Annotated in this window: 51 protein-coding genes (2 of these 51 cut by a window edge); 23 read left to right on the plus strand and 28 right to left on the minus strand. The window is 73.0% G+C overall.

From position 1 onward, the window contains the following. Both BLW76_RS29975 and BLW76_RS29980 read left to right on the plus strand, forming a co-directional pair. Positions 1–465: the 3' portion of a PaaX family transcriptional regulator gene (locus BLW76_RS29975; protein ID WP_091313627.1), read on the plus strand. Its footprint begins 372 nt before the window's first position; 465 of the gene's 837 nt are visible here — the last part of the coding sequence; its start codon lies beyond the left edge, outside the window; the stop codon is at positions 463–465. Between the two features lie 102 nt (positions 466–567). Next, a complete protein-coding gene (locus BLW76_RS29980) occupies positions 568–2,010 on the plus strand; it encodes a hypothetical protein (RefSeq protein ID WP_091313630.1) in 1,443 nt (480 codons plus the stop codon). Here the strand turns inward: BLW76_RS29980 and BLW76_RS29985 are convergent. The 5 genes from BLW76_RS29985 to BLW76_RS30005 all read right to left on the minus strand — a co-directional run bounded on the left by BLW76_RS29985 (position 2,007) and on the right by BLW76_RS30005 (position 7,752). Next, the gene (locus BLW76_RS29985; RefSeq protein ID WP_208613414.1) at positions 2,007–2,927 is read right to left on the minus strand and encodes a TIGR03619 family F420-dependent LLM class oxidoreductase; all 921 of its coding nucleotides are present in this window, start codon (positions 2,925–2,927) and stop codon (positions 2,007–2,009) included. The genes BLW76_RS29980 and BLW76_RS29985 overlap by 4 nt on opposite strands. Then, a complete protein-coding gene (locus BLW76_RS29990; protein ID WP_091313633.1) occupies positions 2,924–4,354 on the minus strand; it encodes an APC family permease in 1,431 nt (476 codons plus the stop codon). Before BLW76_RS29990 ends, BLW76_RS29985 begins: the two co-directional genes overlap by 4 nt. Positions 4,355–4,420: 66 nt before the next feature. Further along, positions 4,421–5,128 carry a type 1 glutamine amidotransferase gene (locus BLW76_RS29995; RefSeq protein ID WP_091313636.1) on the minus strand — a complete coding sequence of 236 codons (708 nt, stop codon included), beginning with the start codon at positions 5,126–5,128 and terminating at the stop codon, positions 4,421–4,423. Continuing rightward, a complete protein-coding gene (locus BLW76_RS30000; RefSeq protein WP_091313638.1) occupies positions 5,128–6,393 on the minus strand; it encodes a cytochrome P450 in 1,266 nt (421 codons plus the stop codon). Before BLW76_RS30000 ends, BLW76_RS29995 begins: the two co-directional genes overlap by 1 nt. 9 nt (positions 6,394–6,402) lie before the next feature. Further along, positions 6,403–7,752 carry a glutamine synthetase family protein gene (locus BLW76_RS30005; protein ID WP_091313641.1) on the minus strand — a complete coding sequence of 450 codons (1,350 nt, stop codon included), beginning with the start codon at positions 7,750–7,752 and terminating at the stop codon, positions 6,403–6,405. A 118-nt stretch (positions 7,753–7,870) separates the two neighbouring features. On the opposite strand from BLW76_RS30005, the gene BLW76_RS30010 reads away from it, so the two are divergent. Together BLW76_RS30010 and BLW76_RS30015 are read left to right on the plus strand one after the other, a co-directional pair. Beyond that, positions 7,871–8,662 (plus strand): acetoacetate decarboxylase family protein, encoded by a 792-nt coding sequence (locus BLW76_RS30010; protein WP_091313643.1) that lies wholly within the window; start codon positions 7,871–7,873, stop codon positions 8,660–8,662. Between the two features lie 17 nt (positions 8,663–8,679). Beyond that, a complete protein-coding gene (locus BLW76_RS30015) occupies positions 8,680–9,201 on the plus strand; it encodes a MarR family winged helix-turn-helix transcriptional regulator (RefSeq protein ID WP_091313646.1) in 522 nt (173 codons plus the stop codon). 88 nt (positions 9,202–9,289) lie between these two features. On the opposite strand, the gene BLW76_RS30020 is transcribed toward BLW76_RS30015, so the two are convergent. Further along, entirely contained in the window at positions 9,290–10,006 is a 717-nt protein-coding gene (locus BLW76_RS30020) for a gamma-glutamyl-gamma-aminobutyrate hydrolase family protein (protein ID WP_091313648.1), read from the minus strand. Beyond that, positions 9,999–11,477, minus strand: a complete 1,479-nt coding sequence (locus BLW76_RS30025) for an aldehyde dehydrogenase family protein (protein WP_244170375.1) — start codon at positions 11,475–11,477, stop codon at positions 9,999–10,001. Before BLW76_RS30025 ends, BLW76_RS30020 begins: the two co-directional genes overlap by 8 nt. 88 nt (positions 11,478–11,565) lie before the next feature. On the opposite strand from BLW76_RS30025, the gene BLW76_RS30030 reads away from it, so the two are divergent. The 5 genes from BLW76_RS30030 to BLW76_RS30050 are packed head-to-tail and all read left to right on the plus strand — an operon-like array spanning position 11,566 to position 16,193. Next, positions 11,566–13,029, plus strand: coding sequence for an aldehyde dehydrogenase (locus BLW76_RS30030; protein WP_091313653.1), 1,464 nt, complete (start codon positions 11,566–11,568; stop codon positions 13,027–13,029). Further along, positions 13,029–13,946 carry a DODA-type extradiol aromatic ring-opening family dioxygenase gene (locus tag BLW76_RS30035; RefSeq protein ID WP_091313655.1) on the plus strand — a complete coding sequence of 306 codons (918 nt, stop codon included), beginning with the start codon at positions 13,029–13,031 and terminating at the stop codon, positions 13,944–13,946. Before BLW76_RS30030 ends, BLW76_RS30035 begins: the two co-directional genes overlap by 1 nt. Next, the gene (locus BLW76_RS30040; RefSeq protein WP_091313657.1) at positions 13,943–14,791 is read left to right on the plus strand and encodes a fumarylacetoacetate hydrolase family protein; all 849 of its coding nucleotides are present in this window, start codon (positions 13,943–13,945) and stop codon (positions 14,789–14,791) included. Before BLW76_RS30035 ends, BLW76_RS30040 begins: the two co-directional genes overlap by 4 nt. A 15-nt stretch (positions 14,792–14,806) precedes the next feature. Then, entirely contained in the window at positions 14,807–15,022 is a 216-nt protein-coding gene (locus BLW76_RS30045; RefSeq protein WP_091313660.1) for a ferredoxin, read from the plus strand. A 1-nt stretch (position 15,023) separates the two neighbouring features. After that, complete coding sequence (locus tag BLW76_RS30050; RefSeq protein WP_091313662.1) at positions 15,024–16,193, plus strand: NAD(P)/FAD-dependent oxidoreductase; 1,170 nt, start codon at positions 15,024–15,026, stop codon at positions 16,191–16,193. A gap of 58 nt (positions 16,194–16,251) precedes the next feature. On the opposite strand, the gene BLW76_RS30055 is transcribed toward BLW76_RS30050, so the two are convergent. The 3 genes from BLW76_RS30055 to BLW76_RS30065 form a co-directional block, all read right to left on the minus strand. After that, positions 16,252–16,497, minus strand: a complete 246-nt coding sequence (locus BLW76_RS30055) for an ATP synthase subunit c family protein (RefSeq protein ID WP_091313664.1) — start codon at positions 16,495–16,497, stop codon at positions 16,252–16,254. Positions 16,498–16,782: 285 nt separating this feature from the next. Continuing rightward, positions 16,783–17,577, minus strand: coding sequence for an SDR family NAD(P)-dependent oxidoreductase (locus BLW76_RS30060; RefSeq protein ID WP_091313668.1), 795 nt, complete (start codon positions 17,575–17,577; stop codon positions 16,783–16,785). Further along, the gene (locus tag BLW76_RS30065; protein ID WP_244170376.1) at positions 17,577–18,371 is read right to left on the minus strand and encodes an alpha/beta hydrolase; all 795 of its coding nucleotides are present in this window, start codon (positions 18,369–18,371) and stop codon (positions 17,577–17,579) included. The genes BLW76_RS30060 and BLW76_RS30065 overlap by 1 nt, the downstream gene beginning before the upstream one ends. 107 nt (positions 18,372–18,478) lie before the next feature. Here BLW76_RS30065 and BLW76_RS30070 point away from each other — a divergent pair, with 107 nt between their 5' ends. Then, a complete protein-coding gene (locus BLW76_RS30070; RefSeq protein ID WP_091313672.1) occupies positions 18,479–19,438 on the plus strand; it encodes a LysR family transcriptional regulator in 960 nt (319 codons plus the stop codon). Positions 19,439–19,442: 4 nt separating this feature from the next. Here BLW76_RS30070 and BLW76_RS30075 read toward each other — a convergent pair whose 3' ends face one another. Continuing rightward, positions 19,443–19,976: an ArsR/SmtB family transcription factor gene (locus BLW76_RS30075; RefSeq protein ID WP_091313674.1), complete on the minus strand. Its 534-nt coding sequence runs from the start codon at positions 19,974–19,976 to the stop codon at positions 19,443–19,445. Between the two features lie 60 nt (positions 19,977–20,036). Here BLW76_RS30075 and BLW76_RS30080 point away from each other — a divergent pair, with 60 nt between their 5' ends. Further along, complete coding sequence (locus tag BLW76_RS30080) at positions 20,037–21,278, plus strand: MFS transporter (protein WP_091313676.1); 1,242 nt, start codon at positions 20,037–20,039, stop codon at positions 21,276–21,278. Here the strand turns inward: BLW76_RS30080 and BLW76_RS30085 are convergent. Continuing rightward, the gene (locus tag BLW76_RS30085) at positions 21,262–23,976 is read right to left on the minus strand and encodes a BTAD domain-containing putative transcriptional regulator (protein WP_091313679.1); all 2,715 of its coding nucleotides are present in this window, start codon (positions 23,974–23,976) and stop codon (positions 21,262–21,264) included. The genes BLW76_RS30080 and BLW76_RS30085 overlap by 17 nt on opposite strands. A gap of 320 nt (positions 23,977–24,296) precedes the next feature. On the opposite strand from BLW76_RS30085, the gene BLW76_RS30090 reads away from it, so the two are divergent. The 4 genes from BLW76_RS30090 to BLW76_RS30105 are packed head-to-tail and all read left to right on the plus strand — an operon-like array spanning position 24,297 to position 29,167. Continuing rightward, positions 24,297–24,986, plus strand: coding sequence for a response regulator transcription factor (locus BLW76_RS30090; RefSeq protein ID WP_091313682.1), 690 nt, complete (start codon positions 24,297–24,299; stop codon positions 24,984–24,986). Further along, positions 24,983–26,449 (plus strand): HAMP domain-containing sensor histidine kinase, encoded by a 1,467-nt coding sequence (locus BLW76_RS30095; RefSeq protein WP_091313689.1) that lies wholly within the window; start codon positions 24,983–24,985, stop codon positions 26,447–26,449. The genes BLW76_RS30090 and BLW76_RS30095 overlap by 4 nt, the downstream gene beginning before the upstream one ends. A gap of 55 nt (positions 26,450–26,504) precedes the next feature. Then, on the plus strand, positions 26,505–27,194 hold the full coding sequence (locus BLW76_RS30100) for a DUF998 domain-containing protein (RefSeq protein ID WP_167384778.1): 690 nt from the start codon (positions 26,505–26,507) through the stop codon (positions 27,192–27,194). Continuing rightward, positions 27,188–29,167 carry a glycosyltransferase gene (locus BLW76_RS30105; protein WP_091313695.1) on the plus strand — a complete coding sequence of 660 codons (1,980 nt, stop codon included), beginning with the start codon at positions 27,188–27,190 and terminating at the stop codon, positions 29,165–29,167. The genes BLW76_RS30100 and BLW76_RS30105 overlap by 7 nt, the downstream gene beginning before the upstream one ends. A gap of 79 nt (positions 29,168–29,246) precedes the next feature. Here the strand turns inward: BLW76_RS30105 and BLW76_RS30110 are convergent, their stop codons facing one another. Then, positions 29,247–30,629, minus strand: a complete 1,383-nt coding sequence (locus tag BLW76_RS30110; RefSeq protein ID WP_091313697.1) for a glycoside hydrolase family 10 protein — start codon at positions 30,627–30,629, stop codon at positions 29,247–29,249. 187 nt (positions 30,630–30,816) lie between these two features. Here BLW76_RS30110 and BLW76_RS30115 point away from each other — a divergent pair, with 187 nt between their 5' ends. Beyond that, positions 30,817–33,963 carry a S8 family serine peptidase gene (locus tag BLW76_RS30115; RefSeq protein WP_091313700.1) on the plus strand — a complete coding sequence of 1,049 codons (3,147 nt, stop codon included), beginning with the start codon at positions 30,817–30,819 and terminating at the stop codon, positions 33,961–33,963. A 41-nt stretch (positions 33,964–34,004) separates the two neighbouring features. Further along, positions 34,005–35,666: an ArnT family glycosyltransferase gene (locus tag BLW76_RS30120; RefSeq protein WP_244170377.1), complete on the plus strand. Its 1,662-nt coding sequence runs from the start codon at positions 34,005–34,007 to the stop codon at positions 35,664–35,666. Between the two features lie 3 nt (positions 35,667–35,669). Here the strand turns inward: BLW76_RS30120 and BLW76_RS30125 are convergent, their stop codons facing one another. The 4 genes from BLW76_RS30125 to BLW76_RS30140 form a co-directional block, all read right to left on the minus strand. Continuing rightward, positions 35,670–36,191, minus strand: a complete 522-nt coding sequence (locus BLW76_RS30125; RefSeq protein ID WP_091313705.1) for a VOC family protein — start codon at positions 36,189–36,191, stop codon at positions 35,670–35,672. 192 nt (positions 36,192–36,383) lie between these two features. Further along, a complete protein-coding gene (locus BLW76_RS30130) occupies positions 36,384–37,115 on the minus strand; it encodes an HAD-IA family hydrolase (protein ID WP_091313708.1) in 732 nt (243 codons plus the stop codon). Continuing rightward, complete coding sequence (locus BLW76_RS30135) at positions 37,112–37,624, minus strand: GntR family transcriptional regulator (RefSeq protein WP_091313711.1); 513 nt, start codon at positions 37,622–37,624, stop codon at positions 37,112–37,114. Before BLW76_RS30135 ends, BLW76_RS30130 begins: the two co-directional genes overlap by 4 nt. A gap of 79 nt (positions 37,625–37,703) precedes the next feature. Beyond that, positions 37,704–38,057, minus strand: coding sequence for a hypothetical protein (locus BLW76_RS30140; protein ID WP_091313712.1), 354 nt, complete (start codon positions 38,055–38,057; stop codon positions 37,704–37,706). A 130-nt stretch (positions 38,058–38,187) separates the two neighbouring features. On the opposite strand from BLW76_RS30140, the gene BLW76_RS30145 reads away from it, so the two are divergent. The 3 genes from BLW76_RS30145 (at position 38,188) to BLW76_RS30155 (ending at position 43,727) form a co-directional block, all read left to right on the plus strand. Next, positions 38,188–41,052 carry an AfsR/SARP family transcriptional regulator gene (locus tag BLW76_RS30145; protein ID WP_091313714.1) on the plus strand — a complete coding sequence of 955 codons (2,865 nt, stop codon included), beginning with the start codon at positions 38,188–38,190 and terminating at the stop codon, positions 41,050–41,052. Between the two features lie 124 nt (positions 41,053–41,176). Next, positions 41,177–42,373: an LLM class flavin-dependent oxidoreductase gene (locus tag BLW76_RS30150; protein ID WP_091313716.1), complete on the plus strand. Its 1,197-nt coding sequence runs from the start codon at positions 41,177–41,179 to the stop codon at positions 42,371–42,373. Positions 42,374–42,383: 10 nt separating this feature from the next. Beyond that, entirely contained in the window at positions 42,384–43,727 is a 1,344-nt protein-coding gene (locus BLW76_RS30155) for an NtaA/DmoA family FMN-dependent monooxygenase (protein WP_091313719.1), read from the plus strand. A gap of 40 nt (positions 43,728–43,767) precedes the next feature. On the opposite strand, the gene BLW76_RS30160 is transcribed toward BLW76_RS30155, so the two are convergent. Genes BLW76_RS30160 through BLW76_RS30170 form a run of 3 tightly spaced genes read right to left on the minus strand, consistent with a single transcriptional unit; the run spans position 43,768 to position 47,071 of the window. Beyond that, entirely contained in the window at positions 43,768–44,523 is a 756-nt protein-coding gene (locus BLW76_RS30160; RefSeq protein WP_091320030.1) for an SDR family NAD(P)-dependent oxidoreductase, read from the minus strand. 11 nt (positions 44,524–44,534) lie between these two features. Next, entirely contained in the window at positions 44,535–45,527 is a 993-nt protein-coding gene (locus BLW76_RS30165; RefSeq protein ID WP_091313721.1) for an LLM class flavin-dependent oxidoreductase, read from the minus strand. Positions 45,528–45,538: 11 nt separating this feature from the next. Next, positions 45,539–47,071 carry an acyl-CoA synthetase gene (locus BLW76_RS30170; protein WP_091313724.1) on the minus strand — a complete coding sequence of 511 codons (1,533 nt, stop codon included), beginning with the start codon at positions 47,069–47,071 and terminating at the stop codon, positions 45,539–45,541. A 116-nt stretch (positions 47,072–47,187) separates the two neighbouring features. Here BLW76_RS30170 and BLW76_RS30175 point away from each other — a divergent pair, with 116 nt between their 5' ends. Next, complete coding sequence (locus BLW76_RS30175; RefSeq protein ID WP_091313726.1) at positions 47,188–47,805, plus strand: TetR family transcriptional regulator; 618 nt, start codon at positions 47,188–47,190, stop codon at positions 47,803–47,805. Here BLW76_RS30175 and BLW76_RS30180 read toward each other — a convergent pair. The 4 genes from BLW76_RS30180 to BLW76_RS30195 all read right to left on the minus strand — a co-directional run bounded on the left by BLW76_RS30180 (position 47,802) and on the right by BLW76_RS30195 (position 51,180). Continuing rightward, positions 47,802–48,389: a LutC/YkgG family protein gene (locus tag BLW76_RS30180; protein WP_091320032.1), complete on the minus strand. Its 588-nt coding sequence runs from the start codon at positions 48,387–48,389 to the stop codon at positions 47,802–47,804. The genes BLW76_RS30175 and BLW76_RS30180 overlap by 4 nt on opposite strands. Next, positions 48,386–49,834: a lactate utilization protein B gene (locus BLW76_RS30185; RefSeq protein ID WP_091320034.1), complete on the minus strand. Its 1,449-nt coding sequence runs from the start codon at positions 49,832–49,834 to the stop codon at positions 48,386–48,388. The genes BLW76_RS30180 and BLW76_RS30185 overlap by 4 nt, the downstream gene beginning before the upstream one ends. 17 nt (positions 49,835–49,851) lie before the next feature. After that, positions 49,852–50,577, minus strand: coding sequence for a (Fe-S)-binding protein (locus BLW76_RS30190; protein ID WP_091313728.1), 726 nt, complete (start codon positions 50,575–50,577; stop codon positions 49,852–49,854). 114 nt (positions 50,578–50,691) lie between these two features. Then, positions 50,692–51,180 (minus strand): MarR family winged helix-turn-helix transcriptional regulator, encoded by a 489-nt coding sequence (locus tag BLW76_RS30195; protein ID WP_091313730.1) that lies wholly within the window; start codon positions 51,178–51,180, stop codon positions 50,692–50,694. A gap of 64 nt (positions 51,181–51,244) precedes the next feature. Here BLW76_RS30195 and BLW76_RS30200 point away from each other — a divergent pair, with 64 nt between their 5' ends. Then, complete coding sequence (locus BLW76_RS30200) at positions 51,245–51,661, plus strand: DUF6069 family protein (RefSeq protein ID WP_091313732.1); 417 nt, start codon at positions 51,245–51,247, stop codon at positions 51,659–51,661. Here BLW76_RS30200 and BLW76_RS30205 read toward each other — a convergent pair. From BLW76_RS30205 to BLW76_RS30215, 3 genes are read right to left on the minus strand one after another with little or no spacing between them, the layout of a single operon-like run. Continuing rightward, positions 51,635–52,450, minus strand: coding sequence for a hypothetical protein (locus BLW76_RS30205; protein ID WP_091313734.1), 816 nt, complete (start codon positions 52,448–52,450; stop codon positions 51,635–51,637). The genes BLW76_RS30200 and BLW76_RS30205 overlap by 27 nt on opposite strands. Positions 52,451–52,500: 50 nt before the next feature. Beyond that, positions 52,501–53,190 (minus strand): TIGR03943 family putative permease subunit, encoded by a 690-nt coding sequence (locus BLW76_RS30210; protein ID WP_091313736.1) that lies wholly within the window; start codon positions 53,188–53,190, stop codon positions 52,501–52,503. Beyond that, entirely contained in the window at positions 53,187–54,194 is a 1,008-nt protein-coding gene (locus BLW76_RS30215; protein WP_091313739.1) for a permease, read from the minus strand. The genes BLW76_RS30210 and BLW76_RS30215 overlap by 4 nt, the downstream gene beginning before the upstream one ends. A gap of 320 nt (positions 54,195–54,514) precedes the next feature. Between BLW76_RS30215 and BLW76_RS30220 the strand changes: the two genes are divergently transcribed. Then, positions 54,515–56,437 carry a putative Ig domain-containing protein gene (locus BLW76_RS30220; protein WP_091313742.1) on the plus strand — a complete coding sequence of 641 codons (1,923 nt, stop codon included), beginning with the start codon at positions 54,515–54,517 and terminating at the stop codon, positions 56,435–56,437. A 6-nt stretch (positions 56,438–56,443) separates the two neighbouring features. Here the strand turns inward: BLW76_RS30220 and BLW76_RS30225 are convergent, their stop codons facing one another. Further along, positions 56,444–56,489, minus strand: the end of a protein-coding gene (locus tag BLW76_RS30225; RefSeq protein ID WP_091313745.1) for an Acg family FMN-binding oxidoreductase. The gene runs 929 nt beyond the window's last position; only the last 46 of its 975 coding nucleotides appear in the window; its start codon lies beyond the right edge, outside the window; it ends in the stop codon at positions 56,444–56,446.

Below are 56,489 nucleotides of genomic sequence, written 5' to 3' on the forward strand. Positions count from 1 at the left end.
CGGTACGCGCTGCGCACCCGCCTGGGCTGGTTCGGGTTCGGCCCGCTGCGCAGCGGCCTGTGGGTCTCGGCGTCGGCGGCGGACATCTCGGCGGCGCTGGCCGAGCTCGACCTGCTCGACCACGCCGAGGTGTTCCGCGCCGAGCCGTTCATGTGGACCGACCCCGCCCGCATCGCCCGCGAAGCCTGGGACCTCCCCCGGATCGCGGCGGGCTACGAGCAATTCCTCCGCCGCTGGGGCTCACGCGCCCCCGAAGACCTCGGCGACGCCCTGTCGTGCCGCATCCGCCTGGGCGCGGAGTGGCTCCTGCTGATCCGCCGCGACCCGGTCCTGCCGCCGGCCCTGCTGCCACCGGACTGGCCGGGCACCAGGGCGGCGGCTTTGTTCCGCACCCTGCGGAGGCAGTGGACGCAGCCGGCCGAAGGGTTGGCGGGCGAGCTGCTGGAGTTCCTCGTGGAGGACTGAGTCGCGGCGGCGCTCGCCCCGCAATGACGCCCGACGGCGGTTGCCACGTTGCATGCCACGTTGCAAGCTGGTGTCCCCGCCGTCCCCCTCGGAGGTCAACCTGTGACCGGCTTCGAACGACGTGACGTGCTCCGTGCCCTCGCCACGCTGGGTGTCACCGGCGTGAGCGCGAGCCTGTTCGGCGGTACCGCCGAGGCGGCCGGCGAGAGCCCGCTGGACCTGGAGTTCGCGGTCACCGAGCAGTTCCGGCCGTTCGACCTGATCGCCCCGAAGTTCGTCCAGCTCGACTCCCCCGCTCGGCCCGGTGCGCTCGTCAAGACCGGCATCCGGCCGAAGGCGCCCTACGGGACCGTGACCGTGCAGGTCCTCGACGACCGCGCGCCGGTCGTGGCCGGGCTGGCCGGGAATGGGGTCTCCGTGCTCGGCACCTACGACGCCGCCGCGGGGCGGGCCGGGATCGAGGTCACCACCGCGGCCGGGACCGCCGTGGTCAAGACCGTGGCGGCCGATCTGCGGGCGCCGTTCGGCTTTGCCGTGGTGGTCAACGAAAACGCCGTCACGGTGCTGGCCGACCGCGGCAGCGGCTGGCGGCCGCTGCTGACCGAGCGTGACCAGGTCCGGGCGCGGATCGACCTGCGCGACCCGGCCGTGCTGGGCCGGCTGGGTTACGCCTACGGCAGCCGCGGGGCGGCGCGGCTCGGGCGGGTCCGGGCCGGGTACTTCGGGCAGGCCGGCGTCCGCGATCCGCACGTCGTGCAGCACGCCGACGGCCGCCCCTACATCCGGGACGGCAAGCTCTACCTGACCATGACGAACGCCGGTCTCGGGTTCTTCCAGCAGGCGCACTGGGCCGTGTGGACGCTCGACCTGGCCGATCCGGCCAAGCTGGAGCAGGTGGCCACGCTGTTCTTCGCGCGCGACGGCGTCGTCCTCGGCGACCACGCGGGCCAGATCGTCCGCGACGGCGACCGCTTCGTCCTGCTGATGAGCTCGTGGGGCGACTTCTCGTTCGACGGTGTCCACGTGCGCCACACCGTCACCCGCGCCGACGTGCTTTCGGGCGTGCACGTCCTGCCCACCGAGCGGCTGCCGCTGCCGACGACGGTCAGTTCGTGGGACCCGGCCCTGACGAAGATCGGCGGCCGCTGGCACCTCGCGTTCGTCGAAAGCCCCGCCCAGCAACCGGCGTTCGTGTTCCACCCGGCGCTGGCGGCCGCCCCGCGCGGCGCGGACTACGACGAAGGGCTGACGCTGCTGGGCGCCGACCTCTCGGTGCAGCAGACCGAGGGGACGATCCTGCAGCGGGTGGGCGGCCGCTGGTACGTGTTCGCCAGCGACGGCGACGCCCGGGAGTACCCGGTGTACGACCTGCGGATGCGCAAGCTGGGCACGCTGAACGCCCCGTACGGCACGAACATCCCGCACCCGATGCTGGTCCGCGTCGGCGGGAGCTGGTGGCTGCCGACCTTCGACGGCACCCAGTACGCGGAGGACGTCCTCGGCTACGGCGGCCACGGCGACTTCATCCTGATGCGGTCGCGCTAGCCCCCCATCGCCTCGGCCCGGCGCACCACCTCGCGGCACAGCCGCCCGACGTCGTCCGGGTCGTCGGTGAACTGGGACGGCTTCAGGCAGAACGTCGTGAAGCCCTGCTCGATCTGCTCGGGCAAGGCGGCCATCGCCTGCCCGAGGTCGGCGCACGATTCCGCGTCCGGGAACACCGCCCGCGTGCCGCCGACCAGTTCCAGCTCGCGGCCGGGCACCGCGGCCCGCAGCCGGGACAAGTCCGCTGTGGACGGAACGCCGAGCGGGTGGAAGCCGTGCCCGTAGCGGACGATCCGGTCCAGCAGCCGGTCGTGCAGGCGCTGGCCGCCGAACCACATCCGCGGGCCGTCCGGGCGGTAGGCCTTGGGTTCGAAGGAGATGTCCTCGAAGGCGAAGAACTCGCCGGAGTACGAGGCCGGCGACGACCGCCACAGCAGGTCCAGGATTTCGAGCTGCTCGTCGAGGATCCGGCCGCGCCGCGCGAACGGCACGCCGAGGGCGTCGTATTCGTCGCGGCTCCAGCTGACCGTCGGCTGCACGACCAGGCGGCCCTCGCTCAGCAGGTCCAGGGTGCCCAGCTCCCGCGCGAGCAGCAGCGGGTGCCGCAGCGGCGCCAGGATCGCCCCGGCGACCAGCCGGATCCGGGAAGTCACCGCGGCGATCGACGACAGCAGGGAGAGCGAATGCGGCCACGGCGTCAGCGGATCCTGGTTCCCCGGCAACGCGTACTCGCGCGGGTTGGCCATGAGGCCCCGGTCCGAGGCGTCCGGGCCGAGCACGACGTGTTCACTGATCATCACGGCGTCGAACCCGGCGTCCTCGGCCTCGCGGGCCCACCGCACCAGCGTCGGCAGGTCCCGGCCCGAGGTCAGCGTCCAGTTCTCGCTGAGGATCAGCAGCATCCGGGGCGCGGTCATGCGCGCGCCGCGTGCCGGAAGGCGAGCACCAGCCCGAGGGCGAAGACCACGACCGCCGCGTACGGCGCGTAGATGATCGGCGCGCTCACCTTGTAGACGGCGCCGAAGATCGCGGCGCCGGTGACGACGATGCCGACCGTGCCCGCCAGGTACACCGCCCAGCGGCGCCGGTGGTCGCGCAGGCCGCGCAGCGCACCCGCCGACATCAGCAGGTAGATCACGGCGAGGGAGAACCCGCCGAAGGTCGAGCCCCAGCTGAACATCGCCACGTAGTGCGGCATCTCCGGCTGCGCGAGCAGGCCGGTCCAGGTGGCGGTGAGGACGATGACCACCGCGTGGAACGCCACGACGACCGCGGCCGCGGCCAGCGGGGTGCCGCGGCCGCTCACCTTGCCCAGCGCCGCGGGCAGCCGCCGGTCGCGGGCGAGGGCGAACATGCCCCGCGACGCCGACACCGCGCACCCGATCAGCACCGCGAGCATGTCGAGCACCACGACCAGCTCCAGCAGCCGCCGGACGGCGACGGAGCCGAACCCGCCGTCGGAGACCGGGCCGGCGAGCCCGAACAGCGGGGCGCCCGCGTTCTTGCCGAGCGCGTCGAGGTCGAAGTGGTAGCCCGCGACCTGGCTGTAGGAGCCGATGACGTAGAAGACGGCCACGGTGAGCACCGAGATCAGCACCGCGCGCGGGATGTCCCGCTTCGGGTGCGCGGTCTCTTCGCCCAGGTTGGCCGCGGTTTCGAAGCCGGTGAAGAGCAGCACGCCGTACAGCACACCGAACAGGACGCCGCCGAAGCCCTGCGGGGACGAGGCCGGCGTGAACGCCTTGCCGACGTCGTCGGCCGCGCCGGCCTTCACGATCACCACGACGAAGAACGCGAGCACGACGGCGAAGGACACGAGCGCGAGGACCAGCTGGGCCCGCGTCGACAGGGCGACCCCGAGGTACAGCACGACCGCGAGCCCGAGCAGCAGGAGCAGGTCCCAGCCGGCCTCGGGCAGCGGCGTGACGCCGAACTCGGCCTGCAGGGTGTCGTGGATCGTGCCGCCGATCATCACCAGGATCCCGGCGCCGAGCGCGAGAATGCCCGCGTAGTACAGGAATCCGGCGGCGGCGCCGATGCGCTTGCCGAGACCGTCGGTGACGTAGTCGTAGAGGGAGCCGGCGGAGTGGATGCGCTTGGTGTACTCGGAAACGATCCAGCCGAGGCCCAGCACGCCGACCGCGGCGATCACCACCGAGAGGGGTGCGGCCGCGCCCGCGCCGCTGCCGGAGGCGTTGAGCCCGACCAGGAGCGGGACCAGGAAGGCGATCGAGAAGACCGGCCCGATCACGCCGACGGACTGCGCGATCGCGTCCACCAGCTTGAGGGAACCACCGAGCCGGTGGCCGGTGGTCACGTTTTCCGAAACGGCATGGTCGACCATGCGTGCCTCCTCGGCTCCGCCCCCGGCGCGGGAATCGTACGGGTTCAAACGTTTGGATCGCAATAGTCAGCAGGCGAAGATTTCGTTCAGGTAGGCCGAAACCAGCGTCTCGGTGCGCCGCCGGGCGTCCGCGGCGAGCCGGTCGGCGTCCGCGACGAGGTCCGCCGGGCGCAGCCCGAGCCCGCGCGCCTGGGCCGCGCCGCCGCCTGCGACCCAGCGCCGGATGCCGGCCGGCGTCACCTCGGGGTGGAACTGCACGCCGAGGCTGCGGCCGATCCGGTAGGCCTGCGGGGCCGCGGCGTTGCGGGCCAGCTCGACCGCCCCGGGCGGCACGGTGAACCGGTCGAAGTGCCACTGGAACCACGGTCCCGACGGCACCAGGTCCGGCCGGTCGGACTCGACGCCGACCCAGCCGATCTCCGGCGACGGCGACCGCGTGACCGTGCCGCCGAGCGCGCGGGCCAGCGCCTGCGCGCCGAAACAGATGCCGAACACCGCGCCGCCGCCGGCCACCGCGTCGGCGAGCCACCGCAGTTCCGGCGCCAGCCACCGGCCGATCCGGGCGTCGTCGACGCCGGCACTCCACGGCGCGCCCAGCGGCACCAGCAGGTCATAGGCGGCACTGTCCGGAAAGGACGGTTCGACGTCCGGCGCGTGGTGGCGGTCCTCGGGCACGACGACGAGTTCGTCGACCTGCCAGCCGAGGTCGCGCAGCGCGGCGCCGACGTACCCGGGGTCCGACAGCGCGTCGTGGCAGACGCACAGCGCGCGCATCAGGTGGTCTCGACCCGCACGGGGAACTGCTTGATGCCGTTGACGAAGTTGCTGCGCACCCGCCGGACGTCCCCGGCGCGGTCGATGCGGCGCAGGCGCGGCAGCAGCGTCTCGAACATCAGCCGGATCTCCATCCGGGCCAGGTTGTTGCCCAGGCAGAAGTGCGGGCTGCCCTTGCCGAACGTGACGTGGTCGTTGGGCTTCCGCGTGACGTCGAAGGTGTAGGGGTCGTCGAAGACGTCTTCGTCGCGGTTGCCGGAGGCGAACCACATCACGACCTTCTCCCCCGCCTTGATGTGCCGGCCGCGCAGTTCGGCATCGCGGGTGGCCGTGCGCCGGAAGTGGTAGACCGGGCTCGCCCAGCGCAGCATCTCCTCCACGGCCACCGGGATCCGCTCCGGCTCCGCCTGCAGCAGCGCCAGCTGGTCGGGGTTGTCCAGCAGCGCCAGCATGGAATGGCTGATCGCGTGCCGGGTGGTTTCGTTGCCCGCGACCACCAGCAGCAGGAAGTAGTTGTCGAACTCCGTCGCGGTCAGCGGCTCCCCGTCGACCGGGACGCGGTTGACCAGCCTGCTGACGAGGTCTTCGCCGTCGCCGCCGCGGCGCTGCCGGGCCAGTTCGCGCCCGTACTCGAAGACCTCGAGCGACGCGGGCGAGCGGAACGGCAGGTGCTTGTAGCGGTCGCTTTCGGCGTCCCCGAGCAGGACGTCGGCGTAGTCCGGGTCCGTGTTGCCGATGATCCGGTTGCCCCAGGCGATCAGCCGGCCGGTGTCGCGGGCGGGCACGTCGAGCATCCGGGCCAGCACCTGGATCGGGAAGTCCGCGCTGATCTCCTTGACGAAGTCGAATTCGCCCCGGCGGAGCGCGGCGTCGACCGTGGCCTCGGTGAGGCCGCGCAGGAACTCCTCGTACTTCTTCAGCGTCTGGCCGCCGAAGTCGCGTTGCAGCAGCTTGCGCAACGCCCGGTGACGGACGCCGTCGGATTCCAGCATGGACCGCCGCAGCTCGGCCAGGTCGTCGTCGTGGACCTCTTCGAGGTTGACGTACCCGGTCGAGGTGAACGTTTCGGCGTCCCGGTCGACGGCGACGATGTCCTCGTGCCGGGTCAGCGACCAGAAACCGGAGTTCGGCGCCGGTTCCGGGTTCCAGTGGACCGGTGCTTCCCGGCGGAGCACGTCGAACCGGGACCAGGCCTCGTTGCGCTCGAAGACGCCGAGGTCGGTGAGGTCGACCTGGGCGGCGGTCAGGGGGTGCGCGGTGGTCATGGCCCTCCTCTACAGGTGGTAGGCGTACTCGCGGAACTCCCAGTCGGTGACGTACCGGGAGAACCGCTCCAGCTCGTTGCGCTTGTAGGCGAGGAACGCCGTGACGAACCGGGGGCCGAGCAGCTCGGCGAACGCCGTGTCGGCTTCGAGGGCGTCGAGCGACGCGCCCAGGTCCGCGGGCAGCTTCGGGGCCTTCGCCGGGTCGTAGCCGTAGCCCTCCAGGGGTGCCGGTGCGGCCAGGCCGTCCTGGATGCCCAGGTACGCGGCGGCGAGCAGGCCGGCCGTCACCAGGTACGGGTTGGCGGTGGCGTCGCCCTGGCGCAGCTCCAGCCGGGAAGCCCGGCCGCGTTCCGGCGGGATGCGGATCATCGCGCTGCGGTTGTCGAGACCCCAGTCGATCAGCCACGGGGCCAGGGTGTCCGGGCCGAACCGCTTGGCGGAGTTGACCGTCGGGTTGGCCAGCGCCGACAGCGCGGGGGCGTGCGCGAGGATTCCGGCGATGGCGGCGTGGGCGACCTTCGAGAGGCCGTATTCGCCCGCCGGGTCGTCGAACAGCGGCCGCCCGTCGTCGTCCACTGTGGAGAAGTGCAGGTGGAAGCCCGAGCCGCCTTCGTCGTTGAACGGCTTGGCCATGAACGTGGCCAGCTTGCCCTCGCGGCGGGCCAGCTCCTTGACGGCGGTCTTGAACCGGAAGGCCCGGTCAGCGGCGTCGAGGGCCGCGGAGTGCCAGAGGTTGATCTCGAACTGGCCGCTGCAGAACTCGTGGTTGGCCGTCACCACGTCCAGCCCGTAGTCCGCCAGCGAGCGCAGGGACCGCAGCAGCAGGTTCTCGGGGTCGCCCTTGCTGCCGGAGACGTAGACGTTGCCGGGTGCCTCGCCGTAGCGGCGCCAGCCGCCTGCCGCGTCCGGTTCGAGCACGTAGAACTCCAGCTCGGGGCCGACCACCGGGCGCATGCCGAGCTCGGCGAACCGGGCCAGCACCTGCCTGAGGACCTGGCGCGGGCTCTCCGGCGCCGGCGTCCCGTCCGGGTCGAAGACGTCGGCGAGGCAGTGCGCGACGCCGGGCTCCCACGGCACGTCGGTGAGGGTGGCCAGGTCGGGGAACGCGACGACGTCGGGCAGGCCGTCGGCGAGGCCGCCCGCTCCCAGCTCGACGACGTCGCCCATCGGGCTGGTGCCGTAGACCGTGCGGCAGAACGCGACGCCGTCGCCGAGTGTCCTGGCGAAGTTCGCGACCAGCACGTCGCGGCCGCGCTCGGTGCCGATGAAGTCGGGGTAGCCCAGCCGGACGACGTCGATACCGCGGCCGCTCAGCTCGGCCGCGGCGGCCGCGAGGGCGTCCTCGTCGAAGTGACCCACGACACCTCCTGGGTTCGTTTGAGTCCGAACGATAGCCCTGGCCGCGGACGCTGACAAGCCTTTCCCCCGGTCAGTCGGCGCGGTATCGTGCGGACCCAAACGACTTTCGGGAGGACTGGTGGCCGGCTTCTTCTACCCCCGCACGGCGAGCGGGCAGGCGTCGCTCATCCCGTCGCCACCCTGGTTCTACTCGGGCGACCTGCTCACCGTGGAGTACCGGACCGACCCCGCCCGCGTCGCCGAGCTGCTGCCCGAGCCGCTGACGCTCGCCGACGAGGACCCGGGCGCGGTGGCGCTGATCTGGGCCGACTGGCAGTCGTGCTCGACCTCGCGGGAAGAGCTCCTCGATCCGGTGCGCTCGCAGTACAAGGAGGCGTTCGTCGTGGTCCGGTGCGCGTTCGAGGGCCGGACCTACTCCCGGTGCGTCTACATCTGGGTCGACAAGGACTTCGCGATCGCCCGCGGCATCCACCAGGGCTACCCGAAGAAGCTCGGCTCGATCTGGCAGACCCGGCCGCACCCCTTCGGCCCGGCCCCGCAGCTCCGCCCGGGCGCGAGGTTCGGCGCGACCCTGGCCGCCGGCGACCGGCGGCTCGCCGAAGCCGTCCTGACGCTGACGGCGGAGTCGCCGACGAACGGGTTCGTCAACGGGCACCCGATGGCGCACCACCGCGTCCTGCCCGGCATCGGCCGGGGCGAGGGCGACGCGCACGCGGAGCTGATCGAGTCCGGCGCGAGCGCGTTCGAGGGCGGCCAGGCCTGGCGCGGCGACGTCGAGCTGCGGCTGTTCGAAGCGCCCACCGAGGAGCTGGCCCGGCTCGAGGTCCACGAGATCATCGGCGGCTACTACCGCCAGGTCGGCGTCACCTGGGACGGCGGGCGGCGGCTGGCCGAGCTGCCGTCCGTTTGAGGCCGTACGATCGGGGCATGCCGGACGGATACGGTCTCGCCGAAACCGAAAAGGCGATGTCCGCGCACATCGCCAAGCTCGCGCTCGACCTGCCCGCCGCGGCGGCGCTGTCCAGCCTGTACCGCGCGGCCAACGCCGTCCGCAACCACCTCACCAACGCCGTGCTGCGCGAGCACGACCTGAGCTGGACGGGCTTCGTCGTCCTGTGGTGCGTGTGGATCTTCGACGGCTTGGAGACGCGGCACGCGGCGACAGTCGCGGCGATCTCCAAGGGCACGCTGACCGGGGTGGCCAAGACCCTGGAGGGCCGCGGCCTGCTGCGCCGCGAGGTCGACGCCGCCGACCGGCGGCTGGTGCACCTGGTCCTCACCGACGAAGGCCTGGCCCTGATGGAGGACCTCTACCCGCGGTTCAACGCGGCCGAGGCCGAGGTGGTGGCCCGCATCAGCGGCGGCAAGCTGACCACGATCACCAACGGCCTGCGGACCATGGTCCAGACGGTCGAGGACAAGTCCTGGGAAACCCCCCAGGCCGACTGACCCGCGCCCCAATGTGGCGTTGGTTGCGTCCAACGCACCGAACGCCACATTGGGTGCGCTCAACGCACCGAACGCCACATTGGGTGCATCAGACGCACCGAACGCCACATTGGGGCGTTTGAGACCGGGCCGCGGCCACGAACGCGGCGAACAGGGCCGCCTGAGCGGGGTCGGTCGCGGCCGTGTCCTCCGGGTGCCACTGCAGCCCGAGGAACCAGCCGCGGGCGGACGGCAGCTCGACCGCCTCGGGCACGCCGTCCGCGGCCTCGGCGACCACCTCGAGCCCGGCGCCGAGCCGGCCGAGGCCCTGGTGGTGGAAGCACGACACCTCCAGCGCGTCGCCGGTGAGCGAGGCCAGGAGCGTTCCCGGCGCGGTCTTGGCGAGATGCACCCGGTGCCGGTGCCCGGGCAGGTCCTGCACGACGTCGCCGCCGAGGGCCACGTTCACGACCTGCGCGCCGCGGCAGACCGCCAGCAGCGGCCGGCCCGCTTTCAGTGCCCAGGACGCCACCGCGAGATCGAAGGCGTCCTGGTCCACGTCGACGTCGTACTCGGCCGGGTGCGATCCCTGGCCCGCCCAGCTCGGGTGCAGGTCGCCGCCGCCGGGCAGCAGTACACCGTCCGCAATGGACAGTCGCGACGGGACCTCGCCGGGGTCGGCCGGGTGCATCAGCAGCGGTTCGCCACCGGCCGCGTAAACCGCTTCAAGCAGGGCCCGTGCCCCGACTTCGGCCCGGTAGCGCAGGGCGGACGCGCTCGCCGAGAACCGCGCCGGGACGACGATCAGCGGCCGCCGGTCAGCCATGGTGGATCCAGGTGGTCTTGAGGTCGCGGTACTCGTCGAGGGCGTGCCGGGACTTGTCGCGGCCGAAGCCGGACAGCTTCACCCCGCCGAACGGGACCGACAGGTCGCCTTCCTCGTAGCAGTTCACCCACACCGTCCCGGCCCGCAGCCGCCGCGAGATCCGGTGCGCGGCGCCGAGGTCCGCCGTCCACAGCGCGGCGGCGAGGCCGTACGGCGTGTCCCCCGCGACGCGGATCGCCTCCTCCTCGTCGCCGACCACCTGCACGGCCAGCACCGGACCGAAGATCTCCTCGCGCAGCACGGGGTTGCCGGGTGCGCAGCCGGTCAGGACGGTCGGTTCGAGGTAGCTCCCGCCGGTCCCGGCCAGCACCTGCCCGCCGCCGGTGACGAGCCGGGCGCCCTGGCCGACGCCGCGGCGGACGGCGTCACGCACGCGGTCGAGGTGGGCCGCGTCGACCAGCGGCCCCATCTTCGTGTCCGGCAGCAGCGGGTCGGCGGGGAACCAGCCCGAACTGGTGGCGACGACCCGGTCCAGCACCCGGTCGGCGACGTCGCGGTGCACGACCAGCCGCGATCCGGCGGTGCACATCTGGCCGGAGTTGAAGAAGATCGCCCAGGCCGCGGTGTCGGCGGCGGCGTCGAGGTCGGGCGCGTCGGGCAGGACGATGTTCGGCGACTTCCCGCCGAGCTCGAGGTAGACGCGCTTGAGGTTGCTGTCGGCGGCGTACCGCAGGAAGTGCCGCCCGACCTCGGTGGACCCGGTGAAGGTGAGGACGTCCACGCCCGCGTGCTCGCCGAGCCGCCGTCCGACGACGGCGCCGTCCCCGGACAGGACGTTGAGCACGCCCGGGGGCAGGCCCGCCTCGGCCCCGAGCGCGGCGACGCGCTGCATCGACAGCGGGCTGCGTTCCGACGTCTTGAGCACGACCGTGCAGCCCGCGGCGAGGGCGGGCGCGAACTTCCAGCCGGCCAGGGTGAGCGGGAAGTTCCACGGCACGACGGCGGCGACCACCCCGGCGGGCTCGCGGGTGACCAGGGCCAGCTCGCCCTCGGCCGTCGGGGCGACCTCGCCGTGGTCCTTGTCGGCGAGCTCACCGTAGAACCGGAGGGTCCGGACGAGCGCGCGCAGCTCGATGTCGTGCGCCTGCCGGATCGGCTTGCCCATTTCGAGGCTGACCAGCAGGGCGAGTTCGGCCCGGTGCGCGTCGACCAGCACGGCGAAGCGCTGCAGGATCTCGCCGCGTTCGCGCGGGTGCAGCCGCGGCCACGGTCCGTGGTCGAACGCCTGCCGCGCGGCCGCGACGGCCCGGTCGGTGTCGTGCTCGCCGGCCCAGGCCAGCTCGGTCAGCAGCGCGCCGTCCCGCGCGGACCGCACCGGGCGGGTTCGCGCGGCCTCGCGGGGCTCCCCGGCCACGAACACCCCCTCCGGTGCTTTCACCGTGGCGGCGCGCGCCAGCCAGTCCGTTGCCACGACCGGATCCTCCACCTGCACCACTCCCTTGACCCAGACCAGGACGGCGGATACGTTTGGATCCGAACGATACATCCTGGAGGGCGTCATGAACACCGCGCTCGTCGCCGGAACCGCCGTCGACACCCGCCACTGGATCGGCGGCCGCCGGGTCGCTTCCGCGGACACGTTCGAGGACCTGTCCCCGATCGACGGCCGCCCGATCGCCCGGATCGCCCGGGGCGGACCCGAGGAAGCCGACGCCGCGGTCGCCGCCGCGAAGGCCGCCTTCCCCGCCTGGGCCGCCACACCCCCGGCCGACCGCGCCCGGCTGCTGCGCGCCATCGCCGACGGTGTCGAGAAACGCCTCGAAGAACTCGCGATCGTCGAGACGACCGACAACGGCGCCCTGATCCGCTCGCACCGCCGGGGCGTCATGCCGCGGGTGGCCCACAACTTCCGGTTCTTCGCCGACTACCTCGAGCACGAGCTCGGCCACCCGGACTTCGAGACCCGCGGCCACCGCAACCACGTCACCTGGGACCCGGCGGGCGTCTGCGCGCTCATCTCGCCGTGGAACGCCCCGCTCATGCTGGCCACCTGGAAGGTCGCCCCGGCACTGGCCGCGGGGAACACCGTGGTGCTCAAGCCGTCCGAGTGGTCGCCGCTGTCCGCGTCGCTGCTCGCCGACATCGCCGCCGACGCCGGGCTGCCCGACGGCGTCCTCAACGTCGTCCAGGGCATCGGTGAAGAAGCGGGCGCCGCGCTGGTCGCCCACCCGGACGTCCGGCGCATTTCCTTCACCGGCTCGGTGCCCACGGCCAAGGTGATCGCCCGCGCGGCGGCGGCCAACCTCACGCCGCTTTCCCTGGAGCTGGGCGGGAAGTCGCCGTTCGTCGTGTTCGCCGACGCCGACCTGGACCTCGCCGTCGCCAACGCCGTCGAGCAGTACGACAACGCCGGGCAGGTCTGCCTGTCCGGGACCCGGCTCTACGTCGAGGAGTCCATCCGCGACGAGTTCGTCCGGCGGTTCCTGGAGCGTGCCGGGCAGCTGAAGCAGGGCGACCCGCGGGACGAAGCCACCGACATCGGCCCCTCCATCCACCCCGACCACGTGTCCCGGGTGGACGGTTTCGTCCAGCGCGCCAAGCAGGCCGGGGCGAAGGTGCTGCTGGGCGGCGGACCGAACACCGACCTCGGCGGGCTCTACTACCGGCCCACGCTCTTCACCGACGTCGACCCGCACAGCGAAATCGCCACCGAAGAGGTCTTCGGGCCGGTCCTCGTGCTGCACACCTTCCGCGACGAGGACGAGGTCGTGGCCGCCGCCAACGACTCGGCGTTCGGGCTGGCCGCGATGCTCTTCACCGGCGACCCCGAACGCGCCGGGCGCGTCGCCGCCCGGCTCGTCGCCGGGACCGTGTGGACGAACTGCTTCTTCGTCCGCGACCTGCGTGCCCCCTTCGGCGGCGCGCGGCAGTCCGGGATCGGCCGGGAGGGCGGTACCTGGTCGTTCGACTTCTACTGCGAGGTCAAGAACACCGTGTTCGCACCGGCTGGCTGGAGGTCCTGATGGGTGAAATCGTCGGCGCCGGGCTGCTCGCGCACGTCCCCACCATCGCCCTGCCCGAAGCCGAACGGCGGGCCCTCAACCACGGCGAGGACACCACCCTCGTCGCCGGGCTGCGGCAGCTGCGCACCGAGGTCTTCGAGACCCTCGACTACGACACCGTCGTCGTGCTCGACTCGCACTGGGCGACGACCGTCGAGTTCGTGGTGACCGCGCAGGACCGGCGCTCGGGCCTGTTCACGTCGGAGGAGCTGCCGCGGGGCATGTGCCGTCGTCCGTACGACTTCCCCGGCGACCCGGAGCTGGCCCACGCCGTCGCCGCCCGGGCCGACGCGCACGGGACGTGGATCACCGCGATCGACGACCACCACCTGCCGATCTTCTACGCCACGACCAACCTCTGGGAGTACCTGGGCCAGGGCTTGCCGGACAAGCGCTGGGTGTCGATCGGCGTGTGCCAGACCGCCGACACCGAGGACAGCCTGCGGCTCGGCCGGGCCCTCGGCGACGCGATCTCGCGACTCGACCGCAAGGCGCTGCTGATCGCCTCCGGGGCGATGAGCCACACGTTCTGGCCGCTGCGGCAGCTGCGCGCGCACGAGGCCGCCGGGGTCGAGCACATCTTCAGCCCGGAGGCCGCGGCCGCCGACGCCGAACGGCTCGCCTGGTTCGCCGGCGGCGACCACGAGCGCGTGCTCGCGACGATGCCGGAGTTCCTGCGGTTCAAGCCGGAGGCCCGGTTCGGGCACTACCTGATGATGATCGGCGCGCTCGGCGAAGGCGACTGCACCGCGAAGTCCCGCCAGTACGGCGAATACGAGAACTCCGTCGGCACCGGCCAGGTGCACCTGTGGTTCGACCGGCCCGCCGACGGCTTCCCCCGCCCCCGCCGAACCCACCGCACCGAGGTGTCACTGTGACCGAACACCGCCGCATCCTGCTCGACGGCGCCGTCGTCGACGTCGTCCGCGACGGCGACCGCCTGCGCGCCGCCGACGGCCGGGAAGTCCTGGCCGACGACGCGGTTCACCTGCCGCCGGTCGTGCCGTCGAAGATCATCGCCGTGCACCTCAACCACCGCAGCCGGGTGACCGAGTTCGGCACGAAACTCCCGGCGGCGCCGACGTACTTCCACAAGCCGACGTCGTCGCTCAACGCGCACCACGGCGCGGTGGTCCGGCCCGAAGGCTGCAAGTGGCTCAACTACGAGGGCGAGATCGCCATCGTGATCGGCCGCGTCACCCGCAACGTCTCGCCGAAGGAAGCCGCGGACCACATCGCGGGCTACACCATCGCGAACGACTTCGGGCTGCACGACTTCCGCGACACCGACGCCGGCTCGATGCTGCGCGTCAAGGGGTCCGACACGCTGTGCCCGCTCGGCCCCGGCCTGGTCGAGGACTGGGACTTCCGCGGCAAGGCGATCCGCACCCTCGTCAACGGCGAAGTCCGGCAGGAGGGCAGCACCGACGAGATGGAGTGGGACATGCACTACCTCGTCGCGGACATCGCCCGCACCATCACCCTCTTCCCCGGCGACGTCCTGCTGTCCGGCACCCCGGCGGGCTCGCGCCCGGTGCGGCCCGGCGACGTGGTTTCCGTGGAGGTCGACGGGCTCGGGACCCTGACCAACGACATCGTCGCCGGCCCGGTGCCGATCCGCACGGACGTCGGCGCGCAGCCGACGGAGAGCGAAGAAGTGCTCTCGACCGCGCTGGGCGGCGACTGGGAGTTCCGCGGCGTCCGGCCGCCGCGCCGATCCTGATTCGTGGGAGTGGACATGCACATCGTCGTCGATCTGAACAAGTGCCAGGACCACGGGCAGTGCGTCTTCTCGGCGCCGTCGGTGTTCTCTTTGGACGGACAAGGGAAACTGTCCTTCCGCGCGACGGCTTCGGGAACCTACGTGTCGCCGCCGCTGGGCGAGGACCACCGCGACGACGTCGAAGAAGCCGCCGACGTCTGCCCGCTGCAGGCGATCACGGTCGAGGACTGACGTGGCCGCGGACCGGGTGGTCGTCGTCGGCGCGTCGATGGCCGGGTTGCGCGCGGCCGAGGCCGTGCGGAAAGCCGGGTACGCGGGCGAAGTCGTCGTCATCGGCGACGAGCCGCACATGCCGTACAACCGGCCGCCCCTGTCGAAGACCGCGCTCGGCGCCGAGCCCGAGGACCTGGCGTTCCGGGTCCCCCGGCACGCCCGCGACGTCACCTGGCGGCTCGGCGAGCCGGTGACGGCGGCGGACCTCGCCGCACGCACGGTGACCTTGGCCGGCGGCGAGGTGCTGGGCTGGTCGGGCCTGGTGATCGCGACCGGCCTGCGTCCGCGGCGGCTCCCGTTGCCCGGGCCGGACCGCTGCGTCATCCGGACCCTCGAGGACGCGGCGCGGGTGCGTGCCGCGCTCCGCCCCGGCGCCCGGCTGGTCGTGGTCGGGGCCGGGTTCATCGGGTGCGAGGTCGCCGCGGCCGCCCGGGCGCTCGGGGCTTCGGTCGACGTCGTCGCGCCGGAGCGCGTTCCGGTCGAGCGCCCGCTGGGCCGTCTGCTGGGGGCGGCGCTGCGGCGACGGCACGAGGCCCACGGCGTCCGGTTCCACCTCGGCACCGTGCCGGTGGCGTACCGGGCGACGTCGGTGCTGCTGGCCGACGGCACCGAACTGCCGGCGGACCTGGTGGTCGAGGCAGTCGGCTGCGTGCCGGCCACGGACTGGCTGGCGGGCACCGGCCTCGACCTCACCGACGGGGTGTTGTGCGACCACGCTTTGCGCGCGGGCGGCCGCCCGGACGTGGTGGCGTGCGGCGACCTCGCCCGCTTCCCCAACCCGCTGTTCGACGCGGTCCCCCGCCGCGTCGAGCACTGGACGATGGCGACCGACACGGGCAAGCGCGCGGGAACCACGCTCGGCCGTCACCTCACCGGCGCCGGCGCGGACGAGACGCCGTTCACGCCGGTGCCGTCGTTCTGGAGCGACCAGTACGACTTCCGCCTCCAGTCCTACGGCGCGGTCGGCCTGGGCGGCGAGATCCGCGTCCTGGAAGGCGACGTGGACGACGAGGCGGCCGTCGGCTACCACCGGGACGGGCGGCTGACGGGGGTTGTGCTTCTGGGCCTCGGCGGCCGGTATCCGCACTACCGTTCGCTGGTCGTTTCCGGTGGCCTCGCCGTGCGGTAGGGCTTTCTCCGGACCGCCGCGCCCGCGCTCGGCCGTTCACCGAGCGCGGGCAACCGGTTCAGCGGTTGGAGGCGATGAAATACACGACGACCCCGATCAACGCGAGCACTTCGCTCAGCACGAAGGTCGAGTACCCCAACGTCTGAAGTTTTCCGCGCATTTCCGGTTGGCGTGCGGTACCATTGATGACGGCCGCGAAGATGAGACCGACACCGATTCCCGGGCCGATCGCTCCCAGGCCGTAGCCGATGGCGGCGAGGCCGGGGTTGAGGTTGACCGTCTGGGCCAGAACTGTTTCACTCATGGAGATTCCCCTTCACATCGGTCCACGCGCACGCTCGCGTGGAACAGCGGGCTCGTGCGTCATACCGGATATGGATCAGGGCGGGGCGAACGCGGCGGAAACCGGAGACTGTCGTCGAATCAGGCAGATCTCGCCGGCCGGGCGGGATATCTCGGTAATCGAGTGGTCCGATCGCTGCCAGGATATCACGGAAAACAGGGTGCCGCCGCGGGAAAAGAAGGCCGTGCGTGTTCGCCCTCGGCGTGACGGATCACGCCGAGGGCGAACTTCCGGCCCCGAAACCGATCAGTGGATCTCCGTGGCGTAACCGCCGTCGATGGCCAGGGTCGCGCCGGTGATGTTGCCCGCCACCCGGTCGCTCGCCAGGAACGCCACCAGGTTCGCCACCTCCGCGGGCCGGGTGAAGCGGCCGGTGACCGCGTGCCCGGCCGCCTCCTCGGCGACCGACTCCGGATTCGCGCCCGTCGTGGCGGCCACCGTTTCGGCCACGCCGCCGGCGCCGAGCCACAGGTCCGTCGCGACCGGGCCCGGGTTGATCGCGTTGGCGCGGATGCCGCGGGGCCCGAACTCCTTCGACAGCGACTTCGTGAAGTTGACCAGTGCCGCCTTCGCCGCGCTGTAGTCGATCACGCCGGGGTCGGGCAGGACGGCGTTGACCGAGGCGACCGTGACGACGCTCCCCCGGCCCGCGGTCACCATCGTCGGCAGCACCGCGCGGGTGGCGCGGACCGCGCTCAGCAGGTTCAGCGTCACCGACCGCGTCCAGTCGTCGTCGGTGACCAGCAGGAAGCCGTTGGGCCGCGGCGTCACCGCGCCGACGTTGTTGACCAGCACGTCGATGCGGCCGAACTCGGCCACCGCCAGCTCGGCCAGCCGGCCCGGGCCGTCCGCCGTGCCGAGGTCGACCGCGAGGGCGTGCGCCTTCCCCGCCCGGACGAGCGCGTCCAGGCCCGGGCCCGGGACGCGCGCGCCGGCCACGACGTGGGCGCCTTCGGCGACGAGGGTTTCGGCGACGGCCAGGCCGATGCCGCGGCTGGCGCCGGTGACGACGGCGACCGCGCCGTCCAGTCCGAGGTCCATCAGATCCCCTGCTCGCGCAGCCAGGCGAGCACGGCGTCGGCGACCTCGCGCCAGCCGCCGTCGATGGTGAGCGAGTGGCCGCGGCCCTCGAACTGCTTCAGCTCGGTGACCGCCGTGGAATCCCGGTACTGCTTGAAGGTCGAGCGGGTGACGACGTCCGGGACGGTGTGGTCGGCCGTCCCGGAGATCAGCAGCAGCGGCCCGCGGTCCGCGCGGCGCGTGTCGACGGCGGCCTCGGAGTGCATGACGAAGTTGGCGGCCGCCGCCTGGAACAGCGGCCGGGCCGGCGACGGGATCGTCCAGCGCCGGTACAGCTCCGCCGATTCTTCGTCGGTCAGGGTGTTGCCGAAGCCGAACCGGAACTCCTTCTCGGTCAACGACACCGCCCGGTGGCGGTTCGCGGGGTTCCCGAGCGCCGGCAGTCCGGCGCGCAGCTGCGCCAGCGGCAGCGGCAGGACGCCCTTGATCTGCGCGGGATCGATGGCGACACCGGCCAGGCCGATCCCCTGGCCCAGCAGCTTCTCGGTGATCAGGCCGCCGAAGGAGTGGCCGATGATCACCGGCGGCCGCTCGAGGCCCGCGATGATCGACGCGTAGTGCCCGGTGGCGTCGTCGATGCCGATACCGGCGACGACGTCGGGATTCGCCCGTGCCAGCTCGACGGTCTCGGGCTCGTGCGGCCAGCCCGGCGCGACGGGCGCGTACCCGGCCGCCCGGAAGTGGTCCGTCCACGGGGTCCACGAGGCGGCGTGCAGCCACAGGCCGTGGATGAACACGACGGGGGTGCCGGTCATCGGATCCTCCAGTTAGTCCGGTCGTCTCCGAAAAGCCAACCCGACCGGCGGTGCCGTCGTCCAAGACCTGTTGCGCCCGGATCGATAGCCGTGGTGGCATCGTCGGCGTGGACCTCGACCTCAGGCTGGTGCGGTACTTCGTCACCGTCGCCGACGAACTGCACTTCGGCCGCGCGGCGGCCAAGCTCTTCATCAGCCAGCCGGCGCTGTCGAAGCAGATCCGCAAGCTGGAAACCGACGTCGGCGGCGCCCTGCTGGTCCGCGACAGCCGCCACGTGGCCCTGACCCCGCGCGGCGACCGGTTCCTGCAGCTGGCCCGGCAGCTGCTGGCGACCGCGGACCTGATGCTGCGCGAACCCACCCCGCACCACGTGCGGATCGCCCACATCTTCGAGCTGGACACCGGCCGGGTGGTCGCGGACGCGTTCCACGCCGCCCACCCCGGCATCCGGCTCGTCCAGAGCCAGATGGACAGCGCCCGCCAGCTGACGGCGCTGCTGGAGGACCACCTGGACGTCGCGATCATCCGCGTCACGAGCGCGCTGAAGGCGGCGAACCCGGCGGGCTGGCAGCACGAGCTGCTGCGGCTGGAGCCGTTCCACCTGGTCGGCCGCCCCGGCGATCCCCGCCGCCCGTCGGTGTCGGTGCACGAACGCCCGATCGAGGTCTTCGCGGACGCGCCGGGCACGGCGCTGTACAACGTGCACGGCCGTTACCTGAGTTCGCTGGAACAGCACACGGGGCTGGCGTTGCGGTGGCTGGGCAACCCCGGCACGTTCGACACGTGCCACGCCGCGCTCGTCCGGGCTGCGGACACCGCTCACCTGCTCGAGTTCGACAGCTACGCCCGGCGGTACGCCGACCTCGGGATCCCGGTGCACCGGCCGCGGGAGCTGCAGCCGGTGTACCCGTGGTCGCTGGCCTGGCGCGAGGGCGAGCAGCCGGAGAGCGTCCTGGCGTTCCTGGCGGTGGCGCGGGAGGTCGCCGCGCGGCAGCACTGGCTGCACCCCGACCGGGCGGACGGGGTGCCGCTGTGGGCGCCGCCGGAGGACCTCGCCGTCGCGTGAGGGGTCACTCCGCCAAGCGGTGCAACACCACCATCCCGCCGTACGCCGGTTCGGCCGGGCGCTCCGCGTCCGTCGACACGTACCGGTCGACCAGCTCCAGGATGCCGCGCTCCAGCTCCGCCGCGTCCTCGGCCGACAGGTGCACGGCGAACCGCAGGAAGACGCGGACCGAGCCGGGGCCTGCCGCGCGCAGCTCGTCCTGGACCGCTTCGATGGGTGCCAGCGCCGCGTCGGCTTCGGAGTTCGGCGGGTCGTCCAGCCACCACGACCGGGCCTTCGCGCGGTAGGGCTTCTCCAGCGCGCCGCTTTCGCCGGTGCGGACCGGCGCCGGCTCGAGGAGGCCCGCGTCGAGCAGCTGGCGGACGTGGTACAGCACCGTCCCCGGGTCGCGGCCCAGCCGGTCGGCGAGCTGCTTGTTCGTGAGCTCGCCCTGCCAGCAGAGCCGCAGGATCCGCAGCCGCAGTGGATGCGCCAGCGCCTTGGCCTCGCTGACCGTGGCCTCGCGTCGCGCCACGGGCGACGAAGCGTGATCATCCATGGCCGAAGGCTAGTACACGCACTGATGGACTTTTCTCCATCGATGTGAAACTCTCCATCAATGGGGTCATCGCTCGGTGGTGGGTACTGGCGGCTGTGGACGTCGGCCGCCCTGTCGAACCTCGCCGACGGGATTCTCAAGTTCGCGCTGCCGCTCCTGGCGATCGGCTACACGCGAGCACCGGCGCTGGTCGCCGGGCTGACGCTGGCGTTCACCCTGCCGTGGCTGCTCTTCGCCCTGCCGGCCGGCGCGATCGCCGACCGCGCGGACCGGCGCTCGGTGATGCTGCTCGCGAACGTCGCCCGCGCCACCCTGCTCACCGGGCTGCTCGTGGCCGTCCTGCTCGACGCCGGCTCCATCTGGCTGCTGTACGTCGCCGCGCTCGGCACCGGCATCGCCGAAACCTGCTACGACACGGCGTCGCAGGCGATCGTGCCGCAGCTGGTCGGGCGCGACCAGCTGCCGAGGGCGAACGGCCGGCTGTACGCGGCCGAAACGACAGCCCTCGAACTCGCCGGTCCCCCGGCGGCCGGCCTGCTCGTCGCCGCGGGGGCGGCGCTGCCGTTGGGCACGCCGATCGCCCTCTGGGCGGCCGCGGTCGGCGTCCTCCTGCTCGTCCGCGGCCCGTTCAAGGTGCGGGCCACCGGACGGCGTCCCGTGCTGCGCGCCGAGATCGCCGAGGGCCTGCGGTTCGTGTGGCGCACCGGCATCCTGCGCACGTTCACCGTGATGACCGGCGTCTTCAACTTCGCCAGCAGCGCGATCCTGGCCGTGCTCGTGCTCTACGCCGTGGGCCCGGACTCGGCGATGGGGCTTTCCGGAGCGGCCTACGGCTGGCTGCTCAGCCTGATCGCCGCCGGCTGCCTCGCCGGGTCCTTCTTCGCCGAGCCGGCCGAGCGCGCGCTGGGCGCGGCCCGCGCGATCGGCATCGCGTTCTTCCTCGGCGCGGCGTCGCTGGGAGTACCGGCGCTGACGGCCGACCCGGTGATCATCGGCGCCGCCTTCTTCGTCGGCGGTGTCGGCCTCATCGTCTCCAACGTCACGACGGTCTCCCTGCGCCAGCGGATCACCCCGGACCGGTTGCTGGGGCGCACCAACAGCTCGCACCGCCTCGTGGCGTACGGAACGAGACCACTCGGAGCTCTCGTGGGCGGCGTCCTCACCGAGAGTTTCGGCCTGCGGCCGGTGTTCGCCGCAATGAGCCTGCTCGCCATGGCCACCGTCTTCGGCGCGACGAAGGTGACGGCGGCCGCCGTGGCCGATGCCGAACGCGCCGCCGTGCCCGCTATTCCTCGGCCGTGACGGTGGCCAGGCGTTCCTGCACCCGGGCGTGGCGGAACTGATAAACGCCCCCGGCCTGCCGCAGGACGCCGCGGCGGTGGGCGTCGTCGAGGAAGTGCATCAGGCGCCACGGCAGGCGGCCCGTGGCCGCGAGCCACAGGTGGTGGACGAAGTAGTTGCCCCAGGCCCGCGTCACCAGGACCGCCAGGCCGATGCCCGCGCCGAAACACACGCCCGCCACGATCGGCGGCACCGCGCTCGTCGCCGCCGGGAACACCTGGCCGCCGGCGAGCGCGCCCGCGATGCCGTAGCACGCCGCCGCGACGCCGCGGGCCATGAAGAACCCGAACGCCGCGCCCGCGATGCCGCCCGCGACGGCCAGCGCCAGGTCGTAGTGGCCGCCCAGCACCGGGAGGAACCGCGTCTGCGCGGTGAACGCGAACGCCATCCCGTCGAACAGCCCCAGCGACACCATGAAGGACACCGCCAGCGCGATCGCGCCGGTCCGCTCGTTGCGCAGGATCGTCCGGGGGCTCGACACCCGGCTGGCGTCGACCGGCTTCGCCAGCCACACGTGCACCGCGAACACCAGCCCGAACACCAGCGCCAGGAAGCCGACCAGGCCCGCCGTCAGCGACCAGCCCAGGCCGAGCAGGACACCCACCGCCGCGCCGATCGCGAAGCGGCCGGCGAACTTCCGGGCCGCGCCGGCGAACCGCAGCTCGGTGCGCAGCGGCTCCGGCGGCCGCCCGAAGCGGTGGGTCAGGTAGCCGGCGCCCCCGAACGACAGGCCGTAGACCGCCGCCAGCGCCGGTCCGTCGTCGACCCAGCCGGTGACGACGAAGAACACCGCGATCAGCACGCCGATCAAGGCCGCGCGGGTTCCGGCGGGCACCGCGCGGTACAGCTGCCACCAGGCGAGGTCCCGGCTGCGCGCCCGTTCGAGGTGCCGGGCCAGGAACCCGAGCCAGCGCGTCGCCTGTTCCGCGGTGTACCGCCCGGTCGGGCTGGTCTTCGGGTTCCGCCCCGGCGGCTGCGGCACCTGCGCGTAGGCGTTGGGGACGAAGGAATCGAGCAACCGCCCTTCGAGGACGTCGGCGTCCGCGACGGCCAGCAGCTCCGCGGGATCGGCGTGCGGGCGCCCGTAGCCGATCCGCACGAGGTCGACCATCAACGGCGTCCGCAGCACCCGGGCCAGTGCCGCGTCCGGTTCCCGGCGCAGCCGCTCGGCGACGGGCAGCCAGCGGTCTTCGCCCTGCCGCGCCGACAAATACGTGAGCGCCTCCTCGCGGGCGACGGGTTCGAGCCGGACCACGGTGGCGGCGCTCAGCACCGCGCCGGCTTCGCGCGTCACCTGCTCGTACTCGGCGGAGCGGCAGGTCAGCACGAGCGAGCGCCCCACCGCCATCGTCTGGTCCAGTGCGTCGAGCGCCGCGGCGCGCAGGTCGGCGGGCATCTCGTCGAGGCCGTCGAGGACCGGGACGACGTGACCGCCGAGGACCAGCCGGGTCGGCGCGCCTGCCCCGTACTCGCGCGCGTTGAGCAGGGCCGGGTGGTTCTCGGCGAGCCGGCCCGCCAGCCAGCTGTCGAGGTGTTCGCGCTGCGGGTCCCACGAAGCCAGCGACAACAGCACCGGCACCGGGTCGTCCGGCGCGCGGGTGCGCAGCAGCTCCAGCGTCAGCATCAGGGCCAGCACCGACTTGCCGGAGCCGGGATCGCCGAGCACGACCAGCTGCCGCACGGGCAACGCGGCGAACGTCCCGGCGATGTCGTCGAGATCGCCGCGCAGCACGCGCTTTCCCGCCCGCGCGACCGCCGACCAGCGCAGCATGATCGGCTGCGGCCGGTGCAGCGACCGCAGCTCGGCCTCGGCACGCCACTGCCACGTGACGGCTTCGGCGAGCTCGGTCACCGCGCGGTCGAACCGGTGGGGCGGCTCGGCGTCCGCGGGTTCGGCCTCGGGTTCGGGCTCGGGTTCGGGCTCGGGCGCGGCCTCGGTGAGGATCCGGTCGTGCAGCCGCCTCAGCTCCGGGTTCGGGTCGACGCCGAGTTCGCCGGCCAGCCGGCGGCGCAGGCCGTGGAACACCGTCGACGCCTCGGCGTAGCGGCCTTCCGCCGCGAGGGCGCGCATCAGGAGCAGGTGCGACGACTCGCGCGTCGGGTGCTCGCCGCAGAACTCCGTCAGTTCCCTCACGACGTCGCCCGTTTCGCCCAGCCGCAGCCGCCATTCGGCACCGAGCTCCACGGCGTCGGCGCGCTGGTCGTCGAGCAGCGCGGCCCGGCCGGCCAGCGTCGTCGTCCGCAGCCCGTCGAGCGCGGGGCCCCGCCACAGGGCGAGCGCGGCGCGGATCTCTTCGACGGCGTCGGCGAGCTTGGCCTGCGCGGCGAGTCCCCGCGCGGCCGCGACGTGCCGGCGGAAGCGGAGGGCGTCGAGCTCGTCGGCGTCGGTCTGCAAGCGGTATCCGGGGCCGTCGGTGACGATCGCCGCGCCGGCCTCGCCGAGCCGGCTGCGCAGGGCGGAGACGCAGTTGCGGACCTGCTTCACGGCCGTCGCCGGCGGCTCGTCGTCCCACAGGGCGTCGATCATGCGCTCCACCGGGACGACCGCGCCCGCGTTGAGGAGGAGAACCGCGAGCGCGCGCTGCTGACGCGGGCTCGCCAAGCCGACCCGGACCCCGTCCGCCCGCACTTCCAGCGTCCCGAGAATCCGGAACCTCATCGCGTCCCCCCGCCTCGTCACGGCCCAGCCCCGCGCCCGACCTTTCGAAACGCGCAGGTGAAGCGGCGGATGCCGGCGCGAGGACGAAACGAGGACGGCGTCGGAAACCCTAGGGGCACGGCGAAAGAGGGGGACTGCCGGGGCGACCCGGTGGCGGGCGCGTCGTTGGGGGTCGCGCCCACCACCGGGTCCCGCCCGGCGGGCCTGGCCCCGCCGGTGGCGGGCGCGTCGTCGGGGGACGCGTCCGCCACCGGAGTTCTTAGGCGTTTCTTAGCACCTCGCCTGGCCGCCACTGTCCGCCGCCTCGGACAATCGGCAGGGTGCTGATCCTGATCGCCGACGACGAAGACGCCGTGTGCGACTCCCTGTCGCGCACGCTGCGGTTCGAGGGCTACACCGTCGAGACGGCCAAGGACGGCCAGGCGGCCCTCGACGTCATCCGGGACCGCGAGCCCGACGGCGTCATCCTCGACGTCACCATGCCGGTGCTCGACGGGCTGGAGACCTGCCGGCGGCTGCGGGCGGCCGGGAACCTCGTGCCGGTGCTGATGCTCACCGCGCGCGGCGACGTCACCGCGCGGGTCGCCGGGCTGGACGCCGGAGCCGACGACTACCTCGCCAAGCCCTTCTCCCTCCAGGAACTGCTCGCGCGGGTGCGCGCCCTGCTGCGGCGAGCGCGGTACGAAGCCGTCGCCGAATCGCCGGCCGATCTCCGCTTCGCCGACCTCGTGCTCAACCCGGCCACCCGGGAAGTCCTGCGCGCCGGCCGTCCGGTGCGGCTGACGCGGACCGAGTTCGCCATCCTCGAGCTGTTCCTGCGCCACCCGCGGCAGGTGCTCACCCGGTCGGTCCTGTTCGAACACGTCTGGGGCTTCGACTTCGGCAGCAGCTCCAACAGCCTCGACGTCTACCTCGGCTACCTGCGGAAGAAACTGGAAGCCGACGGCGGCGGGCGGCTGCTGCACACCGTCCGCGGCGTCGGCTACGTCCTGCGCGAGGACCCCCTGTGAAGCTGCTGCGCGGCCTCGGACGGCGCAAGCTCACCCTGCGCGCGCGGGTCGCGGCCTTCTCCGCGCTCGGCGTCGCGCTCGCCGTCGTCGTCGTGTCCCTCGCGGGCTGGTGGCTGATGCACGAGCGGATGTACGAGAACCTCGACCGCCAGCTGCGCGCCGACACGGCCGAGGCGGCGCGGGCGGCGACGCCCGCGGAGGCGCTGCGCACCCTGCGCGGCGCCGACCAGCTGCCGGGCACCTGGTCCGACGACGACCTGCCCGTGGAGATCCGGCGGCTGCTGCGGCTGGCCGGGTTGCCGCCGCCCGTCGTCGTCCGGTTCCTCGACAGCGGCGGGCACGTGGTGTCCACCAGCGCGGGAGACGCGTGGCTGGGGCCGGTGACCTCGCCCGCCGCCCGCGTCGCGGCGGACGGGACCGGCCAGGACGTCGACGACGTCGAGCTGGGCGACGAGACCGTCTACCGCGTCAGCACCGCACCCCGGCCCGGCGGCGCGGTGCAGGTGGCGAGCCGCGTCATCGGCATCGAAGGGACCCTCGACGACCTCCGGGTCCTGCTCACCTGGGTCGGGCTCGCCGGCGCCGCCCTCGCCGGCCTGGTCGGCTCGGGCGTCGCGCGGGCGAGCCTGCGGCCGGTCCACCAGCTCACCGGGGCCGTCGAGACGGTGGCCGAGACGCAGGACCTGGACAGCTCGATCCCGGTGTCCGGCCACGACGAGATCGCCCGGCTCGCCACCGCGGTCAACCACCTGCTGACCGCGCTCGCCGCGTCGAAGGCCGCGCAGCAGCAGCTCGTCGAGGACGCCGGGCACGAACTGCGGACGCCGCTGACCAGCCTGCGCACCAACGTCGAGCTGCTCACCTACGCCGAGCAGCAGCGCGCGTCCGGCCGGTCACTGGCCGCGGACGACCGCGCGCGGCTGCTGCGGGACCTCGGCATCCAGGCCGAGGAGCTGACGACTCTCACCACCGAGCTGGTCGAGCTGGCCGCGGAGAACACCGACCCCGAGCCGTTCGGCCCGCTCGACCTCGCCGACCTCGTGCACGGTGCGGTCATCCGCGCCCGGGCCCGCTGGCCGCAGGTGGTCTTCGCCGTCACGGCCGCGCCCGCGCCGCTGACCGGCCAGCCGGGCGGGCTGTCCCGGGTCGTGCTGAACCTGCTGGACAACGCGGCGAAGTGGAGCCCACCGGGCGGCACGGTCCGGGTTGCACTGTCCACAAGGGACGGCAACGCCGACCTGACGGTCGCCGACGAGGGACCGGGCATCGACGAACAGGACCGGCCCAAGGTCTTCGAACGCTTCTACCGCGCAACGGCGGCCCGGTCCATGCCGGGCTCGGGCCTCGGGCTGGCGATCGTGGCCCAGATCGTCGGCACGCACGCGGGCCGGGTGGTCGCGGGAGCGGCGGAGGGCGGCGGCGCGGAGCTACGGGTGCGGCTGCCGCTGGACCGCTTTTCTTAATCCCCTCGGCGGCGGTTCTTAAGGTCCTTTCATCCGCGGGCCCGAAGTTCGAATCGTGTCCACCCTCGAAACGATCCGCCCCGCCCCCGCGGTGCTCCGGCACGGCACCGCGGGCGCCTGGGCCGCCGCCGCCATCGCGTGCTTCGGCCTGTCCGTCGGTGCCGCCCTCGTCCTGCACCTCACCCAGGCCGCCCGTGTCGATCCCGTCCGGCAGGTCATCAGCGACTACGCCCTGTCCCCCGCCGCCGGGCTGTTCGCCGGCTGTGTGCTGGCGCTCGCCGCCGGGACCGGCTGCCTGCTGGCCGGTCTGGGCCGGGCCGGGCCGGCCGTGTCCCGGTCCGTCGTCGCGCTGGCCTGCTGCTGGGGTGCCGGGCTGACGCTGTGCGCCTTCTTCCCCACCGCCCCCACCGGCGCGCCGATGACCTTCTCCGCCGAGGTCCACCGCTACGCGGGCCTTGTCCTGTTCGTCAGCCTGCCTGCCGCGGCCGGGCTCCTCGCCCGCGGCGCCGCGCACCACCCGGCGCACCGCGGGCTGGCCGGCCGGCTGCGGCGGCACACGCGCTGGGCGTGGGGCGCCCTCGCGGTCTTCCTGCTGAGCCAGCTGCCGGTGCTCCTCAGCCCCTCGGGCGGCTTCGACGGCCCGCTGTTCCAGGGGCTCACCGAGCGGCTCGTGTTCGTCGTCTACCTCGTCCTGCTCGGCGAGGCCGCCCTCGCCGTCCTGCGTTCCGGGAGGAAACCATGCTGACACTGGCCATCGGCCTCGCCGCCGCGGGCGCGTGCTGCTTCGCCGGCACCGTCCACCTCCAGCACCGCGCCGTCCACCGGGCGCCGGCCGGTCCCGTGCTGCGGGCGGTCCTGCGCGTCCCCGGCTGGTACGCCGGGATCGGGCTCGCCGGGCTGGGCGCCGCGTTGCACGTCCTCGCGCTCACCATGGCCCCGCTCGCCGTGGTGCAGCCGATCGGCGTGCTCACCCTCGTCCTCACCGTCCTGCTCGCGCGGACGTCGCTGACGCGGGCCGTGCTCGCCGCGCTGGCGATGAGCGTCGCCGGGCTGGCCGCCTTCGTCGCGCTGGCCGCCACGGCCACGGACGCCGCGCTGCCGTCGCCCAGCCTCGGGACCGCCCAGTGGGCGCTGCTCGCCGCGGCCGGGCTGGCCGCGGCTGCCCGGGCCACCCGCGGCCGGGCGCGGTCCCTGCTGGCCGCGTTGGCGACGGCGGTGCTCTTCGGGTTCACCTCGGCGCTGATCCGGGCGGCCGCGCTCGACGGCGGCCCGGCCGGCTTCGTGGTGGCCGAGGCCGTGGCGGCGACCCTCGCCGGGGCGTGGCTGCTGCACCAGGCCTACGCGAGCGGACCCGCCCCGGTCGTGGCCGGCGCGACCACGATCGTCGACCCGCTCAGCGCGGTCCTCATCGGCGTCTTCGCCTACGGCGAGCTGACGCCGGGGCAGCTCGGCGGCCTCGCCGTGCCCGGGGTGGTCGCGGTCGCCGGGCTCGTGCTGCTGACCCGTGCCCTGCCGGCACCCGCCGCGCCCGCCCGCCGGAAGCGGCGCGAGGGCCCGCTGCGCATCGCGATCGCCGCGGACACCTACCCGCCCGACGTCAACGGCGCGGCCAACTTCGCCCACCGGCTCGCGACCGGGCTGGCCGCGCGCGGCCACGACGTCCACGTCCTCTGCCCGTCACCCGGTCCCGCGTCCTTCACCGAAACGGCGACCGGCGTGACGGTCCACCGGATCGGGTCGCGGCGCACGCCCTTCCACCCGACGTTCCGGATCTGCCCGCCGTGGCGGACGGCCCGGGCCGTGCCCGCGTTGCTCGCCGCGATCGATCCCGACGTCGTGCACACCCAGGCGCACTTCCTCGTCGGCCGCCACGCGGTCCGCGCCGCCACCGCGGCCGGGGTCCCGGTGGTCGCCACCAACCACTTCATGCCGGAGAACCTGCTGGGCTACGGCCCGCTGCCCCGCTGGACCCACCGCCCGCTGGCCCGGCTGGCGTGGCGCGATCTCGCCGGTGTCTTCGGCCGGGCCACGGTCTGCACGACCCCGACGCCCCGGGCGGCCCGGCTGCTCGAGCGCAACGGCCTGCACCGGCCGGTGCTGGCGATCTCCTGCGGGGTCGACCGCGCGCACTACGCCGGCCCGCCCGCCGAACCCGCCGGCGCGCCGTCGGTGTTGTTCGTGGGCAGGCTGGACGCGGAGAAGAACGTCCACGAGCTGCTCGAAGCGGCCGTCTCCCTGCCCCCGGAGGTCCGGGTCGAGCTCGTCGGCGACGGCAGCGAACGCGGCAGGCTGGAGGCGCTCGCCGCGCGGCTGGGGATCGCGGACCGGGTGACCTTCCACGGCTTCGTCCCGGACGCCGAGCTGGTGCTGGCCTACCGGCGGTGCGCGGTGTTCTGCATGCCGGGCACCGCCGAGCTGCAGAGCCTGGTGACGATGGAGGCGATGGCCGCGGGCAAGCCGGTCGTGGCCGCGGACGCGATGGCCCTGCCGCACCTGGTGCGGCCCGGGCACAACGGCTGGCTCTACCCGCCCGGCGACGTGGGCGAGCTGGCCCGGCGGCTCACCGCGGTCCTGGCCGACGAGCCGGCCCGGACCGCGATGGGCCGGGCCAGCCTCGAGCTGATCGCCGGACACGACCTGGATTCCACAGTGGACACTTTCGAAGGGGTCTACCGCGATGTCGCGGTCCGCCCGGTGCCGGTGGCACTGGGCCGGTGAACCACGGCTCCGTGGTGGGTGCGGCGGGAACCCCGGCCGCCACACCCACCACGCCCCAGCGGGGGCGGGAACGCGCCGCTCAGGAGGCGCTGCAACTGACGCTGGGCCAGTTCCAGTTCCCGTTGGCCATGATCGTCACGCCCCAGTTGTTGCCGCTGCCGTTCGGTTTCGCGACCAGCACCTGGCTGCTCGGCCAGTTGGCGTTGACGTTCCAGGTGGCGCTGATCCGCGCGGGGCTGGGCACGTTCATCGTCACCGTCCAGCTGGACGAGCCGCTGACCGAGACGTTCAGGTTGTACCGGTCACCCCAGGACTGCCCGGCCGAAAGCGTTGCCGTGCAATTGCCGCCACCCGGCGTCGTGGTCGTGGTCGGGGTCGTCGTCGGCCCCGTCGGGGTCGTCGTCGGTGTCGTGGGTGTCGTGGTCGGGCCGCCGGCGTTGAGGGCGTTGAGCACCGAGTTGTAGGCGGCCTTCTTGTTGCCGTTGCCGTCGAACAGCAGCGGGCTCTCGTTGGACCGCCAGGAGTCGCTGTCCCGCACACCCCACACGGTGATGCCCACGCAGCGGGCGACGTTCATGCAGGCCTGGGTCAGCGCCGAGTACTGGCCGGTGTTCGCGTTCGTGACGTCGACCTCGGTGAGCGCCACGTCGACGCCGAGCGCCGCGAAGCTGGAGATCGTCTGCTGGAAGCTGCTCGGGACCGAGCTGCCGCCGGTGAAGTGGGCTTGCAGGCCGACGCAGTCGATCGGCACGCCGCGCGACTTGAAGTCCTGGACCATGCGGTAGACGCCCTGGGTCTTGCCGTAGTTCCAGTTGTCGATGTTGTAGTCGTTGTAGCAGAGCTTGGTCGAGGGGTCGGCCGCGCGCGCGGTCCGGAACGCGACCTCGATCCAGTCGTTGCCGGTGCCCTGCAGGTTCGACTGCCGGCGGCTGCCGTCTTCGTTGAAGGCCTCGTTGACGACGTCCCAGTGCGCGAGTTTGCCCTGGTAGTGGGCCATCACCTTCTGGATGTGGTTGATCATGGCGTTGCGGAGGTTGCTGCCGCCCATGTTCTGCATCCAGCCCGGTTGCTGGGCGTGCCAGGCGAGGGTGTGCCCGCGGACCTTCATGCCGCGGCTGACCGCCCAGTTGTAGATCTGGTCGCCAGCCGAGAAGTTGAACTGGTTCTGGTTGGGCTCGGTCGCGTCCGGCTTCATCTCGTTCTCGGCCGTCACCATGTTGAACTCGCGGGCCGCGATCGTGGTGTAGGCGGAGTTGCTCAGCCGGCTGCCGGCGATCGCCGTGCCGAAGTACCGGCCGGACTGCGCGGCCGCGGCGCCCAGGGTACTGGCCGCGGCGTCCGCGCCGGGCGCGGTCACCAGAACGGTTGCGGTCGCGGCGACACTCGCCACGCCCGCCAGCACTCGAGTGGTCGTCGACCGCCACCAGCGCCTGCGGCGCAGGTCCGACGAACTTTCCGCCATGCGTGGTCTCCTTCGGTGAAGTTCCCCCGTGCCAGCAGAACAGCACGCCGCCGGAGCGCGGCGCAAAAAGTTTCGGTCGACTTTCGGACCGACGCGGCCGTTCCGGCCGAAACGATGAAAGTTTCCTGCAACCCCGAACCCGATCCCGGGACTGTGTACCGCGTACGAAATCCGACTGGGAGGGTGCATGAACTGGAGACATCCCGTCGCCACGGTCCTCGCCGTGGCGCTGGCGACGAGCGGCACGGTCACCGCGGCCGCGGCGCAGGCCGCGGAACCGGACCCCGGACCGGCCCGGACGGTCACGCTCGTCACCGGCGACCGGGTGGTGCTCGCCGGATCCCGCGGGGTTTCCGTGCTGCCCGGCGCGGGCCGCGCGAAGACGGCGTTCGAGCAACGGACCGACGTGACCGGGGACGTGCACGTCACGCCGCAGGACGCGCTGGCGGGCGTCCGGTCCGGGCAGCTGGACCCGCTGCTGTTCGACGTCACGAAGCTGGTGGAGTTCGGGTACGACGACCAGGCCCGCCGCGACCTGCCGCTGATCGTCGGCGGCGGCCTCGCCGCGGCTCGCGACACCGGGCTGCGGCCGGTGCGGGAGCTGACGAGCCTCGGCGCGACGGCCGTGCGCGCGGCCAAGGGCACCGATCTGCTGGCGCGGGCGGCGAGGTCCGCCGCGCCGCGGATCTGGCTCGACGCCCCGGTCCGGGGCACGCTCGACCAGAGCGTGCCGCAGATCGGCGCGCCCGCCGCGTGGCAGGCCGGGCTGACCGGCAGCGGCGTCACCGTCGCCGTGCTCGACAGCGGGATCGACACCACGCACCCCGACCTGGCCGGCGTGGTCGCCGACGCGCGCGACTTCTCCGGGAGCGCCACCGGCACCACCGACCGCTGGGGGCACGGCACGCACGTGGCGTCCATCGTCACCGGCCGCGACGCGAAGTACCGGGGCGTGGCACCGGGTGTCCGGCTGCTCAACGGGAAGGTGCTCGGCGACGACGGCTCCGGCCTGCTGTCGGGCATCATCGCCGGGATGGAGTGGGCCGCGGGCGGCGGCGCCAAGGTCGTCAACATGAGCCTGGGGACCCGGTTCCCGAGTGACGGCACGGACGTGCTGTCGCAGGCCGTCGACCGGCTCACCGAACAGACCGGCACGTTGTTCGTCGCCGCGGCAGGCAACGACGCCGACCTCGTGACCAGCCCGGGTGCCGCGACCGCCGCGCTGACCGTCGGCGCCGTGGACCGCGACGGGAAGCTCGCGCCGTTCTCCAACCACGGTCCCCGCTACGGCGACGGGGCGATCAAGCCGGACGTCACCGCCCCCGGCGTCGGGATCGCCGCCGCCAAGGCGCGCGACAGCGTGCTGGCGACGACCGTGCCGTCCGTCGACGAACACCACTTCCGGCTGAGCGGCACGTCGATGGCGGCACCGCACGTGGCGGGCGCGGCGGCGATCCTCGCCCAGCAGCACCCGGACTGGAAGGCGCCGGAGCTGAAGGCCGCGCTGATGGGCACCGCCGAGGCGGGCGCCGCGATGTCGGTGTTCGAGCAGGGCGCGGGCCGGGTCGACGTGGCGAAAGCGGTTTCCCGGCCGGTGTTCGCGAGCCCGGCGACCATCAGCCTCGGCACCGCGCAGTGGCCGCACGACGACGACAAGCCGCTGGTCACCACGGTGACCTACCGGAACGCGGGCACCACCCCGGTGACGCTGGACCTCACGACCGACGTGCGGGGCCCGGACGGCGCGGCCGCCCCGGACGGCATGGTCACCGTCACGCCCGGCTCGCTGACGATCCCCGCGGGCGGGTCCGCGGCGGCGACGGTCACGGCGGACACGCGCGTGGCCGGTCCGGACGGCGGCTACCAGGGCGTGGTGCTCGCCAGCGGCGTGCGCACCCCGATCGCGGTCACCCGCGAAGCCGAACGCTACGACGTCGCGCTCACTTTCCTGGACGAGCAGGGGAACCCGACGCCGAACTTCTCCTACTCCTTCGTCGACGTCGAGAACCCGCGCAGTTTCGGTGGCGCGTCCCCCACCGCTCGCGTGCCGAAGGGGCGGTTCTACTTCCAGGCCACCACCTGGACCGACGACCGGCGGTACCTCTTCGCCGTCGAGCCGGAGTTCGTCGTCTCCGGACCGGCCCAGCTGACCGTCGACACGCGGACGGCGGTGTCCGCGGACGTGCGGTTCGCCGACCGGCCGACGGCGAAGATCGGCCGGGCCGCCTACGGCTTCGAGCGGGACACGAGCTGGGGACACCTGAGTTCCTGGATGCACGTCCCCGACTTCACCGACTTCCGCGTCCGCCCGTCGGCGACGTCGGCGAGCAGTTTCGACCTCGCCGTCGAGGCGCAGGCGGCGGAACCGGACGGCGCGGGCGGCTTCGGCACCAGCGGATACCTCTACAACGTCCGCCACCACCTCCGCGGCTCGATCCCCGCGAAGCCGGGCTTCACCGTGCGGGACAGGGACATGGCCCGGGTGCGGACGGAGGCGGCGGTCACGAAACCGGGTTCGACCGGCACCCGGGAGGGCATGATCACGCGCCCGCTCCCCTACGGCCTCGACGAGTTCTACACCCCGGGTGAGCCGTGGTACCCGCTGTTCTCCGAGGACGGCGTCAACCTGCTGCTGGACGCCGTGCCGCGCAGCTACCGGCTCGGCCGTCCGGTGCTGGAACGGTGGAACGCGGCGGTGTTCGGCCCCGCGTTCCCGCCGGGCCCGCGCATCCGGGCGTTCCGGCAGGGCGACACGATCGCCGTGTACCTGCCGATGTTCACCGACCAGCACGCCGGCCGGATCTCCGACGGCGGTCCCGTCTCCGCCGCGCAGACCACGTTGTCAAGGGAGGGTAAGGAAATCGGCCGGTCGGACGTGCTCGGCCGGGGCGCGTTCCCGGTGCCGGCGGGGCCCGGGACGTACGTGCTCCACGCCGAAGCGACGCGGGACAACGCCGTCTCGTCGAAGGTCGTGGTGGACTGGACGTTCACTTCGGACACCGCGCCCGGCACGAATCCCGCGGCACTGCCGTTGCCCGCCGTCCGGTACGCCCCGGCGGTCGACGCCCGGAACCGGGTCCCCGCCTGGCTTCCGACGTACGTGCCGATCACCGTGGAAACCAACGCGGGCGGCACGGCCGAGCTGAAAGCCCTGAGCGTTTCGCACGACGGGGGCGCAACCTGGCACGCGGTGCCGTTCACGGACAAGGGTGCGCTGCTGGTGCACCCCGCCGGCGCCAAGTCGGTGTCGCTGAAGGCGACCGCGGCCGATCCGGCGGGCAACAAGGTGGAGCAGACGATCGTCGACGCGTTCCTGCTCGCCGGGAAAGCGTAGGTCCCGCCCGCGGAACCATCGCCGCCGCCGGACGTCTTCAGGTGGTGATCACCGAAGCGGTCCGGGCGGACGTCCCGCCACCGGCCGGCGTTCGTCCGCCCGGCCGGTGGCGGCGGTGGTTGCTCGTGTCCGCCGTGGTCGTCCTGCTCGCCGGGATGGCGATCGCGATGATCACGGCGGCCGTCGAGCAGACCCCGACCATCGACGAGCCGGTGTACGTCGGCGCCGCGGTGTATTCCCTGGAGCACCACAGCCTGCGGTACAACCCCGAGCACCCGCCGCTGGGCAAGCTGATCATCGCGACCGGATCGGCCTTCACCGGCGCGCACGTCGACGCCGGGTTCGCGGGCGACCAGACGCAGCTCGGGCGGCACGTGCTGTACGAGTCGGGCCAGGACCCGGGCGGGCTGCTCCTGGCCGCCCGGCTGCCGGTGATCGTGCTGACGCTGCTGTTCGGGCTGGTCGTCTTCGCGTTCGCCCGCGAGCTGGCCGGTCCGGCAGGCGGCGTCGTGGCACTGGCGTTGTATGCGCTTTCTCCCGACCTCGTCGCGCACGGCTCACTGGCCACTTTGGACGTGCCGATGGCCGGGTTCCTGGTGACGTCGGCGTGGCTGCTGTGGCGCGCCCGGCGACGGCCCACGCTGTTCCTTCCGTTGGCGGGGCTCGCTTTGGGCGCGGCCGTGGCCACGAAGATGAGCGCCTTGGCGGCGGTTCCGGTGGTCCTGGCGCTGACCGTGCTGTCCGTCTGGTTCGCCACTGGTCCACAACGGACCCTCCGCCGCCTCGGGACCGGCGTCGCGGCGGCCGTCGGCGTCGGGCTGGTCGCGGTCGCCGTCGTGTGGATTTCCTACCTCGTCGTCGATCCACGGCTGCGCTGGGTGCCGCCACCGGGCCTGCCCCCGGCCGAGGGCCTGCGCGCGCTCGCCGGCCTGCTGCCGCTGCCCCAGCCGTACCTCGACGGCATGCGCGTGCAGTTCGGCTTCGAAGACCAGGTGTGGACGACGTTCCTGTTCGGCGAGCTGCACGTCGGTGCGCTGTGGTACTACCTGCCGGCCGCGCTGCTGGTGAAGACGCCGCTGGGGGCGCTGGCCCTCGGGGCGGCCGGAGCCGCCACGATGGTGGCGGTGCCCCGGCTGCGCCCGGCGGCCCCCTACGTCCTCGTCCCGGCGGCCGTGCTGCTGGCCGCGGCCATGACGGGCAGCCGCGACCTCGGCGTCCGCTACGCCATTTTCGTGCCGATGTTCCTGGCGATCGCGGCGGCGGGCGTGGTCACCCTCCGGCGGCGGTGGGCGCACGGGCTCGCGGTGGTCCTGGTCGCCCTGGTGGCGGTCAGTTCCCTGCGCACGTTCCCGTACTACCTGCCGTATTCCAACGAGGCCTTCGGCGGCCCCGCCGGGACCCACCGGCAGCTGCACGACTCCAACGTCGACTGGGGCCAGGACCTGGGCCGGCTGGCCGACCGCCTGCGGCAGCGGTACCCGGGTGAGCCCGTGTGGCTGGTCTACAAGGGCAGCGGCGTCCCGTCGTACTACGGCATCCGGGCCGCCGACCCGCTCGCGGTGCCGCCGGAGTCCGTGCGCGGGCTGCTCGTGGTCTCGGATTCCGCGATGGCCAAGGCGGACGGCAGCCTGGCGGCCCTGATCCGCACCAGCACCCCGGTCGACGAGGTCGGCCACTCCATCACGATCCTCCGGCGGCCCTGACCGTCACGGTCGCGCGGTGATCACCTCACTCGCCCGCCCCCGCGCACGGCCGCCGAGTTCGGCGTCGAGGGTTTCCTGGGCGAACTGCATCTGTTCTCGGTACCGCGGCTCCCCCAGCCGCCGCATGCCCTCCTCCGGAGCCACGGTTTCGACGACGGCGGTGATCCACCAGATGTTGCCGAAGGGATCACGAACCCGCCCACCACGCTGCCCGAAGGCACTGTCCGACAGGGCGGTGACCTCCCGCGCCCCGGCCCGCAGAGCGGCAGCGAAGGCCACGTCGGCGTCGGGCACGAAGACGCGCAGCAGCGACGGCAGGTCAGGCCAGTCATCGCGCTGGTCGAACGCGAGCACAACCGTGTCGCCGACCCGGATCTCGGCATGCCCGATGCTGCCGTCCGCCAGCGCAACCCGGCCCAGTTCGACACCGTCGAAGGCCGCGGCGACGAAGTCGAGCAGCGCACCGGTGTCCTTGGTGACGACCCAGGGGGCAACCGTGGTGTAGCCGTCGGGGGTGGTGGTCATCGTGAGTCCCTTCGCTGTGGTGAGCTCACGGTAACGTCGATACCGGTCAGATTCTGTCCGCTTCCAGGGTTGCCGGAGGGGAAACTGACCACGGTGCTCGTCACCACGACCGGCGCGGTGTTCGGCAGCGGACGCATGCCGGGAACGGCTCACCGCCGGCGTGGTAATCCGTGGTGGACACCTCGCCGATGGTCACCGGAGGTCCCGCTCGGCGAACGCGCGGTCCACCGCGTCCGCGAACGCCGCCATCGACGGGTACTCCAGGTCGTACGACCAGTCGCCGTCCGGCTCGGGCGTGGCGCCCCAGCCGGGGCGGTCGTGGCGGCGGTTGATCCACACCGACGGCAGCCCCTCCCGCTTCGCCGGCACGTGGTCGTGGAACAGGCTCTGCGCCACGTGCAGCAGCTCCTCGCGCGCCACCCCCAGTGACGGCAGCGTCTCGTCCAGCGCGCGGAAGTGGTTCGGGGCCGGTTTGTAGGCACCGACGTCCTCGGCCGTGATGACCGCGGCGAACGTCCCGCGCAGCCGCTCGTTGCTGCCCGCGAACCCGGCGCGGTGCACGTTGGACAGGATGATCAACCGGTAGCGCGCGGCCAGCCGCGCCAGCGCGCCCGCCGAATCTCCGAACGCGGGCCAGTCCGGCACGGACTCCCCGAACCGGCGAGCTTGGTCTTCGCCCACCTCGCGCCCGAGGCCGGCGCCGGTGCGGCGGAACGCCTCCGCCAGGACGTCCGGGTACCGCGTGGCCGGCGCCTCCCGCTGGACGGCCGCCTCGTGGCCGGCGTAGGCCACCAGGAGTTCCTCGCCGGAGAGCCCGAGCCCGTCGGCCCACGGCGACAGGACGGCCAGGATGCCGGCTTCCCAGTCGATCAGGGTCCCGTAGCAGTCGAAGCTGAGCGCCGTGAACTTGGTCAGGTCCGTCACACGCGTTCCCCGTCCTCGGACCGCACGGCGGCCGGCGGCACGCGGTGTTCCGCCGCGAGGTCGCCCGCCCCCGGGTAGATCCGGTCGCGGCGGGGACTGCCGGCGCAGCCGACCAGCGCGATGTGGAACTTCGAGTGCGCGTCGACCCGGTCGCCCCAGCTCGCGCCCGGCGCCACAGCCTCCATCGCGGCGAGCCCGGCTTCCGCGGCGGTGACCGGACGCTGGTCCTCGACGATCCGCCGGACCGCCGCCGGCTCGAGCGGCGTCCGCACGAAGAACAGGTCCCGGACGTCGCCGGCGGTGAGCACGGGCACGCGCAGCGAGCGCCCGGCCGTCCGTTCGGCGAGGTGGCGGGCGAGCAGTTCCTGCAGCGCCGACCGCACGGTCGGGCGCGCCACGCCGACCTCGGTGAGCGGCTCCCCCGGCTTGAGCTCGCCGCTGAGGATGTGCCGCCGGATTTCCGCGACGAGGGCGTCGCGCGCGCTGATGCCCCGCAGCGGCACGGTCACGCGATCCCCTCCCGGTCGGACAGGCTGACAGTCTGGCACGAAACCCGGTCCGGACTGGGGCAACCACCGGCTGGGCCGGTCAGGGCCGGTGCGGGCAGGGGGCTCCGGCCCGGCGGCGGTCGGCGGCGGCCTCGTTCCAGCGCGCCGCGTCGGTCAGCTCGATGATCACGTGCCGGACCTTGCCCGGCTTGCGCGTCACCAGCGTGATCGTGGTCCAGCTCCCGCAGCCCGGCCCCCAGTTCCCGTTCTTCCCGGAGGCCGTGTCGACGAAGGAGCCGCACAAGCCGGATCGGTGCTGATTCGTGCCGGGAAGCGGCGCGGGTGCCGCGGCGGCGGCCGGTGCCCCGGCGAGGACGGCGGCCGCCACCGCGACCGTCGCCGTCACCCGGTGCCCCGGACCACCGCCGCGGCGCGCCGCGGCCCTGACTCCCATCGTGGATCCCCCTCGTCACCACGTGATCGGCTGGCGACGGGCAGCCTGGCAGCGTTCACTGCAGTCACACTGCAGTCTTACGGAACGTGGCCGGTCGGCGGTACGCTCGGCGACAGGAGGGGACGTTCGCATGCCTGGTGTTCGATTCGGCGTGCTCGGGCCGATCGCGGCCTGGCGCGGCGCCGACCCGATCGAGGTGGGTTCCGGCAAGTGTCTCCGGGTCCTCGGGATGCTGTTGCTGCACGCCAACCAGCGGGTCGACCGCGAGCAGATCATCGAGGGCGCCTGGGGCGGGCAGCCGCCGCGCAGTGCCGTCAACCTCGTCCAGAAGTACGTCGGCGACGTGCGCCGCTCGCTCGACCTCGACGACGGCGCCCTGCGGACGGTGGGCACCGGGTACCTGCTGCGGGTCGAGCCCGACCAGCTCGACAGCACCCAGTTCGCGTCCCGGCTGGCCCGGGCGCGCGAGACCCGCAGCGACGGGGACCTGACCGCCGCCCGGGAGCACCTCGCCGAGGCGATGACGCTGTGGCGCGGAACCGCTTTCAGCGGCCTCGACACCCCGGCGGCCACCACCGAACGGGCCCGGCTGGACGAGTACCGCTTCGGCGCGCTCGAGGACCTCGCCGAGCTCGACCTGCTGCGCGGCCAGCACGCGGCGGCCATCCCCGACCTGTCCCGGCTCGCCGGCGAGCACCCGTACCGCGAGCGCGTGCGGGAGCTGCTGATGATCGCGCTCTACCGCAGCGGCCGCCAAGGCGACGCGCTCGAGGTGTTCCACGGCATCCAGCGCCTGCTGGCCCGGGAGCTCGGCGCCAACCCCGGGCCCGGGCTGCAGCGCGTGCACGCGCAGATCCTGCGCGCCGACCCCGCCCTCGACCTGGTCACCGCGACCCGGGAGCAGCGGCCGGTCGCCCAGCTGCCTGCCGACATCCCGGACTTCACCGGCCGGGCCGAGCCCCTCGCCGAGCTGCTCGGCCTGCTGGCCGAACGCCAGGTGGTGGTCGTCGCCGGCGCGCCGGGGACCGGCAAGTCGGCGCTCGCCGTGCGCGCACTTCACCAAGCCCGCGACGCGTTCCCCGACGGCCAGCTCTACCTCGACCTGGCCGGCACCTCCGCCGTGCCGCGCGACCCGGCGGTGATGCTGGCCGAACTGCTGCGCGCGCTCGGCGTCACGGACGCGGTCATGCCGCCCGGCCTGCACGAACGAGCCGCGCTCTACCGGTCGCGGCTGGCCGATCGCCGGATGCTGGTGCTGCTCGACGACGCCGCGGGCGCCCGGCAGGTGCGGCCGCTGCTGCCGCCGTCCGGGGGCTGCGCGGTGGTGGTCACCAGCCGCCACCGGCTGGCGGACCTGGCCGGCGCCGAGCACGTCGAGCTGGACGTGCTGTCCGCGGCGGACGCCCGCGAGCTCCTCGCCCGCGTCGCCGGCGCCGAGCGCGTCGAGCGGGAACCGGAGCAGGCCGACGCGATCGTCCGGCTGTGCGGCCGGCTCCCGCTGGCCCTCCGGATCACCGGCGCGAAGCTCGCGGGCCGGCGCGCGTGGACCCTGCGGGTGCTGCGCGACCGCTTGGAGGACGAATCGCGGCGGCTGCGCGAGCTGCGCGTCGGCGACCTCGACGTGCGGGCCAACTTCGACCTGAGCCTGCGCCTGCTGCCCGAAGCCGCCGTCCGGGCGTTCCGGCTGCTGGGGCTGCTGGGCGCGGAGACGCTCCCCGCGTGGGTGATCGGCCCGCTGCTCGGCCGCGCGGACGGCGACGACGTGCTGGACGCCCTGGTCGACGCCTACCTCGTGCGCCTGGTGACCACCGACCGCATCGGGCAGCCGCGGTACCGGCTGCACGACCTGCTGCGCGCGTACGCGGCGGAGGGTGCGCAGGAGCACTACCCGCTGGAGGAGCGCCGGGCGGCGGTGGAGCGGGTGCTGTCCGCCTGGCTCGCCCTCGCCGAGCAGGCCCGCGACCTCTGCTACCCCAGCCTGTTCCGGCCGACGCCGGGCCGTGCGCCGCGCTGGACCCCGGACTACCGCGTGATCGATCCGCTCGCCTGGTTCGACGCCGAACGCGGGACGCTGCTGCGGGCGATCGAGCTCGCGGCGGAGTGGGGCATGGCGGAGCTCGCCTGGGAGCTGGCGGTGGCCGCGGTGCCGTACTACGACCACCGCAGCCTCTACCAGGACTGGAACCGCAGCCACCGGATCGCGCTGGACGCCGCCGCGGCGGCCGGCGACGCCCACGGCGAAGCGGCACTGCTGCAAGGGCTTGGCCAGGTGCACATCTACCTCGACGAAATGGCCGAGGCCCGCCACGACCTGCGCCGCAGCGTGAAGCTGTACCAGGAGATCGGCGATCCGCGCGGTGAAGGTCTCGCCCTGGCGAGCCTGGGCACGGTGCACCGCGTCCGCGGCGAACTCGACGCGGCACTGGCCGTCGACAAGGAGGCGCTGGCCCACCTGGTGGCGGCCGGCCACCGGCAGGCGGAAGCCCAGATCCGGACGGCCATCGGCATCATCGGCTTCGAGCAGGGCGCCGAGGACGCGGGCCGGTGGATCGAGGAGGGCCTGCACATCGCCCGCCGGCTCGGCGACCGCCACCGGCAGGCGGTGATCCTCCGCACGCTCAGCCGCTACCACCTGGGCATCGGCGACACCCCGGCAGCGCTACGCGACCTCACCGAAGCACTGAAGATGTTCAACGAGATCGGCGACGAGCGGTGCGGCGCCTACACCGACCAGCGGCTCGGCGTGATCTACGCGGACCTCGCCGACCGGCCCCGCGCGGACTCGGCCCTCCACCGCGCGGCGCACGTGTTCCGCATGAACGGCGACCGCAGCAACGAAGCGGCGTGCTGGCAACAGCTCGGCGAGCTGGAAAACGAGCTGGGCGACCCGGCCGCGGCCCGCCACCACCTGGGCCTGGCGATCGAACTGTGGCGGGCGGTCGGGCTGCCGGAGCGGGCCGACAGCCTGCAGGCGGTCGTCGACGCGGCCGGCTGAACCGGCGCGCGTGCCCGCCGTTATTCCCGCCACCCGGCGCCGTCCCAGCAGTTGGCCGCTTCCGCCCCGCGCGCGGAATCCGGCGCACACTGCGGAGACGGGCCGAAGAGAAGGGAACGCCGGGATGACAGGACCACGGATCGCCGTCGCGCTGGACGGATCGGGGTGGCACCCCGCCGCGTGGCGCGAACCCGGGGCGCGGCCGCGCGAACTGCTCACCGCCGGCTACTGGACCGACCTGGTGCGCGAAGCCGAGGCCGCCAAGCTGGACTTCGTCACCCTCGAAGACTCCCTGGCCCTGCAGACGGTGCACTACCTCGACCGGCCGGGCGAGCGGACCGACATCGTCCAGGGCCGCCTCGACGCCGTGCTGATCGCCGCCCGCGTCGCGCCGCTGACCTCGCACATCGGGCTGGTGCCGACCGCGGTGGTCACCCACACCGAGCCGTTCCACCTGTCGAAGGCGATCGCCACCCTCGACTACGTCAGCACCGGCCGCGCGGGTGTCCGGGTGCAGGTCGCCGGCCGGGCCGACGACAACCGGCACTTCGGCCGCCGCGAGTTCGGCGAGTTCCGGCTCGAGGACTCCGCCGAGCCGGACAAGCCGAGCGCACTGGCCGACCTGTTCGACGAGGCCGCCGACTACGTCGAGGTGCTGCGCCGGCTGTGGGACAGCTGGGAGGACGACGCCGAGATCCGCGACGTCGCCACCGGCCGGTTCGTCGACCGCGAGAAGCTGCACTACATCGACTTCGGCGGACGCTGGTTCTCGGTCAAGGGCCCGTCGATCACGCCGCGGCCGCCGCAGGGCCAGCCGCCGGTCAGCGCGCTGGCGCACGCCGCGATCCCCTACCGGCTCGCCGCCCGCTCCGCCGACGTCGTCTACGTGACGCCGTTCGACCGCGACCAGGCCGCGACGATCGTCGCCGCCGTGCGCGAGGAGCAGGAGCGGGCCGGACGCGGCGGCGAAACCCTGCACGTCTTCGGTGACGTCGTCGTGTTCCTCGGCGAGACCGAGCAGGCCGCCGCGGACCGCAAGGCCCGGCTCGACGACCGGTTCGGCGCGGAGTACACCTCCGACGCGTTCGTCTTCACCGGCACCCCGGCCGGGCTGGCCGACCTGCTGCTCGACTGGCAGCGCGCCGGGCTCTCGGGCTTCCGGCTGCGGCCGGGCGCGGTCCCGCACGACCTGACCGCGATCACCCGCGGCCTGGTCCCCGCGCTGCGGTCCCGCGGCGCCTTCCGCACCGAGTACGAGGCGAGCACCCTGCGCGGGCTGCTCGGCCTGTCCCGGCCCGCCAACCGCTACGCCGCCGTCTGAGGAGGCCGAGATGTCCCGGAAGCAGATCCACCTCGCGGCGCACTTCCCCGGCGTCAACAACACGACCGTGTGGAGCGACCCCGAAGCGGGCAGCCACATCGAGTTCAGCTCCTTCGTGAAGCTCGCGCAGACCGCCGAGCGCGCGAAGTTCGACTTCTTCTTCCTCGCCGAAGGCCTGCGGCTGCGCGAGCAGGGCGGGCAGATCTACGACCTCGACGTCGTCGGCCGCCCGGACACCTTCACCGTGCTGTCCGCGCTGGCCGCGGTGACCGAGCGGCTCGGCCTCGCGGGCACGATCAACTCGACGTTCAACGAGCCGTTCGAGGTGGCGCGGCAGTTCGCCTCGCTCGACCACCTCTCCGCCGGGCGCGCCGCGTGGAACGTCGTGACGTCGTGGGACGCCTTCACCGGCGAGAACTTCCGCCGCGGCGGGTTCCTGCCGCAGGACCAGCGCTACGAGCGCGCCGAGACGTTCCTGCGCACGGCCTGGGAGCTGTTCGACTCGTGGCGCGGCAGCGAGGTCGCCGCCGACGCCGACAGCGGCGTATTCCTGCAAGACGCCGCCGCGGGCGCGTTCGCCCACCACGACGCCCATTTCGACATCGAGGGCCGGTTCCCGGTGCCGCGCAGCCCGCAGGGCCGCCCGGTGATCATCCAGGCCGGCGACTCCGAGGAGGGCCGCGAGTTCGCCGCGGCCACCGCCGACGCGATCTTCAGCCGCTACGGCACCCTCGAAGCCGGGCAGAAGTTCTACTCGGACGTCAAGGGCCGGCTGGCGAAGTACGGCCGCCGGTCCGAGCAGCTGGTGATCCTGCCCGCGGCGACGTTCGTCCTCGGCGACACCGACGCCGACGCCCACGAACGCGCCCACGTGGTGCGCCGGCAGCAGGTCAGCGGGCAGACGGCGATCAAGTTCCTCGAGCAGGTCTGGAACACCGACCTGAGCGACCACGACCCCGACGGCCCGCTGCCGTCGACCGACCCGGTGGTCGACGGGTCCACGATCGCCCCCGGCCGCGCCAGCGTCCGCATGTACCGCGACCCGGTCGCGACGGCCCGCGAATGGCGCCGGCTCGCCGAGGCGAAGAACCTGTCGACCCGCGACCTGATCATCGAGGTCACCGGCCGCCAGACGTTCATCGGCTCCCCGACGACGGTGGCGGCGGCCATCGACGACCTGGTCCAGGCCGACGCGAGCGACGGCTTCATCCTGGTCCCGCACGTGACGCCGGGCGGCCTCGACGAGTTCGCCGACAAGGTCGTCCCGCTGCTGCAGGAGCGCGGCTCGTTCCGGACCGAGTACACGGGCACGACCCTGCGCGACCACCTGGGCCTGGAGCCGCTCGAAGCGTAAGGAAGTCTCCCCGGGCCGGCCCGGGGAGACTTCCACCGGCTCAGACGAGCGACGCGGTCAGCCCGCCGTCGAGGACGTAGTGGCTGCCGGTGATCCAGCTCGCGCGGTCGGACGCCAGGAACGCCGTCACCTCCGCGATGTCCTGCGGGGTGCCCAGCCTGCCCTGCTTGGCCGCGACCAGGTCGCCGAACGGCACCTGGGTCGCCGCCTCGAAGTCGGGGACCAGGCGCTCGACCATGGCCGTGTCCGCGAAGCCCGGGCAGACCGCGTTGACCCGCACGCCCGTCGGGCGCATCTCGACCGCCGCCACGCGGGTCAGCTGGATGACCGCCGCCTTCGTCGCGCAGTAGGAGCCGAGCAGCGGGCTGCCGCCGATGCCCGCGATCGAGGCGATGTTGACGATGTTGCCCTTCGACTCCACCAGGTGCGGGGTCGCCGCCTTCATCGCCACGAACGTGCCGCGCACGTTGACCGCGAAGATCCGGTCGAAGCTCTCCGTCGGCTGCTGCAGCAGCGGCGACGACACCTCGATGCCGGCGTTGTTCACCAGGACGTCGAGGCCGCCGAGGAGGTCGACCGCCTGCTGGATCGCCGTCTGGACCTGGGTTTCGTCGGTGACGTCGCAGTTCGCGACGCCGGCCGCGCCGATCTCCTCGGCCGCCTGCTTGGCCGCGAGGGCGTCGAGGTCGCTCACGACGACCCGGGCGCCGCGTTCGGTGAACAGCGCCGCGATGGCCTTGCCGATGCCGGCGCCGGAGCCGGTGACGAAGACGCGCTTTCCTGCGAGTTCGGACATGCTGGTCCCTTTCACATCGCTTCGATCTTGGGGAGGATCTCTTCCTTGAGCCGCTTCATGTCGTCCAAGGTCTTCGCCACCGGGACGTCCTGGAAGGGCGGCCACAGGAACGGCATGGTCAGCCCGGCTTCCCGGTAGCGCTTGAGCTGGTCGGTGATCTGCGCCTGCGAGCCCACGAGCAGGTTGGTGCCCTTGCCGAGCGGGCTCTGGTCCATGTCCTGGTCGGTGATGACGAACCAGATCATGCTGGAAATCTCGAGGTCGTCGACCGAGCGCGGGGTGTCGAGCGCTGCGAGCTCGCGCTGGATCTCGGTCCGCCAGCGCCGGATGTCCTCGGGCGAGTCCTGGATGCCGATCCAGCCGGACAGCCCGTACTTCGCGATGCGGGCGGCCGAGCGCCTGGCGTCCTTGAGGCCGCTGAAGAAGATCGGCGGGTGCGGTTTCTGCACCGGCTTGGCGCCGAACCCGCTGCGCTGGAAGTCGGCGAACTCGCCGTGGTACTCGAACACGTCGTTGGTCCAGATGCCCTGCATGATCTCCAGGGTTTCCCGGACGTGCTTGTGCCGCTTGGGAAAGAGGTGCGACGCGCTCGCGGCGGCGAACTCCTCGGGCATCCAGCCGGAGCCGACGGCGACGTTGAGCCGGCCACCGGAGAGGTGGTCGATGGTGGCGAGCTCCGCGGCGAGGACGCCGGGCGCGCGGTAGGGCGTGTCGATGATGCTCATCCCGATCCGCACCTTCGACGTCTTCGCCGCGAGCCACGGGATGAGCGGCATGCCCTGGAGGAACTCGCCGCGCGAGCTGACCGGCAGGCCCTTGGGGAAGCCCTCGATCATGCCGAAGGAGTACTGCATCTCCTGGGTGTCCGACGTCTCCGGGACGATGATCCGGTCGAGCGTCCAGACGGAGTCGAAGTCGAGGTCCTCGGCCAGCGCGGTGAGGTCCTCGAGTTCCCGCACGGTCACCTTGTCCCGGAAGTTCGGCAGGTAGAGCGCGAGTTTCATGGTGTTTCCCTTCAGCGGGCGGTGAGGGTGGTGCGGATTTCGGTCTTGAGGACCTTGCCGACGGTCGACCGGGGCAGGTCCGGCCAGATCTCGATCTGCTTCGGGGCTTTCACGCTCCCGATGCGGTCCTTGACGAACGCGATCAGCTCGGCACGGTCCAGTTCCCGGCCGGGCCGGAGCTGGACGACGGCGGTGACGCGCTCGCCCCACTTGTCGTCGGGCAGGCCGATCACGGCGCAGTCGCGGACCGCGTCGTGGGCCAGCACCGCCTGTTCGACCTCGGCGGAGTAGACGTTGAACCCGCCGGTGATGACCATGTCCTTGGCGCGGTCGACGATGTGGAGGAAGCCTTCGCCGTCGAGGAACCCGATGTCGCCGGTGTGGTGCCAGCCGTGCGCCGACGCCTCGGCCGAGGCGTCGGGGTTGCGGTAGTAGCCGGCCATCACGAGTGAGCCGCGCACGCAGATCTCACCGCGTTCACCTTGCGGGACGGCGTTTCCGTCGCCGTCGAGGATCGCCACCGTGACCAGCGGCGACGGGCGGCCCGCCGACGCCAGCCGTCCCGTGTGGACAGTCCCGTCCGGACGGCGGTGCTCGGCGGGCGACAGCGTCGAGATCATCATCGGGGCTTCGGACTGGCCGAACAGCTGCGCCATCGGCCCGATCCGGTCGAGGGCTTCGGCCAGCCGCGCCGTCGACATCGGGGCCGCGCCGTACCAGAAGCACTGCAGGGACGAGAGGTCCGTCGTGTCGAGTGCTTCGTGGCCGAGCACCAGGTAGATGAGCGTCGGCGGCAGGAACGTGTGCGTGACGCGGTGGCGTTCGATCAGGGCCAGGAACTCCCCGACGTCGGGTTTGGCCATGATCACGACCTCGCCGCCGCGAGCGAGGACCGGGAAGCAGAGGACGCCGGCCGCGTGCGTCAGCGGCGCCAGGGCCAGGTAGACCGGGCGGCTCTCGAAGGGGTAGCTCATCAGCGTGATCGCCGACATCGTCTCGAGGTTGCGGCCGGTGAGCATGACGCCCTTGGGGCGGCCGGTGGTGCCACCCGTGCCGACGAGGGCGACGACGTCGCCGGGCGGGTCGGCCGCGACCGGCGGGTCTTCGCGGGCGGCGTCGAGCCAGGCGTCGAAGCCGGGCGCGAAGTCGTCGCCGTCGCCGAGGCGGACGAGCGTGGTCAGCTTCGGCAGCTGCGGGGCGATCTTGCGGACGAGGTCCTCGAAGGCGGGCTGGAAGACCAGTGTGGTGCAGTCGAAGAGGTCCAGGAGCTCGGCGTTCTCGCCGGCGGCGTTGCGCGGGTTGATCGGGCACCACACCGCGCCGGCCCGGGAGATGCCGAAGACGCAGGTGAACGCGGTCGGGTCGTTGGCCGAGAGGACGCCGACCTTGTCCCCCGGGGCGACGCCCGAGCGCCGCAACGCGCGGGCGACCGCCTCGGCCAGCTCGACGACCTCGCCGTAACCGCGCGAGACCCCGTCGAGGGTCAAGCAGGGCGCCCCGGGGTCCAGGGAGGCGCCTTTCTCCAGGTAGAAGAACAGAGACATCGTCGTCCCTCCCGACTTCGCCGGCGGCTGGTGAAGACCATGACCGCCATTTGGACGAATGTCAAGATTTTCTTGGACGATTGGTCAGAAAACGGCCGGATGGTATCTTCGGGCCTGTGACCAGCGCAGCCGCCGTGAGGCGCCGGACCCCAGCCGACAAGTTCGAGGACCGCCGCCGGGAACTGGCCGACGCGGCGCTGCTGGCGCTGGCCGACCTCGGCTACGCGCGCACCAGCCTGCGCACGATCGCGGAGCACACGAAGTTCTCCCACGGGCTGCTGCACTACTACTTCGCCGACAAGGTCGAGCTGATCACCTACTGCGTCCGCCGCTACAAGGCGGCGTGCGTCCAGCGCTACGAGGGCGGCGTCGGCGAGGCGGCCACGGCGGCGGAGCTGGCCGCCGCCTGCGCGGACGGCCTGGCCACGGCGCTCGGCGAGGCCCCGCTGATGCACCGCATGTGGTACGACCTGCGCACGCAGTCCCTGTTCGAGCCGGCGTTCCGCGAGGACGTGGCGGAGATCGACGACAGCCTGCGGGACATGATCTGGCGCAACGTGAGCGCGTACGCCGGTCTCGCGGGCGCCGAACCGACCTGCTCCGAGGCCGACGCGTATGCGTTGTTCGACGGGCTGTTCCAGCAGGCCCTGCTGCGCCACCTCGCCGGCGAGGAGACCGCCCTCGACGACCTGCGCCGCGGGGTGCGGGAGCTGTTCCCCCGCCTGGTCGGCTAACTTCCGCCCGAGACGACGATGATGTGCAGGGTCCGCGGCCCGTGCACGCCTTCCACCCGGGTCAGCTCGATGTCGCTGGTGGCACTCGGGCCGCTGATCCAGGTCTGCGGACGGGCCGGGTCCAGCGCGGCCACCGCTTCCGGCACACCCGGCACGATCCGGTCCTCGCGCAGCACGCACACGTGCACGTCCGGCACCAGGCTCAGTGCCCGCCGGCCCTGGCCGGGGCCGTGGTCGAGGACGATCGTGCCGGTGGTCGCGATGCCCAGGGCCGCCGTGGTGACGACGGCGTCGAACTCCGCCAGCTCCGCCGTGGTCGCGGGCGGCGGTGAGCCGCCGACGTCGACCGGGAAACCCGCCGGTACCAGCACCTTCCGCGCCGGCCCCAGCGCCGCGCGGATCGTGTCCGGCAGCTCGGCCGCGGTGCACCGCGTGAGGGTGGCCCGGTAGTCGACCACACGCTCGGCGAACAACTCGACGTCCGCAACCGCCGTGCGGTACCCCCGCGGGACCGCGGCTTCGGTCCGGTCCGCGGTCCGCAGCGCCCCGCGGACGGCCGCCAGGATCTCCTCGCGCGCGGTCATCGCCCGCCCCGCCGCCACCAGGCCCGGAACGACTCCCGCGGCGGCGCGGGCAGATCGCGGCTGTCCGTCCACAGTGCACCCGGCCACGGCAGGCGCGCCAGCGCGCGGCGGCCACCCGGGAGCACGCGCCGCCCGAAGCGGGTCAAGACCCGGTTCGCCGCACCCAGCCCGCGTTCGGCCAGGCCGAGCCGTCGCGCGTCGGACAGCGTCCAGGCCGCCGCCTTCATCGCCACCGCCTCGGGTTTCGGGACGCCGCCGCGGTGCGCGTCGACGACCTGGGACCGCAGGTGCACCAGCACTTCCGGGATGTCGATGCGCACCGGGCACGCCTCGAAGCAGGCGCCGCACAGGCTGGAGGCGTAGGGCAGGGAGTCGGTTTGCTCGTCCACGCCGACGCCCTTGAGCAGCGGGTTGAGGATCGCGCCGATCGGCCCCGGGTAGACCGAGCCGTAGGCGTGCCCGCCGGTGCGTTCGTAGACCGGGCAGACGTTCAGGCACGCCGAGCAGCGGATGCAGCGCAGCGCCTGCCGGCCGACCTCGTCGGCGAGCGCGCGGCTGCGGCCGTTGTCCAGCAGCACCACGTGCATTTCCCGCGGCCCGTCGCCGGGAACCACACCCGACCAGGTCGACGTGTAGGGGTTCATCCGCTCCCCCGTGCTCGACCGCGGCAGGAGCTGGAGGAAGACGTCGAGGTCGGCCCACGTCGGCACGATCTTCTCGATGCCCACCACGGAAACGAGCACCTCGGGCAGGGTCAGGCACATCCGGCCGTTGCCCTCGGACTCGACGACGACGAGGGTGCCGCTCTCGGCGACGGCGAAGTTCGCGCCGGAGACGGCCATCTTCGCCCGTAGGAACTTCTCGCGCAGGTGCAGCCGGGCGGCGCCGGCCAGCTCGGCCGGGTCGTCGGTCAGCCCGTCGGGCGCCGGACGGCCCGCGGCGGCCATCTCGCGGCGGAAGATCTCCCGGATCTCCGCGCGGTTGCGGTGGATCGCCGGCACCAGGATGTGGCTGGGCAGGTCGTCGCCGAGTTGCACGATCAGCTCGGCGAGGTCGGTTTCCCAGGCGGTGACGCCGTGTTCGGCGAGCGCCTCGTTGAGGCCGATCTCCTGGGTCGCCATCGACTTGACCTTGACGACCTCGTCGACACCGTGGTCCCGCGCGATGCGGGCGACGATGTCACAGGCTTCCCGGGCGTCGCGCGCCCAGTGCACGGTGGTCCCCCGCGCCTGCAACGCGGCTTCGAGGGTCAGCAGGTGTTCGTCGAGGCGGCGCAGGGTGTTGTCCTTGATCGCCGCGCCGGCCAGGCGCAGTTCCTCCCACTCGCCCACCTCCCCGACGACGGCGGCGCGCTTGGCGCGGATGGTGCCGGTGGCGTGGGCGAGGTTGCGGCGCAGCTGCGTGTCGGCGAGCGCTTCGCGCGCCGCCGCCGGGAAGGCGGGCATGCCGACGAACGTGGCGCTCACGCGTCCTCCTCGGTCGAAGCCAGCACGTCGGCCAGGTGCAGCACGCGCACCCCGGACCGCTGCCGCGACAGCAGCCCGCCGATGTGCAGCAGGCAGGAGTTGTCGCCCGCGACCAGCACCTCCGCGCCCGTGGCGCGGACGTGCCGCGCCTTGTCCGCGCCCATCGCGGTCGACGTCTCGGCGTTCTTCACCGCGAACGTGCCGCCGAACCCGCAGCACTCCTCCGCCGCGGGCAGCTCGACGAGGTCGATGCCGCGCACCGCGCGCAGCAGCCGCAGCGGCTTGTCGGCGACGCCGAGCATGCGCAGTGAATGGCAGGTCGGGTGGTAGGTGACGCGGTGCGGGAAGGAGGCACCGACGTCGGTCACGCCGAGCACGTCGACGAGGAATTCGCTCAGCTCGTGGACTTTCGGCCCGGTCTCGGCCAGCCGGGGCTCCCCGGCGCGCCGCGCGACCAGGCGGTGCTGGTGCCGGGCCGACCCCGCGCACGAGCCGGACGGCGTGACGACGTGGTCGTACCCGGCGAACGCCTCGGTGAACGTGCGGACCACCGGCACGGCCTCGTCGAGGTAGCCGGTGTTGACCATCGGCTGGCCGCAGCAGGTCTGCGCCTCCGGGAAGTCCGCGTCCACGCCCAGGCGGCGCAGCAGCCGGAACACCGCCTTGCCGGTGTCGGGGAAGAGCGCGTCGTTGATGCAGGTGACGAGCACGGCGACCTTCATGCGCACACCTGCCGTCCGAGAGGTTAAAAGGTTTCAAATTCAGGCGAGGCTGACGCTACTACGACCTATTGTTACGTTTCAAGTCCGCAGCCGTGTCGGCGCTTTGCGGGACGGCTACCGCGGCTTCAGGATCTCCGTGGGCACTCCCATGTTCTCGAGCACCCGTTCCACCGCCAGCCCGACCCGCAGGAAGTCCTCGCCCAGCGGGTCGATCACCAGGCGGCGGACCGTCTCCACGTGCCCCGGCGCCGACGCCGTCAAGTGCGCCAGGCCCGCTTCGGTCAGCGTCGCCGTCGTGAAGCGGCGGCCTTGGCCCGTGCAGACCTCGCGCACCACCCAGCCGCGGTCCTCCAAGCGCGCCACCGCGTGGGAGATCCGGGGCAGCGAACCGTTGGCCATCTCCGCGATCTCGCTCATCCGCAGGCTCTGTCCGGGCACGGCCGACAACCGGGCCAGGATCATGTAGCCCAGCAGCGTCAGGTCGGCGTCGCGCAGCAGCTGGCTCTCCAGCGTGCCCGGGAGCGTGAGCAGGATCTTCGCCAGGTTGATCCACGCATGCCGCTCGTCTTCGTCCAGCCAGCGGACCTGTTCTTCGTCGGACACGCCTTGACTTTAACACGCAACCCAACCTACCTTTTGGGTTGAACACGCAACCCAAGGAGGAGCGATGTCCCCCACGCCCAAGACCGCCATCCGGCTCGGCTTTGCCCTGCTGGCCGCCGCCGTGGCGAACACCGTCATCGCGCTCGCGGCGACGGCCCTCGACGACGGCGGGATCCACATGGGCCTGTCCCCCGCGATCTACCTGCCCTTCACCGCCGTCGGGCTGCTGCTGGGCGCGGTCGGCTGGTTCGTGCTCGCCCGCACGGCCCCGAAGGCGCTGCGCGTGGTCGTCCCCGCCGTCCTCGTCCTGACCTGGATCCCGGACCTGCTGCTGCTCACGGCGGGCGCCACCGTCGCCAACGTCGTCGGGCTGATGCTGATGCACCTGGTCGTCGCCACCGCGATCGTCACCGCGCTCCGCCCGACGCTGGAACCGGCCGAAACCGGCGCCCGGCTAGCTCACCACGAGAACGGTGTGTGAACCCAGCCTGCCCTTTTCCGGCTCCCGCGTGGCCTGACCGGCGGCCACCGCGGCGGTCAGCGCGCCGACGGCGTCCTCGGCCCGGTAGATCGTCTCGAGCAGGGTGAACCGCTGCAGCTCGGCGACTGTGCGGGGACCCCGCCGGGCCAGTTCCGCCAGCAGCGCGCGGCGCAACGGCAGCAGCTGCGGGGTCAACGAGATGTCGACCAGCGTGCGCTCGGCGTCGTACGGGTCGCGGTAGCGGATGCCCGCGAACTCGTCCACCGCCCACAGCTCGGTCTTGAACGTGGCGAGGTGCCTGCTGTCCGCCGTCGCGAAGACGAGCGTCCGCGCGGCACCGTCCTCGGCCACCAGGTCGACGGCCACCGCGCAGCCGAGCCCCGCCGCCCGCAGCCGGTCCCGGTGGTCCGAGCCCGGTTCGGCCACGAGCAGCACCTCGTGCGCCTTGCCCCGCACCAGCGACGGCGGCCAGGGGCCGGACAGGTGCGCCAGCATCGGCCCCGCCACGTCGAGCGCACCCAGCTCGGCGACGCTCCGGACGACCAGCCCCGGCGGAGTCCCGTCCGGCGCCACCCGGCCGACGAACACCGCCTCCAGGCGGTGGCCGGCGAGGCGGTCGGCGAACTCGCCGAACACGCGCAGGGCATCGGCGGCGAAGTCGCCGCACTCGACGTACGTGCCGCCACGCTGCGACCGCAGCACGGTCGCGGTCCAGGCGTCGAGGTACCGCACCAGCACGTCACGCTCGACGGAACCGTGCGGGTCAGGGCGCCGGACGCGCTCGGCCACGCTTCCGGTTGTACCGCACTCGCGCGCCCGGGACCAGCCGCGGGACCGCCCTACCCCAGGCTTTCGTACGGATCCGCCGGCGCCGCGACCGGCCGGGCCGACCCGACCTCGACGAACGGGATGGTTCCCCCGTTCACCGGGTCCTGCACCGCCTGCGCCGAGTACGCACCGGTGATCTCGAACCACGAGTCCGGCTGCAGCACCGGCGGCACCCGCCCGGTCAAGCCGACCTTCACCGGCTGGGCGTCCGCCGCGCAGCAGTTCAGCAGCATGCGGACCAGGTACGGCACTCCCGCGTGGTCGAACGCCACGAACCCGGTCAACGTCACCGTGCGGCCGGCCAGCGAGCGGCCGTGGTCGTAGACCGCGCGGTCCGCGTAGTCGATCACCGTCAGGCTGACCGGGTTCCCCGCCGGGAGCGGGGCGACGATCCGGGGGGACGTCACGGCCGTGCCGGTGCGCATCGCGCTGTAGGACCCCAGCGCCGGCGGTGCCGCGAGGATCAGCGCGAACACCGGCAGCACCAGCAGCCACGACACCCGGGGTCCGGGGTGCCCGCGCGGGCGGCGGCGCGCGTACCAGGCCGTCGCGACGGCCGCGAGCACCAGCACCGCCCCCGCCGCCAGCACCAGCGGCTGCAGCCCGGCCTTGACGTACCGCAGGTACAGCCCGCTCACGCCCGCGTGGAGCAGGACGCCGCCGAGGAGGAACAGCAGGATCGCCTGCACCGTCCGGTTCACAGCAGCACCGCCCCGGTCAGCACCGCCGCCGTCACGGCCACGGCGAACGTCACCGGCGCGAACCGCAGCGCGAACCCGCGGCCGAACGTGGCCGCCTGCATGCCGAACAGCTTCAGGTCGATCATCGGGCCGACGACCAGGAACGCCAGGCGTGCCGTCGGCGAGAACTGCGTCAGCGACGCCGCCACGAACGCGTCGGCCTCCGAACAGATCGACAGCAGCACCGCGAGCACGGCCAGTGCCAGGACCGCCACGACCGGGTGGCCTGCCGCGGCGTGCAGCCAGCCCGCCGGCACCACGGCCTTGAGCGTCGCCGCCGCCATCGCGCCGCCGACCAGGAACCCGCCCGCGTGCAGCACGTCGTGCCGCACCGATCCCCAGAACGCTTCTCCCCGGCCGCCGCCCTCGCCGTGGTCGTGCGGGCGGGGCCGCAGCCAGTCCGGACGGCCGAGCCGCTGCCACAGCCAGCCCATCACGCACGCCGCCGCGAGGCTCGCCGCGAACCGGGCGACGACCATCCGCGGCTGCCCGGGGAACGCGACCGCCGTCGCCGTCAGCACCACCGGGTTGATCGCCGGCGCCGACAGCAGGAACGCCACCGCGGCCGACGGCCGGACGCCGCCGCGGACCAGCGCGCCGGCCACCGGCACCGACGCGCATTCGCAGCCGGGCAGGACCGCCCCGGCCAGGCCGGCGACCGGCACGGCCAGCGCGGGCCGGTGCGGCAGCACGCGGGTGAAGACCGACGGCGGCACGAACACCGCGAGCGCGGCCGAGAGCAGCACGCCGACGACCAGGAACGGCAGCGCCTGCACGACCACCGCCACGAACACCGTCAGCCAGCTCTGCATGACCGGAGCGGACAACAGCCGCCGGACCGGGCCCTGCGCCAGGAATCCGACCAACAGGACCAACGTCAGGACGAGGACGGGATCGACGTTCCAGCCCGGCTCCTCCCGGTCCCGGCGGCCGGCGCCGCGCCGTGCTTCGTCGATGGCAGTCACCAGGCTCGTCTCCCGTACTTCCGCTCCACACCCGCCCTTGAACACGGACGGCGGGCCCGGCCGGTTCACTTCCGCCCGACGAAAGTCGGGGGCGGTTCACGACGAAAGTCGGACCGGCGCCCCCGCCGATTCGTCCCGATCGGGGCCGAACGGGACGCACTGGCCGGTTGGTCCGCGGGCCATTCGGCGCAACGACGGCCGGGCCTGCGGGCACCAATTGCTTTGGCCGCTTCGGAACGGGGTCGGCGGCGGCGTCCCAACTGTATAAACAGGACACCCATGGGCCCCCGCCACCTCGCAGCTCTCCCCAGGAGTGATCCATGCGTCGAAGAGTCCTCGCCGTAGCCGGTTTCGCGGCTTTGGCCCTGACCGTCCCCGCGCTCCCCGCCGCCGCGCTGCCCGCCCCCGCGGCCGCCGCCCACCCGACCGCACGCGTCTGCGCCCAGACCGCGAAGCCCGGTATGGCAACGTGTTTCGCCGAACGCCAGACCGACACCCTGCACGCGGCCCTCGCGCCGGACGCCCTGCCGAGCGGGTTCGGGCCGTCCGGGCTGCGTTCCGCGTACAACCTCACCGCGAGCGGCAGCGCGTCGGCGACGGTGGCCATTGTGGACTCCAACGACGACCCCAACGCCGAAAGCGACCTCGCCACCTACCGCTCGACCTACGGCCTGCCCGCGTGCACCACCGCGAACGGCTGTTTCAAGAAGGTCAACGAAAACGGGCAGGCCAGTCCGCTCCCGGCCGCCGACAGCGGCTGGGCGGGTGAGATCTCGCTCGACGTCGACATGGTTTCGGCGATCTGCCCCAACTGTCACATCCTGCTGGTGGAAGCGAACCAGCCGAGCATGACCGACCTCGGCACGGCGGTGAACACCGCCGTTTCGCTGGGCGCCAAGTACGTTTCCAACAGCTACGGCGGCGGTGAGGACGGCAGCGAGCCGAGCTACGACACCAGCTACTTCCACCACCCCGGCGTCGCGATCACCGCGAGCACCGGCGACAACGGCTACGGCATCAGCTACCCGGCGTCGTCGCAGTACGTCACGGCGGTCGGCGGCACGTCGCTCACCCAGGGCGGCGGCACCCGCGGCTGGACCGAGACCGCCTGGAGCGGCGCCGGCAGCGGCTGTTCGACCAGCGTGGCCAAGCCGGCGTTCCAGAACGTGACGACCGGCTGCGCCAAGCGCGCCAACGCCGACGTCTCGGCGGTCGCCGACCCGCAGACCGGGGTCGCGGTCTACCAGACCTACGGCGGCAGTGGCTGGGCCGTCTACGGCGGCACCAGCGCGTCGTCGCCGATCATCGCGTCGGTCTACGCGCTCGCCGGCACCCCCGGCGCGGCCGACACCCCGGCCGCCTACCCGTACTCCCACGCCGGGAACCTCAACGACGTCACCTCCGGCAGCAACGGCACCTGCTCGACGGCCGTGCAGTGCAAGGCGGGCACCGGCTGGGACGGCCCGACCGGGCTCGGCACCCCCAACGGCACCGCGGCGTTCACCGCCGGCACGTCGTCCGGCGGTGTCACGGCGGCAAACCCGGGCGGCCAGAGCGGCGTCACCGGGACCGCGGCGAGCCTGCAGCTCTCGGCGTCCGGCGGCAGCGGCGGCTACACCTGGACCGCCACCGGCCTGCCCGCCGGCCTGGCGATCAGTGCCGCGGGCCTGGTTTCCGGCACGCCGACCACCGCCGGGACGTATTCGGTGACCGCCACCGCGAAGGACTCTTCCGGCGCCACGGGCAGCACGACGTTCTCGTGGACGATCACGTCGCCGGGCGGCACCGGCTGTTCGGGCCAGAAGCTGGCCAACCCCGGCTTCGAGAGCGGCGCGACGTCGTGGACGGCCACCAGCGGCGTGATCACCACGACGACGAGCAGCGAGCCGGCGCACTCCGGGAGCTACCTCGCCTACCTCGACGGCTACGGCAGCACGCACACGGACACGCTGTCGCAGGCGGTGACGATCCCGGCAGGCTGCCACGCGACGCTCAGCTACTTCCTGCACATCGACACGGCCGAGACCACGACGTCGACGCAGTACGACAAGCTGACGGTCAAGGCGGGTTCGACGACGCTGGCGACGTATTCCAACCTGGACAAGGCAACCGGCTACCAGCAGCGCACGGTCGACGTCTCGGCGTTCGCCGGCCAGACGGTGACGCTGACGTTCACCGGGACCGAGGACTCGTCGCTGCAGACGTCGTTCTGCCTCGACGACACCGCGGTGACGGTGAGCTGATCCAGGTCAGTGAGCCGTGGTCCGCTGGGTCAGCACCTCCTCGACCGGGCGG

The organism is Amycolatopsis tolypomycina (genome assembly GCF_900105945.1).
Taxonomy (GTDB): Bacteria; Actinomycetota; Actinomycetes; order Mycobacteriales; family Pseudonocardiaceae; genus Amycolatopsis; species Amycolatopsis tolypomycina.

What these genes read in the sequence shown, in the direction of transcription:
- BLW76_RS29985 (WP_208613414.1), bottom strand. Translation starts at nt 2,927, where the DNA reads ATGACCGCGCCCCGGATGCTGCTGATCCTCAGCGAGAACTGGACGCTG.
- BLW76_RS29990 (WP_091313633.1), bottom strand. Translation starts at nt 4,354, where the DNA reads ATGGTCGACCATGCCGTTTCGGAAAACGTGACCACCGGCCACCGGCTC.
- BLW76_RS29995 (WP_091313636.1), bottom strand. Translation starts at nt 5,128, where the DNA reads ATGCGCGCGCTGTGCGTCTGCCACGACGCGCTGTCGGACCCCGGGTAC.
- BLW76_RS30000 (WP_091313638.1), bottom strand. Translation starts at nt 6,393, where the DNA reads ATGACCACCGCGCACCCCCTGACCGCCGCCCAGGTCGACCTCACCGAC.
- BLW76_RS30015 (WP_091313646.1), top strand. Translation starts at nt 8,680, where the DNA reads ATGCCGGACGGATACGGTCTCGCCGAAACCGAAAAGGCGATGTCCGCG.
- BLW76_RS30020 (WP_091313648.1), bottom strand. Translation starts at nt 10,006, where the DNA reads ATGGCTGACCGGCGGCCGCTGATCGTCGTCCCGGCGCGGTTCTCGGCG.
- BLW76_RS30030 (WP_091313653.1), top strand. Translation starts at nt 11,566, where the DNA reads ATGAACACCGCGCTCGTCGCCGGAACCGCCGTCGACACCCGCCACTGG.
- BLW76_RS30035 (WP_091313655.1), top strand. Translation starts at nt 13,029, where the DNA reads ATGGGTGAAATCGTCGGCGCCGGGCTGCTCGCGCACGTCCCCACCATC.
- BLW76_RS30045 (WP_091313660.1), top strand. Translation starts at nt 14,807, where the DNA reads ATGCACATCGTCGTCGATCTGAACAAGTGCCAGGACCACGGGCAGTGC.
- BLW76_RS30055 (WP_091313664.1), bottom strand. Translation starts at nt 16,497, where the DNA reads ATGAGTGAAACAGTTCTGGCCCAGACGGTCAACCTCAACCCCGGCCTC.
- BLW76_RS30060 (WP_091313668.1), bottom strand. Translation starts at nt 17,577, where the DNA reads ATGGACCTCGGACTGGACGGCGCGGTCGCCGTCGTCACCGGCGCCAGC.
- BLW76_RS30065 (WP_244170376.1), bottom strand. Translation starts at nt 18,371, where the DNA reads ATGACCGGCACCCCCGTCGTGTTCATCCACGGCCTGTGGCTGCACGCC.
- BLW76_RS30075 (WP_091313674.1), bottom strand. Translation starts at nt 19,976, where the DNA reads ATGGATGATCACGCTTCGTCGCCCGTGGCGCGACGCGAGGCCACGGTC.
- BLW76_RS30080 (WP_091313676.1), top strand. Translation starts at nt 20,037, where the DNA reads ATGGGGTCATCGCTCGGTGGTGGGTACTGGCGGCTGTGGACGTCGGCC.
- BLW76_RS30085 (WP_091313679.1), bottom strand. Translation starts at nt 23,976, where the DNA reads ATGAGGTTCCGGATTCTCGGGACGCTGGAAGTGCGGGCGGACGGGGTC.
- BLW76_RS30105 (WP_091313695.1), top strand. Translation starts at nt 27,188, where the DNA reads ATGCTGACACTGGCCATCGGCCTCGCCGCCGCGGGCGCGTGCTGCTTC.
- BLW76_RS30110 (WP_091313697.1), bottom strand. Translation starts at nt 30,629, where the DNA reads ATGGCGGAAAGTTCGTCGGACCTGCGCCGCAGGCGCTGGTGGCGGTCG.
- BLW76_RS30115 (WP_091313700.1), top strand. Translation starts at nt 30,817, where the DNA reads ATGAACTGGAGACATCCCGTCGCCACGGTCCTCGCCGTGGCGCTGGCG.
- BLW76_RS30125 (WP_091313705.1), bottom strand. Translation starts at nt 36,191, where the DNA reads ATGACCACCACCCCCGACGGCTACACCACGGTTGCCCCCTGGGTCGTC.
- BLW76_RS30140 (WP_091313712.1), bottom strand. Translation starts at nt 38,057, where the DNA reads ATGGGAGTCAGGGCCGCGGCGCGCCGCGGCGGTGGTCCGGGGCACCGG.
- BLW76_RS30145 (WP_091313714.1), top strand. Translation starts at nt 38,188, where the DNA reads ATGCCTGGTGTTCGATTCGGCGTGCTCGGGCCGATCGCGGCCTGGCGC.
- BLW76_RS30150 (WP_091313716.1), top strand. Translation starts at nt 41,177, where the DNA reads ATGACAGGACCACGGATCGCCGTCGCGCTGGACGGATCGGGGTGGCAC.
- BLW76_RS30155 (WP_091313719.1), top strand. Translation starts at nt 42,384, where the DNA reads ATGTCCCGGAAGCAGATCCACCTCGCGGCGCACTTCCCCGGCGTCAAC.
- BLW76_RS30160 (WP_091320030.1), bottom strand. Translation starts at nt 44,523, where the DNA reads ATGTCCGAACTCGCAGGAAAGCGCGTCTTCGTCACCGGCTCCGGCGCC.
- BLW76_RS30165 (WP_091313721.1), bottom strand. Translation starts at nt 45,527, where the DNA reads ATGAAACTCGCGCTCTACCTGCCGAACTTCCGGGACAAGGTGACCGTG.
- BLW76_RS30170 (WP_091313724.1), bottom strand. Translation starts at nt 47,071, where the DNA reads ATGTCTCTGTTCTTCTACCTGGAGAAAGGCGCCTCCCTGGACCCCGGG.
- BLW76_RS30180 (WP_091320032.1), bottom strand. Translation starts at nt 48,389, where the DNA reads ATGACCGCGCGCGAGGAGATCCTGGCGGCCGTCCGCGGGGCGCTGCGG.
- BLW76_RS30185 (WP_091320034.1), bottom strand. Translation starts at nt 49,834, where the DNA reads ATGCCCGCCTTCCCGGCGGCGGCGCGCGAAGCGCTCGCCGACACGCAG.
- BLW76_RS30190 (WP_091313728.1), bottom strand. Translation starts at nt 50,577, where the DNA reads ATGAAGGTCGCCGTGCTCGTCACCTGCATCAACGACGCGCTCTTCCCC.
- BLW76_RS30200 (WP_091313732.1), top strand. Translation starts at nt 51,245, where the DNA reads ATGTCCCCCACGCCCAAGACCGCCATCCGGCTCGGCTTTGCCCTGCTG.
- BLW76_RS30220 (WP_091313742.1), top strand. Translation starts at nt 54,515, where the DNA reads ATGCGTCGAAGAGTCCTCGCCGTAGCCGGTTTCGCGGCTTTGGCCCTG.